The following is a 52383-nucleotide window of genomic DNA, read 5'->3' as shown; positions in this document are numbered from 1 at the left end:
GAGGCGGCGTCTCCAGGCGGGCGCCGCCGTCGGGGACCGTGGGTGCGGGGGCGCCGCCCCGCAGGATGTGCCGGTTGGCCGCGGCGAGGGCGGTCAGGTAGTAGGTCCCCACACGCCGCACTGCCTCGGTGTGTTCCATGGTGCCTTCCTCGTCGGCGAGAGCGCGGGCGTAGTCGCGCAGCAGATCGTGCAGCCGGTGACGGTTTCCGGGGTGTTCGTCGATCAGGTGGGCGTCGTACAGGGCATCGAGGTGCTCCCGCGCGGCGCTCACCGGGACCGCCGCGAGGGCCGCCCCCGTAGGGGCGTCGAGGTCGGTTCCGGGATAGCAGCCGAGGCAGCGGAAGAAGTGCTGCCGTCCCGGTTCCAGATCCCGGTACGACAGCTCGAAGGTGGCCGCGATGCCACGTTCCCCGGCCCTGAACTCGCCCAGCCGGTCACCGGCGGCCACCAGCCGTGAGCGCAGGTCCCGCACGCTCCACGACGGGTGGTGACGCAGTCGTGCCGCGAGCAGCGAGATGCCGAGGGGGAGGTGTCCGCACTGCGCGGCCAGCTCCTGGATCACCCCGCGGTCGAGTGATTCCGGCGGCCGGCCGCTGAGTCGTACGAAGAGGTCGACCGCGTGGTCCGGCGGCAGGGCGTCCACCGACACGACCACTTCCTCGTACGCCGCCAGCCGCTTCCGGCTGGTCACCAGGACGAGACAGTCACGGCCTCCCGGGAGCAGCGGTTCCAACTGGCGGTAGCTGACCGCGTTGTCCAGGATGAGCAGTGCTTTCCTTCCGGCGAGGCGGCTGCGCCACATCGCGGCCCGTGCCTCGGCGACCGCGCCCTCGTCGTCGCCCACGGGGATCTGCTGCGACGGCACGCCGGTCGCCGCCAGCAGCGAGGCCAGGGCTTCGGTGGCCTGCACCGGAGCGCGGCCTGTCGTGTGCCCGTTGAGGTTCACGAAGAGCTGCCCGTCCGGGAAGCGCTCGGACAGCACGTGCCCCGCGTGGACGGCGAAGGTCGTCTTGCCGACGCCGGGCATCCCGTCGATCACGTGGACGGGCAGGGCGGTGCCGTTGTCCTGGGACTCCCGCACGGATCGCACCAGTGCGTCCAGTTCGGCACCGCGGTCGGTGAAGGCCGCCGTGTCACGCGGTAAGGAGCGCAGGACCAGGGCTGCTCCCGGGGGCTGTGTTCCGTCGTCCGGTCCTGGTGAGGGAGCGCGTGGTGCTCCTGTGGGTGTGCCGGTCTCCGAGAGGGCCGCCAGGAGCACGGACAACCCGACCATGGCAGCGCCGAGTACGACGAACGACAGCCAGGCGTGCTCCTGCAGCCATCCGAGCCAGCCCGGCCACTGCGACTCGGACACCGCGTTGGTCACGAGCCCCACGAGCATCGTCGTCACGGCACCGCCGGCGGCGACGACGGCGATCACCGCCCCGCGCCGCGCCCTCATCCGCGGGCCGTCCACGCGTCCGCGCCCGGCCCGGACAGCTTTGCGATCACCTGTTTCCCCCGATTTCCAGCGCCCAACTGACCCAGCGCATCAGGCAATACGGAGACGGGTCAAGGTCGCCATCGCGCCATGCTGCTGGAAGTGTCTCGGCCGGGTCAGGACATCACCCGCAGGGAGGTCGGCCAGGCCGTGTGTTCGAGGAATTCATGGCCCGCGCTCCTCTGCCGGTGGCGCCTGAACTCGTCCCGTGGGAGTCCTGGCTACGGCACGATCGGGGGCAGCGGTTCGCGGGCCGCGTGCCATGCGGGGGGAAGGGCGGCGACGCCGGTGCGGGCGGCGATGATCCCGCCCGCGATGGCGCAGGTGGTGTCGATGTCGCCGCGCCCGGCGACCGTGACCCACAGGCCCTCGTGCAGGTCGTCGAGGTGCCCCGCCGCACACCACAGGGCGTACGGGACGGTGTCGGGCCCTGACATCCGGTAGCCGGAGCCCAGGACCTCCGCGGCGTGCCGGACCGAGGTGTGCTCCGGCATCCGGGCCGCGATCCGCACTCCCGACCGGACGTCGCTGTCGGGGAGCCGTTCGGCGACTGCCTGAAGGAAATCCGGTCCGGCCGGGGTGGGTCCGCCCCGGCTGCGGGTGGCCAGCGCCGCGGCCAGGGCGACCGCCACCGCTGCGGTGACCGCCTCAGGGTGGTAGTGCGAGACCGCGCCCTGGCGGGCGGCCTGCTCGGCGACCGCATCGAGGTCGGCGCTGTGCCAGGCACCGAGCGGGGCGGCTCGCATGGCCGCGCCGTTGCCCCAGGAGCCCTGGCCGCCGAACTGTCCGGCGACCACCTCCCGCCAGGGCTCGCCCGCGCCGATCCGGCGCAGCACGTCATGCATCGAGGCTCCGTAGCCGCGGTGCGTGTCCTCGGCGTAGGCCGCCGCGAGGCGCAGGGCCAGGCGGTCCTGGTCGACGACACCCCCGCCCTCGACGAGTTCCCGGACGAGAACCAGCGCTTGAGCGGTGTCGTCGCTCCACCGCCACAGCGGTTCCGGGGGCAGCGTCCGCTCTTCCAGGGCTGCTGGACCGTGCCTGCGCAGGATGCCGAACCAGCGGTCGCCGAAAGCGTCGCCGAACGCGAGCCCGTACAACGAATCCAGCACAGCGGTAGGCACGTTGATCATCGGCGCAGTCTCGCAGCACGACGGCTCTCCCGCACTCCCTTTCGGAGCCGGCTCGACGTGATCCCGCCGACCGGCACAAGGACCGAGGTCCGCTTCGGTCCGTCTGCGTCGGCCGGGCGTCCGTCGGTCGATCCGTGGAACCGCCCGACCTCCTCGATCAGTTCGGCCAGGGCTGCGATTTCCCGCTTGCCGGTGGGGCGGATCGTCACGATCATCGGCAGCTCCTGCCCCTTATGGCGACCCTTGGTCGCACTGGTTGACGGCAGGCGCCCCGGCAGCTACTCCGTCATGCGCTCCGCGTCCTCCGGCACCCAGGGAAACGGTACGTCGGGCCATCGTGCGGAGGCCCACGCGTCGGTGTCGACGGCGAGGACGGCGTCGATGAAGGGCTGGGGTGGGCGGTAGGCGTGGGTGGTGACGTAGTGGGTGATGAGGGAGGGGGCGGCGTAGGCGAGGCCGGGGGTGGCCGGGATGCGCAGTTCGCCGTTGCCCTCCGGGGGTGGTTCGTCCCCGGCCGGGCACAGGTCGCACTCGTGCGCGCCGAGGCAGACGTTCATCCACTGGACCCGCTGGACGGCCTTCAGCTTCTCCACGAACGCCTCGGGGACCGGGCCCGTCGCGTACGGCTTGCCGGCCTCCAGCCAGCCGACGTTCAGGCGGGTGTAGGCGGGGCGGTACCAGAGTTCGTGGAAGCCGGACTCCAGGTCCGTGAAGGCGTCGTCGTCCAGGTACTCGTACGTGCTGAGGTCCTCGTAGAACACCCGCACATCATCGCCTCACGGTGACCGGTCACGACGCCCCGGCCGGGTGCCGTGTCACATTCCCGGTGGCCGGGTCGTCGTATTGCCGGGACATCCAGCACGGAGCAGAGGAGAGAGCTCATGTCGGCAGCCGGGACGACGGGTAATGCGGCGACGCTCCAGCGCTTCCACTCCGCCGTGAACAGCGGCAGCCCGGAGCTGGTCTTCCAGGCCGTCGACGAGCTCGTCGCGCCCGATGTGCTCTTCCACGCGCCGGTGCCGATGGGGCTGACGGGTGCGGAGGCCCTGAAGCGGGTGTGGGGAGTGCTCCTGCGGGCGTTCCCCGACATCCACGTCACCGTCGAGGAGACGATCTCGGAGGGCGACAGGATCGTCGTCAGGAACACGGTGACCGGGACCCACCGGGGCGAGTACCAGGGTGTGCCGCCCACCGGGAGGACCGTCTCCTACGGCGAGATCTTCATCTTCCGCTTCGCGGGCGGGCGGATCGCCGAGGTGCGGGGGGTCGTGGACGTCCTCTCGCTGCTGCGTCAGCTCGGCGCCCTCCCGTCCTGACGCGGGGACGGACCCCGGCGCGGTCGCCTACGGGTGCGTGTCCGTGATCGCGATGACCTCGTCGAGGCGGTCCAGGGCGGCCTGCAGCTCGTCGACCTTGGCCTGGATGCGGTCGCGCTCGGCGCGCAGCATGGCGCGTTGGTCGGCGTCGGTGTGCCCGGAGTCCCAGCACGGGAGGAGTTCCGCGATCCTCCGGCTGGTCAGGCCGGCGGCGAACATCTGCTGGAAGAAGCGCACCAGGGTGACGGCGTCCTGCCGGTAGAGGCGCTGGCCGGAGGGGCTGCGCTCCGAGATGAGCAGTCCCTGCTGCTCGTAGTAGCGCACGGCGCGTGTCGAGACTCCGGCGGCCCGCGCCACCTCGCCGATGCGTACGAGCCGACCGGCCGCGGTCTGTGTGACGGTCATGGTGACGCCCCTCACCCCGGTCCTGACGACCGGCACTTGCCCTTGACGTTGACGTCAGCTTTTAGCGTACCGGGCATGGACATCAACAACTCAGTCGCCCTTGTCACCGGAGCCAATCGCGGCCTGGGCCGCGCCTTCGCCGAGCGCCTGCTCGAACGGGGCGCCCGCAAGGTCTACGCGACGGCCCGCCGGCCGGAGTCCGTGGACCTGCCCGGGGTCGAGGTGCTGCCCCTCGACATCACCGATCCCGCGTCCGTACGGGCCGCCGCCGAGGCTGCCCCTGACGTCTCGCTGCTCGTCAACAACGCGGGGATCAGTACGGGGACCGACCTGGTGACCGGTTCACCGGACGCGGTGCGGCGCGAGATGGAGACCAACGTGTTCGGCCACCTGGGCATGGTCCGGGAGTTCGCGCCGGTGCTCGCCGGGAACGGCGGGGGCGCGATCGTCAACGTCCTCTCCGCCATGTCGTGGTTCGGGGGCAGGGGTGCGGGCGCCTACCACCTGTCCAAGGCCGCCGCGTGGGCCATGACCAACGGCGTCCGCCTGGAGCTCGCCGAGCAGGGCACGCTCGTCACGGCGGTGCACCTCGGGCTGGCCGACACCGACATGGCGGCGGGCTGGCCCGTGGCCAAGATCGCGCCGTCGGACCTGGCCGACGCGGCGCTCGACGGTGTCGAGGCGGGTTCCGCCGAGGTCCTCGCCGACCAGTGGAGCCGGGACGTCAAGTCCCGGCTGCCGCTGGCGCCGGAGGAGTTCAACGCCGCGATGGGCCGCGCCCTGGCGGCGCTGACGGCGGCCTGACGGAACCTGCCGACAGGAGCGTGCACTTCGGTGCTCGGGCCGGACAGGCCGGTTCCGAGGAACCGGTGACGGGTCCGGCAGGTTCGTCAGAGGAAGGAGTGGAGAGGTAGGCCGCCTTGTCGGTGACGGCCGGAGCGTGTGGTGGAGCGCGGGTGGGCTTCCCGTTCCGCTTCTCACTCGGCGTCGAAGGCCTCCCGTGCCTCTTCGATCCGGGGCATGTACATCCGTACCCAGTCCAGGAGGACATCGACGGGAGGGCGCATGGTCTTCCCCAGTGGAGTGATCCGGTACTCCACCGCGACGGGCCTGGAGCTCACGACCTCGCGCTCGATGATGCCGTTGCGCTCCAGCCTGCGCAGGGTGGCGGTCAGTGACTTCTGTGTGACCGAGGGGATGGCGCGGCGCAGCTCGTTGAACCGGCGCGGTCCCTCGCACAGCTCGCTGAGCACGCTCAACGACCACTTGTCCAGCACTTGGTCGAGCAGTTCACGATGCGGCGCCGGGATGCTCAGCTCGTCGTCACGGGAAGCGGCGGTATCGGTCATGAAACCTGGTCTCGTTGAAGTTTCCTGCGTCTCCTAGGTATCAAAGCTATACCAAGTCCGCCATCGGCAGGAGATCACCGTGCCCGTCCAACGTTTCACCCCTGAGGGCTTGTTGCAGCCCACGCCTTACCACCACGTCGCCGTCGGCACCGGAAGTAGGCATGTCTACGTCAGTGGGCAGACCTCCAGTCTCGCGGACGGGACGCCCGTCGCGGCAGGAGATCTCTCCGGACAGGTCGCACAGGCGCTGCGGAACACCGCACGCGGTCTCGCCGGGGCCGGCGCGACGTTCGACGACGTGGTGCGGCTGACGGTCTACGTCACCCAGTGGGAGCCGGAGAAGATGACCGCCTTCATGGCGGGCGTCGAGAGCGTCGCGGACGAGATCGGGCTGCCCCAGCCCCTTCCCCCGTCGTCGCTCATCGGCGTCGACTGCCTCTTCGAGCCGGGCGTCCTCGTCGAAATCGAGGCCACCGCCATCGTCGACTGACCGACCGCTCGCACAGGCCCGTCCGCCCGGGGCAGGTGAAGGGCTCGCGCTCTTCGGCGGTGCGTGTTCGTGGACTGCGCGTGCCCCGGCCGGACGAGGACGTCCGGTTCCGTTCTCCCGGTTCGTCACCCGGAGAGCTGCCCCATCGGTGAAGTACCCCCGCGGCGCCGGACCGGCCGTTGCCGAAGCCCTCCGGCGGCCGGGGCCGCCGGGGGCGACGGAGCGGACGAGGAGCCGCACTTCAGCCGCCCCCGGGCCGCCACCCCCCACCGGTGGCGGCCCCTGGGCGTTCGGCGACCAGCCGTTCCGGGAACGCGTCCTCGTCCTCGGCCCTCGCGGATTCCGGGAGCATGCCGAGGAGCTCACGGCCGACCGCGTCACCGGGAACCGCCGTGACGCCGGAGTTCTCGGCCTCGCACTCGGCGACGGCGAACGACCACACGTCACCGCCCCGGACGTGCGGCACCGCACGCGGGTCGTGCCGCAGGCGGATGGTCCGGCCGGTGTGCCGGACCGCGCCACCCGGGTCAGGGGAGCACGCGCAGGTGGGTCGGCCAGCCGATGCGGTCGAGGAGGCGGAACAGTTCCCCGATGTCCTTCGGGTTCAGCTTCACGCAGCCGTTGGACGCGTAGTCGCCCGGGCCGTCCCAGCGGCGGGTCTCGGACGTGCCCTCGCCGCCGTCGCGGTCCGTCTCGGAGTGGATGAAGATCCCCGTGCGCGTCACGGTGCCCCGGGAGCACGTCATGTCCTGGAGGTGGACGGCGTATCCCTTGATGAGGTCGCCGTCGTAGGTGCGGGTGCGGGAGCGGATCTCCCAGTTCCCGTCCGGGATCCAGCCCTTGGCGCGGGCGCAGTCGTCCTGGACGCCGAGGCCCGATCCGGCCCGGTAGGCGGCGCGGAGTCTGCCGTCCCGGTGGACCGAGAGCGTCGAGTCGGTGGGGTCGTCGGGGTTCTTGTCGAAGACCAGGGTGGTCGCCGGTGCCGCCGCTCCGGCCTCGGCTCCGGCTCCGGCGGGGTCGCCCGCGAGGGCGGCCGGGGTGAGGGCCAGGGCGGTCATCACCGCCCACGCCGTGATGAGGTCGCGCAGGGGGCCCTTGTTCGCGTTCACGTGCCTGCCTCGTTCCTCGTTCTTTCCTCGCGGCCGGTTCCGCCGGTCGTGCGGGCACGGGGTGCGCGCCCGCCCGGGCTCCCCCGCCGGGCGGGCGCCCCGGACGTTCCGGAGCGGGCGTCACCGCCCGCTCCGGAACGGGGTTCAGGCGATGGCCAGGCGCACCTGGGCCGAGTTCGTCCCGGCGAAGGTGAAGTCGAACTGCTCGCGGACCCCGGAGCCGCAGGCCTGCTTCGTCTCGTATCCGCCGTTGCCGGCGCTGATGCGGACCATGGCGCACTTGCCGTCCATGCGGGTGTCCTCGAGCCAGCCGGCCACCCGCACGCCGCCGCCCGTGCAGCTCAGGGACCATTCGGCGACCGCGCCGTCGATCTTCGGGGCCGCCGTGGACGGGCAGGTGGCGGCGCTCGCCGTACCGGCGGCGCCTACGGCGAGCCCGCCGGCGAGGACGATCGTCGACAGCGCGGACATGACGGACTTGCGGACAGCGGACATGGAGGTACCCCTTCGGATGGAGAGTGGTCGGGAAGCGCACCGGCGCCACGCCCCGGGCACGCCGCCCGCCGACGAGGGCGGGCCGGGGTGGCCGGGGAGCGCCGGGCACGGCAACCAGACTGACCGCGGGGGCAGGGTGCGGGAAGACATGCCCGGGGATCTGCACAGGCGCATCCATGCAGGCTCCGTGCAGCACATGGGAAGAGGTCCTGACCTGCGGTTATGTCCGCCGGGGGAAAGGGTTGCGCATCATGCGGCACGGGGGCGGGCGGCGTGCATGCGGGCCGCCCGCCCCGTGCGGACGTCTCATGACGTCTCACGGGGGGCGGGCGGCCCGGTCCGCTCACGCCGGCGTGGACGGCGGTGGGCTCGTGGGCCTCTGGTAGGCGGGGGCGTCGGCCGGCGGGCGCTGGAACACCAGCAGGGCCAGCCAGGTGTCGGCGTCGGCCCTGCCGTCCGGCCGCAGGCCGTGGCTGCTCTGGAAGTACCTCAGGTCCTCGGCGGTCGCCGCGGTGAACTCCCCCGACACCTCCGTGCCGCCCTGGCCCGTGTTGTGCAGGAGCTCCTGGAGGGCCAGGACCGCGTGTCCGTGGGCTCCGCGCCTGAGGGGGACCACCAGTTCGGGCCAGGTGTCCTCGCCCACCTTGCCGTCGGACGACAGGTTGTTCCCGCGCTGGAAGTCCATGACGGCGTCCTGGGTCTCGTCCCCGAAGAACCCGTCCGCCTTCACCTCGTAGCCGTGCGCCCTCAGCAGGTGCTGCAGGGCGCGGCCGCGGGTGAACTGGTCCCCCTTCCGCTTCATCAGCAGCGGCCACTCCAGCGGCGCGCCGCTCGCCGGGACGGCGCCGGCCGCCACACCGTCGGACGCGGTCCGGGGGTGGGGGGCGTACTGGTCGCGCACGGCCGCCCCGGCGACGAAGGCCAGCACCACCACCGCGGCCATCAGCGCCGGCCGCACCCACCGGCACCGCCCCGGCAGACCGGGGACGCCGCGTCGGCCCGTGCCGCCCGCGGTGCCCGTGGTGCTCGCGGTGCCCGTGGTACCGGCCGCGTCGGTGGGTTCCGGGACGTCGCCGACGGCCGTCTGGCCGCTGTTTCCCTCCGCCACCGCCCTGCACAGTTCCCTGGCCAGCGCCAGCTCGGCCGCCGGGGCGCGCAGGTGGGCGTGGAGCGCCTCCACCACCCTCGGCGGAGCGGTCGACGCGTGCTTCGGGTTGAGGTAGCGGGAGAGCGTCGTCTGGTCGATGCCCAGTTTCGAGGCCAGTGCCTGCTGTGTGGGCCGCGTGCCGCCGGTCGCGCTCCCGGCCTCCTCCCACCAGCGTCGCAGCAGTCGCGCCAGCCGCTCCCCCGGCCGTTGCCCCCGGTCCTGCGCCTCCGGCTCGTGCGCCATGTGTCTCTCCCCGTCGTCTCGCGGAACGGCCGGGCGTCCACGCCGCCTGCATCGCCGCATAACGGCAGGTCGATCGCGTGCATGGCGGTAGGAGCGGATGCATCGGCCCACAGCGGCGCAGATCGTAGCGACGCCGGACGGGGGGTCCGGCGGCTCCGTCGAGGGCCGTCCGCGGCTCCGCGCGGCCGCCGGACGTTCCGCGGCCGGCGAACAGGGCTGCCCATGGCCCCTGCGGGGGAGCCGTGCCGAACACCGGCGCGGAGGGCACGCGTTCACCCGGACGTGTGCCGGTGCGGCACGCGTCGCTCACCCACAGGAAGGACGCGGGAAGGGTGCGGGAGAGGCGCAGGAGGGGCGCGGGAAGGACGTGGGCGGGAGGGAGGGCCGGGCGGTCGGCCGGGTCCGGCCCTCGATGCCGGGTGCCGGTCCGCGCGGCCGGTCCGTGTTGCCGGTCCGCGCGGCCGGTCCGTGTTGCCGGTCCGCGCGGCCGGTCCGTCTTCAGCCGGGTGGCCGTCCGGCGTTCGGCGGCCGGTCGTTCCAGGGACGCGGTCCCGGCCCCGGGGCGGTCACCAGCAGGGGCTGCCGTCGTCCTCACGCCAGGCGATGTCCGTGACGTACATCGGCATCGTGAAGTAGCTGCCGTGGCCGCTGGAGACGCACGAGGTCTGGGGCCCCTGCTCCTCGTGGCCGACGATGACGTACGTCATCGTGACGTCCTGGGACGTCCTGTTGTAGAAGATGTGGCCGAGAGCACTGCCGGACCATTCGCCGTCGGTCACCAGCGACGGCGTCATGTCCGTGTCGCCGTACCAGTACTCGGGCCAGACGCAGAACGTACCCGTCTCGCAGTTCCCGGTGGACCACGCCGACGCGCTGGGCGCGGATGCCATGACACCGAGGAAGGCCGCGGGTATCGCGGCGAGGGCGAGGGACTTCAGACGCATGGGGGGCTCCGATCTCAGGACGTCACCCGCATGCTCACAACAAATATGTTGAATCGTCAAGCATCGCTTTTCGGCCTCCCCGGCCGGTTCGGACGGCCGTCGCCTCCCGCGGACCCGAAGGAGCCCCGCGCCACCGCCCGGACAGGCGGCCGACAGGACTCACGGCGCGCGGTCCGTCCAACGAGCAACCGAGCGAATCTGGTTGAACGTCCCTACCATTCGACCGACACGTGGGGCACAGCCGACGCACCGGGGGAACGGATGCTTGCCGAGGAGTACGGGTACCAGGTGTCACCGCGTCCCGCGGTGGACACGCCCGGGGTACCGGCACAGGTGGAACGGTTCAAGGAGATCGCGAACCGCCGGATCCTCTGGGTGGCCCCGCTCATGCTCCTCCTGGTGTTCGCCGCCACCGCGGTGACCGACACGGGGCTCTTTCTCTTCGTCGCCGGCCCGGTCGGCGCCTGCTTCGTCCTCGGCTGGGTGCTGACGGTGAAGTCGGCTCCGAAGAAGACGTTGCGCATCCTGGCGGACAACCGCTGGCAGGTGTGGCCGTGCAGGCTGGAGGCGATCCCGGGGAAGTCGCTGGAGCGCCGCATCCTGCTGCTGGCACCGGACAAGAGCGTCGCGGCGTCGTTCCGGGGGCGCGTGCCCAAGGACGTCTGGCTCGGAATGGCCGACGGCCGGGGGGTGTTGTGGTTCGCCGGTGATCTGCGCTTCCCGTCCGTCGCCGCCCTCCCCGGCGGCGCTCCGTTGTGGTCCGTGGTGCCGGAGGAGCCGGAGGAGCGGGAACCGGAGCCCCGGCGCGGCGGCGACGGTGAGGGCGGCTCGGCCCTCGACGAACTGGTCTCCGAGGCCCGTTCGGCGGCCGTCTGGAACATGCTGGGCTGAAACCGGCCCGCGCCACGGGTGGTTCAGGGCGCGGCGGTGATGCGGGCGACCGCCTCGCGGGTCAGTGCGCGGTCGGACGGGGTGTCGTCCAGGGCGCGGTGCAGGGTCAGGCCCTCGATCAGGGCGTCCAGTCGGCGGGCCGTGGCGGCGTCGAAGTGCCGTTCCAGGAGGGTGCGGCTGCGGCGCATCCAGCGGGCGCACAGGGCGCGGTACGGCTCGTGGCGGGCCGCCAGGGTGTAGAGCTCCTGGGTGAGGACCAGGTCGCGGCGCGCGCCCTCGGAGAGGGTGTGGATCAGGTCGGTGACCGCTTCGCGGGCCTCGTCGGGGGTGCCGGCGCCGGTGAGGTGGTGCTCGAAGAGGGTCACCACCTGGTCGGCGTAGCCGGTGAACGCCTCGAGCAGGAGGTCGTCGATGCCGGTGAAGTGGTACGTCATCGAGCCCAGGGGGACCTGGGCCCGTGCGGCGATCTTGCGGTGGGAGACGCCCGCCACGCCCTCCTCGGCGATGAGGTCGAGCGCCGCCGCGAGGATGCGCTCGCGGCGGTGGGGGTCGGTGTGTCCGGTGGCCATGCGGGCGGGTCAGAGGGTGCGGACCGGGCGGGCCGGGTTGCCGACGGCCACCACGTTCGCGGGGATGTCCTTGGTGACCACCGCGCCGGCGCCGATGACGGAGTTGTCCCCGATGGTCACTCCGGGGCAGATGATCGCGCCGCCGCCGAGCCAGACGTTGTCGCCGATGGTGATGGGCAGCGCGGCCTCGAGCTTGTCGCGGCGGGGCTGCGGCTCCACGGGGTGGGTGGGGGTGAGGAGCTGGACGTTCGGGCCGATCTGGCAGTCCTCGCCGATGGTGATCCGGGCGACGTCCAGGGCGGTCAGGTTGTAGTTGACGAAGGTGCGGGCGCCGATGCTGATGTTGCTGCCGTAGTCGACGTACAGCGGCGGGCGCACCTCGACGCCTTCGCCCACCGAGGCGAGGAGCTCGGTCAGGATCGGCCTCGCCTCGGTGGGGTTCTCGGGATAGGCGGCCTGGTAGCGGGCCGCGAGCCGCATCGCGCGCTGCTGGCGGGCGGCGATCTCCGGGTCGTCGGCGATGTACAGGTCGCCCGCGAGCATGCGCTCCAGATGCGTGCGCGGGTCGTTCGCGAAGTAGCCGTCCGTCGTCATGCGTACGATCGTACGCTCTGGAGCGCGCGGGCGGATAGTCGGTGTGGGCGGGGGCTCGCGGGACGGCGCGCGGGGAGGGGCGTCGTCGAACCATGGGGCGGACGCGACGCGGCCCCGGACGCGTGTCCGGGGCCGGGCCGAGCCAGGGCGGGGCGGTTCTCACGTGGGTGAGGGCCGCCGCCCGGCCGTCACGCCGGGGAGAGTTCCGCGCGGCCGAAGAGGAGGGCGTAGCCCGGCGGCAGTTGGGCCAGGACGCGGGTGACCAGGGCGTCGCCGACCAGGTCGGGCAGGACGCCCAGGACCGAGCTGACGTCCCAGCGGGCGGTCGCCGGCGTCGCGCCCTCGAGGCGGGCGGCCACCGAGTCGACGAACTCCGCGGCGGTCATTCTGCGGGTCACCGGGATCTGCGAGGCGACCGCTCTGGCCGCCTCCTCGGGCAGGGCGCGGGCCAGGTCGACGCGCTCGTCGCCGACGACGTGGCCGCCGAGGGCGGAGAGGACGACACGGGTGACGTTCTCCGCCTGCGACCGCGTCGGGTACTGGCCCGACTCCCGTACGGCGTCGATCAGTCGGTGCCAGCCGTCGTTCCGGGGCACGGCCGCCGGGGCCGGGACGCCTCCGGCCTGCTTCGCGGTCGCGGGCTTCTGCGGTGTCAGCGTGGTCATCCGGTGCTTCTCTCCTTCTCCGGTTCTCCAGTGCCCCGGTCTCCGGTATCTCCAGTGCCCCGGTTCTTCCCGGGCATGTGCCGTCACGTGGGCCGGGTGCGCGCGGGGGCGCGTCCCGCGGATCGTTCGGGTCCGCGGGACGCGTGGGGTGAGTGGGGTGCGCGGGCCGCGCGAGGGGGTCAGCCGCCGATCTGCTTGCGGCTGTCACCGCCGGTGATCTGGATGCGGCGCGGCTTGGCCTGTTCGGCGACCGGGATGCGCAGGGTCAGGACACCGGACTCGTACGAGGCGTCGATGCGTTCCGTGTCCAGGGTGTCGCCGAGGAAGAGCTGACGGGTGAAGGTGCCGGTGGGCCGCTCGGCGACCACGGTCTCCGCACCCTCGGGCGCCGGGGAGCGGCGCTCGGCGCGCACGTTGAGGACGTTGCGCTCGACGTCGAGTTCGATCGTCTCCGGGTCGATGCCGGGGAGGTCGAAGTGGACGATGAAGTCGTCCCCCGCCCGGTAGGCGTCCATCGGCATCGCCGCGGGACGGCCGGTGGTGGTGGCGCCGAAGACCTGCTGCGCGAGTCGGTCGAATTCGCGGAACGGGTCGGTACGCATGAGCATCACGGGTCATCTCCTTCCGTGGGTGTCATCTGCGATGCCCTTACGGTCTGCCTTCTTATATAGCTCGAGGGAGGAAAGTTGACAAGCCAGGACTCAGGTTGTGTCACACGGTCGGCTTCGGGCCTGGGCGCGGGGGCCGTCTCCCGGAGCGTTAGCCTCGAAGCCCGGACGTCCCCGGCCCGGTGGGCCGGCGCAGTGGCAGGAGGCAGCAGGCATGGCGAAGGTACCGAGTTCCGTGGTGGCGGCGAGTGGACTCGTCGGGGGGTACGGCGTGGCCCGCTGGACGCGGAAGCGGCAGCTGGGCGGGGTCGTGCTCGCCGCCGCCGGGGCCGCCGCCGCGCAGCAGTGGCGGGAGCGGGCCGGGGGCCGGGCGGCGGGGGCGCTGTCGGTGGCGTACGTCGCCGCGTTCGCCGGGTCGCATCCGCTGGCGAAGAGGGTGGGCGCCTGGCCCGCCGTGTTCGGGGTGGCCGGCGCCGTGGCGCTCGCCTCGTGGGCGGTGGCCGACCGGCGGGGACGGGGCTGAGGGAGGGCGGCCGCGCGAGGGTGTTCCGGCGACCGCGCCGTGGTGCCCGGGCCGGCCGGCCGACGGGCCGGGTGCCCGGGCACCATGGCTCAGGGTCGTTCCACGGGGCCTACTGGCAGTACTCGTCCTGGTAGACGATCTTCAGCTGGTCGGTCTCGGTCCGCTCGCCGTCGGTGGCGTAGATCTCGGCGGTGTACTCACCGACCGGAGCCAGCCCCAGGGAGAAGAAGACGTAGCCGTTGACGGGCAGGCTGCCGTCAGCGGGGTCACGTTCGTTCGTGCCCGGGGGGATGATCTGACGGCCCAGGTTGGCGGAGGACTTGCCCGGCAGGTTGCGGATGCCGGTCGTGATGGGTTTCGACCAGCTTCCGGACACCGGGGACAGGGCGTACGTCCATGAGAACCCACCACGGACACACCGCACCTGCCCCTCGGCCTCCAGCGTCCACGTCGAGGTCGAGGCGGACGCCGGGGACGCGCCGAGGAGGGAGAACGTCAGGGCCGAGGACAGACCGAGGAGTAATCCGGCCCCGCGACGGCTTGTTTTCATCGGTACCTCCATGATCGAGGGCATGGGGACGCACGAGGCGGTACGACGTTCCCGCCGGCCCGGACCACCGGGCCGAGGGGGGCCGGCCGCCGTCAGCGAGTGTCACCCGCGTGACGATCCTCGAACAAGGGGGTAGTTGCACTTTCAAAGACCAGTGGCCTGATGTCGCCGTCCGGTGTCCGACAAGGGTCCTGCCGCGGCCCCGCGGCCCGGTCACCTTCCCGCCGCCCCCGCCTTCGCCCCGGCCGCCGACAGCGGGGCCGCGATGTCCTCCAGGGAGCGGCCTTCCGCCTTCACCGCGAGGAACGTGGCCACCAGGCCCGCCGCGCACATCAGGCCGGCGCCGATCTGGAAGGCGAGGACCGTGTCGCCGACCACGCCCGTCTCCGTGAGCTTCGCGAACAGCAGGGGGCCGCTGATGCCGCCGGCGGCGGTGCCGAGGGCGTAGAAGAAGGCGATGGACATCGCGCGGGTCTCCATCGGGAAGACCTCGGAGACCGTCAGGTACGCGCTGGACGCGCCGGCCGAGGCGAAGAACAGCACCGCGCACCAGCAGGCGGTGAGGGTCGTCGCGCTGAGCGAACCCCGGTCGAAGAGCCAGGCCGTGCCGAACAGCAGGACGCCCGAGAGCAGGTACGTGCCGGAGATCATCACCCGGCGGCCCACCGTGTCGAAGAGCTTGCCGAGCAGCAGCGGGCCCAGGAAGTTGCCGGCCGCGATGACGGCGAAGTAGTAGCCGGTGCTGCCGGACGGGACGTCGAAGAACGTGGTCAGGATCGCGCCGAAGCCGAAGGTGATGGCGTTGTAGAGGAACGCCTGGCCGATGAAGAGGGAGAAGCCGAGGACGGAGCGCTTGCGGTACTTGGCGAAGACGGTGCGGGCGATCTCGGTGAACGTGACGTTCTCGCGCTGGTGGATCGTCAGCTCGCCCTCCGCGCGGGGCAGCGGCTCGTTCCGCTCGGCCTCGACCCGGCGCTCGATGTCGCCGACGATGCGTTCCGCCTCCTCGTCGCGGCCGTGGATCAGCAGCCAGCGCGGGCTCTCCGGGACGTGACGGCGTACGAGGAGGATGACCAGGGAGAGGACGGCACCGAGGGCGAAGGTCAGGCGCCAGCCGACGTTCGCCGGGAAGACGTCGGTGTCCAGGGCGAGGATCGACAGCAGGGAGCCGCCGACCGCGCCCAGCCAGAAACTGCCGTTGATCAGCAGGTCGACGCGGCCCCGGTACTTCGCCGGGATCAGCTCGTCGACCGCGGAGTTGATGGCCGCGTACTCGCCGCCGATGCCGAAGCCGGTGAGGAAGCGGAAGAGGAAGAACCACCAGGTGTCGAAGGCGACCGCGGTGAGGGCGGTGGCGCCCAGGTAGACCGCGAGGGTGATCATGAAGAGCTTCTTGCGGCCCCAGACGTCGGTCAGGCGGCCCCAGAAGAGGGCGCCCGCGCAGGCGCCGGCGACGTAGAGGGCGGCGGCGATGCCGGTGACCTCGCCGGAGGTGATGGGCAGTCCGCTGCCCGGCTCGGACAGGCGGCTCGCGATGTTGCCGACGACCGTGACCTCCAGGCCGTCGAGGATCCACACGGTGCCGAGACCGATGACGACGGTCCAGTGCCAGCGGGACCACGGGAGGCGGTCCAGGCGGGCGGGGATGCTGGTGGTGATGGTGCGTTGTCCGGTTCCGGGCTGTGTGGTGGTCATGGGCTCCCTCCCTGGCGAAGCGAACCTCCGTATGCCCTCGGGTGCGGGTTTTCACGCCGCCCGCTTTTGCGGTGGGTTCCCGTGGGTGCGTCGTGGTTGATCGCGCGGTTCCCCGCGCCCCTGAGGGCGTTGCTGTCGCCGTTGGTCGGGAAGACGAGGGGGAGGGGGAAGCCACGGTGGGGGTGCTCCCTAGGGGCGCGGGGAACTGCGCGACCAGCCACGACGTACTCGCGGACAATCTGGGCGGGTCGCCCCCCCCCAGGGGCGCGGGGAACTGCGCGGACAACTACGACGCACCCGCGGATGCTCTCGGCGGGCCACCCCGAAGGCCGTGGGCAACCGCTACGCGCCCAGGATCTGCGACACCGTGTAGATCAACAGACCGGCGAGTGAGCCGACCACCGTGCCGTTGATGCGGATGAACTGCAGGTCACGGCCGATGTTGGCCTCGATCTTCTTCGTGGTGTGCTCGGCGTCCCAGCTCGCCACCGTGTCCGTGATCAGGGAGGTGATCTCCTTGCGGTAGGTGGTGACCACGTACACCGCCGCGCTCTCCAGCCAGCCGTCGACCTTGCCCTGCACCTTGGGGTCGAGCGACATGCGGGCGCCCAGGGAGAGCAGCGAGGCGCGCACGCGCAGGCGGAGCTCGCTGCGCTCGTCCTCCGCCGCCGAGACGATCATGGCGCGTACGGCGGTCCACGCGGAGGCGATCAGGTCCTGCACCTCGCCCCGGCCCAGGACCTCGCTCTTGAGGCGTTCGACGCGGAGGCGGGTGTCGGTGTCGGACTGGAGGTCGGAGGCGAAGTCGGTGAGGAAGCGGTCCAGGGCGCCGCGCGCGGGGTGGGTGGGCATGTCGCGCATCTCGGTGACGAAGCGCAGCAGCTCCTTGTAGACGCGCTCGCCGACCTTGCGGTCGACGAACCGGGGCGTCCAGCCGGGCGCGCCGCCGTGGACGGCGTCCATCACGGTGTCGTTGTGCAGCACCAGCCAGTCGTGCGCGCGGGTGACGACGACGTCGACGGCCCGTCTGTGGCCGCCGTCGGTGACGATACGCTCCAGCAGCTTGCCCATGCCGGGCGCGATCTCCTGGGCGTCGGCGCGGCGGGTGATGGCCTCGCCGACCACCGCCTGGACGTCGGAGTCGCGCAGCACGGTGAGGGCGCCGCGCAGGGCCGCCGACAGCTCGGCGGTGACCCGGTCGGCGTGTTCGGGGACGGCGAGCCAGGCGCCGAGCCGGCTGCCGATGCCGACGGCGCGCAGCCGCTGCCGTACGACGTCCTCGGAGAGGAAGTTCTCGCCGACGAACTCACCGAGGGAGACGCCGAGCTGGTCCTTCTTGGTGGGGATGATCGCGGTGTGCGGGATGCGCAGGCCGAGCGGGTGGCGGAAGAGCGCGGTGACGGCGAACCAGTCGGCGAGCGCGCCGACCATGCCGGCCTCGGCCGCCGCGGCGACATAGCCCGCCCAGGGGCCGGCGCCCTGGTGGGAGGCCCACTTGGCGAGGACGTAGACGACGGTGACGAACAGCAGCAGGCCGGTGGCGGTGAGCTTCATCCGGCGCACCCCGCGCTGCTTCTCCTCGTCCGCGGGGCTGAAGGTGTTCATCTCGCGGTTCGTGAAGGCGCCGGTGCGGGCATGCTGCCCGTCGGCACTCCGGCCACCGGCTCCTACCTTTTCCGATGCTTCCGACGTTTCCGTCGCTTCGGTCCGTTCCATCCGCTCCACCCGCTCGGTGATCTCTCACACATTGTCCCTTCCTGACCGACTCCCGGAACGGAACAGGAGTTCCCGGCGTCTGTCCGGAGGGGGTTTGTCCAGGGGGATCACCTAAGGGTCCCTCCCGTCAGCCTTCCCGACCCATGGATCATCATGGGTTCACCGGACCGGAGCCTCGGGCTCCCTCTCCCGAGGAGAACAGAACAGCATGACCCGGGGTCGTGACGGGGACGCCGAGGCGTCTCCCGCCAGGCAGCGTGCCCTGCTCGCCGCGATCGTCGCCGCGATCGTGGCGGTTTCCGCCACCGTCTACGCCGGTGCCGACATCGGAGCCGACGGCGGCATCCACGAGCGCGACACCCTCGCCGGCGGCCGCGGCGCCCGGCACGACCCGGCCGCGCCCGCCTCCACCGGCACCTGGGTCACCTCCTGGGCCACCTCCCCGGTCGCGGGCGAACCCGGCACCGAGACGACCGGACTCGCGGGCCGCTCGGTGCGCAACGTCGTCCACACCAGCGCCGGCGGTACGAGCGCCCGCGTCACGCTCTCCAACCTCTACGGCCAGTCGCCGCTGACCCTCACGCACGCCTCGATCGCGGTCTCCGCGGACCCGGACACCCCCCAGGCGCTCACGGGGACCATGCGGCCGCTGACCTTCGCCGGGAGCCCGACGGTCGTCGTCCCGGCGGGCGGACAGGTGACGAGCGACGTGGCGCGCATCGCCGTCCCCCACGACGGGGACGTCCTGATCACGACGTACTCCCCCACCGCCTCCGGGCCCGTCACCCATCACCCGCACGCGCGCCAGATCTCGTACGTCGCCGACGGCGAGCACACCCTGGACGCGACGGGGACGGTCTACACCGGGCAGAGCAGGACCTGGCGGTACGTGACCGCGCTGGACGTGCTGAACAACGACTCGGACGGCACGGTCGTCGCCCTCGGGGACTCGCTGACCGATGGCGTCACCTCGACGACCGGGGAGAACAACCGGTGGCCGGACGTGCTGTCCGACCGGCTGCGGGAGGCGGCCGAGGACGGGCGGGACGTGCCACGCCACAGCGTCGTCAACGAGGGGATCAGCGGGAACCAGCTCCTCGCCGACAGGCAGGGACGGCCCGCCACGAACCCCAGCGGGCTGAACCGGTTCGAGCGGGACGTCCTGGGCCGGACGAACGTCAAGGTCGTCGTCGTCGCGCTCGGGATCAACGACATCCTGCGCCATCCGGGGACCGCCGATCCGGACGCGATCGTCGCCGGGCTGAACACGCTGGTCGAGCGGGCTCACGCCCACGGGGTGAAGGTCGTGGGGGCGACGCTCATGCCGTTCGGCGGACGCGGCGGGTACACCGACGCGCGGGACGAGGTGCGGCAGCGGATCAACGCGGAGATCCGGGCGGGGCGGGTGTTCGACGCGGTCGTCGACTTCGACGAGGCGGTTCGGGATCCGTACGATCCGCGGCGGCTGCGGCCGGAGTACGACTCCGGGGACCACCTCCATCCGAGTGACCGGGGGTACACCCGGATGGCGGAGGAGTTCGATCTCGACGATCTGGGGGGCGGGGCTCCGGCACGGTTGTAGGCAGGGGGGCGCAGGGGGTTCGGGCGTGGGTTTCCTCGCCCCCGCCGCCCCTACCCGTCCCGTACCCGGGGGCGCCGCCCCCCGGACCCCCGCTCCTCAAACGCCGGAGGGGCTGAAGGAGCTCAGCGGTCGTCGGAGCCCTCCAGTTCGCGGCGGCGCTGTTCCCTGCGCTCCAGTTTCTCCCTGCGGCGTTCCTCACGCAGGCGCTGCTTCTCCGCGCGGGGGAGTTTGCGGTCGACGCCGACGCCGCCCCAGAAGGCGAAGCCCGTGACGATCACGCGCGGGGCGCCCGGCTCACCCGGCACGCCCTCCTCCCGGTGGTCGAAACCGCCCATGACGCCGATGCCGCGCACGACGACCTCGACACCGGGCGGGACGATCACTTCCACCCCGCCCATGATCGCGACCGCGTTGATGACGACCTCACGGTCCGCGAAGTACGCGTCCCGCAGATCGATCTCCCCGCCGCCCCAGAAGGCGAAGCAGTTGAAGCGGCGCGGCGCCGTCCAGCGCCCCCTGCGCTGGAAACCCGACATCACGGCCACGGCCCACGACGACGTCCCCGCGTCGTCACCGCCGACGATCCTGTCCCCCCAACCACCCTCCCGCGTCGGCTCCTTGGCCAGGGACACGGCCGGCACGGCCGCCCCCCGGTCCGTCGGCAGGTCACGGGTGATCGGCGTCAGCTCCCCGTACGTGCGCGCCTTGTACGTCGCGTCCAGCCGCTCCTCGAACTCCTCCATGTCGAGGCGGCCCTCCGCGAGGGCGTCCCGCAGGATCTCGGCGACCCGCTCACGGTCGGCGTCGGAGGCACGAAGGTCCGGGACGGCTGCGTCTTCGCTCATACCAGCAGCCTACGAGTTGTCCCCACCGCACGGCTACGAGAGGGCCCGGCCGGCCCGCTCCGCGTACATGGCCCTGATGACCGCCTCGATGTCCGGCTCCCGCACCGACAAGTCCACCAACGGGTACCGGGCCGCGACCCGCGCCACCAGCTCCGCCGCCGACGCCGACGCCGGGAACGCCAGCCACTGCCGCGGCCCCTCCACCCGCACCACCCGCGCGGGCGGCGGCGCCTCGATCGGCGGCAGCTCCCGCTCCAGGTCCACCACCAGCGTCCGCTCGCCCTCCCCCACCTCGTGCAGCCCGGCGAGCGAACCGTCGTACACCAGCCGGCCCTGGTCGATCACCATCACCCGCGAGCACAACTGCTCGATGTCCTGCAGGTCGTGCGTGGTCAGCAGCACCGTCGTGGCCCGCTCGGCGTTCAACCCCCGCAGGAAGTCCCGCACCCTGCTCTTGGAGACGACGTCCAGACCGATCGTCGGCTCGTCGAGGTACAGCACCTCCGGATCGTGCAGCAGCGCCGCCGCGATGTCCCCGCGCATCCGCTGCCCCAACGAGAGCTGACGCACCGGAACGTCCAACAGACCCCCCAGGTCCAGGAGTTCGGTCAGCCGCTCCAGGTTCTCCCGGTACCGGACGTCCGGGATCCGGTACATGCGGTGCATCAGCCGGTACGAATCGATCAGCGGCAGGTCCCACCACAGCGTCGTACGCTGCCCGAACACCACCCCGATACGGTGCGCCAGCCGCGTCCGCTCCCGGGACGGATCGATCCCGGCGACCCGCAGCCGTCCCCCGCTCGGCGTGAGGATCCCCGTCAGCATCTTGATCGTCGTCGACTTCCCGGCACCGTTCGGACCGATGTAACCGACCATCTCGCCCCGCGCCACCGTGAACGAGATCGAATCGACCGCCCGCACCCGATGCCGCTCCCGCTTCAGGAAACCGGTCTTCCTGCGCACGTCGAAGACCTTCTCCACGCCCTCGAGTTCGATGAAGACGTCACCCATCGTCCGCTAACTCCCCGTGCTCCGGTACGACCTGAGACCCGCCCGCCACGCCAGACCCGCCAGCACACCACACCCCACCGCCACCAGCGGCGACGCGAACACCGCCCACCCCGGCAACCCGACCGGATACGGCCGCCCCAACACGTACGCGGCGGGCACCCAGTTGACGAAGGCGAGCGGCAACATGAACGTCACCCCCCGCACCAGATCCTTCCCGAACACGCTCGGCGGATACTGCAACAGCGTCGTCCCCCCGTACGTGAACGCGTTCTGCACCTCCGCCGCGTCCTGCGCGAAGACCTGGAACGCCGCGCCCGCCACGAACACCGCCGAGAAGATCGCCGCACCGCTGACCACCATCACCGGCACCAGCAGCACCTTCACCCCGCTCCAGTCGACGTCGACCGAGGCCAGCGCCCAGCCCAGCACCACCGCGCCCTGCGTGACCCGGCCCAGCCGGCGCACCGCGAAACGGTCCGCGCCGACCTGCGCCAGCACCGGCACCGGACGCACCAGCAGGACGTCGAACGAACCGTCCCGCATCCGCCCGCCCAGCACGTCCATCGAACCGAGCAGCAGGTCCGCGATCCCGAACGCCGTCGCCGACAACCCGTACAACAGGGCGACCTCCGGCAACGACCAGCCGCCCAGCGAATCGACCCGCGAGAACATCAGCAGGATCCCCACGAAGTCCAGACCCGTCACCAGCAGGTTCCCGAACACCGTGAAGACGAACGACGCACGGTACGTCATCCCCGACCGCACCCACATCCCGGCGATCAGCCCGTAGGCCCGCACCCCCTCCACCAGCGCACCGCGCTCACCCACCCTGCACCACCACCCGCCGCGTCGCCGCCGACTGCAGCAGCCGCCCCACCGCCAGCAGCACCACCGCCCACGCCGCCTGGAACGCGAACGCCCCCCACGGATCCCGCTCCCCCATCAGCACATCCGCCGGAACCTGCAACTGCGCCGCCCACGGCAGCACCCGCACCACGTCGCCCAGCCCCTCCGGGAAGGCGTTCAGCGGCAGCACCATGCCCGAGAAGAACACCCCCGTGATCATCAACACCTGACCGACACCCATGCCGTCCATCAGCCAGAACACGCTCAACGCCGCCAGATAACGGATCGCGAAACTCACCACCGCCGCCAGCAGCAACGTCACCGCGAACGCCGCCCACACCGCGGCCTCCCCCGGCAGCGCCATCGGGAAGAACACCGAACCGAACACGAACGGCACCACCCCCCGCCCCAGCAACTGGAACGCCGCCCGCCCCACATCACCCGCCAGCCACCACACCTGCAGATCCACCGGCCGGTACAGATCCACCGCGATCTCACCCGTACGGATGCGTTCCATCAGGTCCTTCTCCGCACCCCCGCCCTGGATCGCCAGCGTCGCGTACAGACACTGCCCCAGCCACACGTACGTGACCGCCTGCGCCTGGTCGTACCCGCCCAGACCCGGCCGCTCCTCCCACAACGCCAGATACGTGTACACGAGGATCAGCCCGAACACCGTATTGGTGAACACCCCGGCCGCCGTCGCCACCCGGTACGACGCGTACCGCCGGAAACCCCCCACCGCGACGGCCAGGTACAACCGCGCCGATCCCACGCCCCCGCACCCCTCCCGCATCCGGCACCGAAGCGCAGGAGCCTAGTGCGCCCGCCGTACCCCCCGCCACGAATTTTCGTTGGGGCCATGTGTGTGACAAGCCGCGTGCGCGCGCCCCGCACGGCGTCAACAGGGACGCACCACCGGAAGGGACGGTCTTGAATAAGACGCACACACCATGGCGCAGTGGAACGAACCAGGCGAAACGGGAGTCCGTGCACGACATGAGCGACGAGCCGCAGCCGCAGCAGCCCCAAGAAGGCTGGGCACCGAGAAACCCCCCGGCGGCCACCTCCCCCAAACGGCCCGAACGCACCGGATGGCGCCGACTCCTCCCCACCTGGCGCATGACCCTCGGCGGCCTCCTCATCACCGCCGCACTCGTCACCGGCGGCTTCTTCCTCGGCTACCACCTCGTACCGATCCCCGCCGCCAACGCCCTCGCCACCCAACAGGCCAACGTCTACCTCTACGCCGACGGCTCCGTCATCGCCCGCGACGGCGAGGTCAACCGGGAGAACGTCACCCTCTCCCAGATCTCCGAGGACGCCCAGCACGCCGTCCTCGCCGCCGAGGACCGCGACTTCTACACCGAATCAGCCATCGACCCCCAGGCCATGGTCCGCGCCGCCTGGAACACCGCCACCGGCAAAGGCAGACAGTCCGGCTCCACCATCACCCAGCAGTACGTGAAGAACTACTACCTCCGCCAGGAACAGACCATCACCCGCAAGGTGAAGGAATTCTTCATCGCCATCAAACTCGACCGCGAACAGAGCAAGGACCAGATCCTCGAGGGCTACCTCAACACCAGCTTCTTCGGCCGCGGCGCCTACGGCATCCAAGCCGCCGCCCACGCCTACTACGGCATCGACGCCTCCGAACTCGACGCCGCACGCGCCGCCTACCTCGCCGCCCTCGTCAACGCCCCCAGCCAGTACGACGTCATCACCCACCCCGAGAACCGCAACACCGTCGAACGCCGCTGGAACTACGTCCTCGACGGCATGGTCGACGAAGGCTGGCTCAGCACCTCCGAACGCGCCGACCTGACCTTCCCCGTCCCCCAGCGGACCACCGTCTCCACCAGCCTCTCCGGACAACGCGGCTACATCGTCGACATCGTCAAGAACCACCTGATCAACAACAAGATCGTCGACGAGGCCGCCCTCGACGCCGGCGGCTACCGCATCACCACCACCCTCCACAAGGACAAACAGGACGCCTTCGTCGACGCCGTCAACGACAAACTCATGGACCGCCTCGACCAGGAGAACCGCGAAGTCGACACCTACGTCCGCGCCGGCGGCGCCTCCATCGCCGTCAAGACCGGCAAGGTCGTCGCCATGTACAACGGCATCGACTACGTCAAGCAGTACACCCCCAACGCCACCCGCCGGGACTTCCAGGTCGGCTCCAGCTTCAAACCCTTCGTCTTCACCGCCGCCGTCGAAAACGGCTCCCGCACCCGCGACGGCCGCCCCATCACCCCCAACACCGTCTACGACGGCACCAGCGAACGCCCCGTCCAGGGCTGGCCCGGCGACCGCTACGCCCCCGAGAACGAAGACCATCACGACTACGGCGACATCACCGTCCGCGAAGCCACCGACAAGTCCGTCAACGCCGTCTACGCCCAGATGGCCGTCGACGTCGGCCCCGACAAGGTCCGGCAGACCGCCATCGCCCTCGGCCTGTCCGAGGACACCCCCAGCCTCTCCGACGCCGGACCCTCCATCGCCCTCGGCGTCGCCACCGCCAGCGTCCTCGACATGACCGAGGCGTACGCCACCCTCGCCAACCACGGCAAGCACGGCGACTACACCATGATCGAGAAGATCACCCAGAACGGACGCACCGTCGACCTGCCCGAACGCCACACCCGCCAGGCCGTCACCCGCCAGGCCGCCGACACCACCACCTCCGTCCTGCGCGGCGTCGTCGAGAGCGGCACCGCCACCGCCGCCCAGACCGCGGGCCGCCCCGCCGCCGGCAAGACCGGCACCGCCGAGGAGGACACCGCCGCCTGGTTCGCCGGCTACACCCCCGACCTCGCCACCGTCGTCGCCGTCATGGGCCAGGACCCCGTCACCGCCGGTCACAAACCCCTCTACGGCGCCATGGGCCTGCCCCGCGTCAACGGCGGCGGCGCCCCCGCCGAGATCTGGGGCCAGTACACCCGCGAAGCCCTCAAGGACGTACCCGTCACCCCCTTCACCCTCCGCCTCCAGCCCGGCGCCTGGAAGACCCAGCCACCCCCCGGCGACCCCAGCACCGGACCGTCCTCCCCGACCGGCGACCCCGACGACGGCGGCGAGGCACCGGCCGAGGAACCCACCGGCCAGGACGAAGCGGAACAACCCCAGGAACAGACCGACGGCACCACCACCGGCGGCGACACCGGAACCGACGACGGAACCACCACCGACGACACCGGCGACACCGACGAAGGCGACACCAACGGCGACGACAGCCCCGTCCCGGACGGCCTGACCGGCGCACTCATCCAGAACAGCCGCCGGCACTGACCCGCCGGCCCACCCGCCCCTCAGTGCCCGGACGTCGCCTTCAACCCCACCACCGCCACCAACAACAAGCAGATGAAGAAGATCCGCGCCGCCGTCACCGGCTCACCCAGCACCAGCATGCCCAGCACCGCCGCCCCGGCCGCACCGATCCCCACCCACACGCCGTACGCCGTACCGATCGGCAACGTACGAGCCGCGTACGACAGCAACACCATGCTCGCCACGATCCCCGCACCCGTCAGCACACTGGGCACCAGCCGGGTGAAACCATCGGTGTACTTCATCCCCACCGACCAGCCGACCTCCAGCAGACCGGCGACCACAAGCAGAACCCATGCCATGACAGGCACCTCCGGGACACGAACGGAAACGGGGGTGCGTCGTCTTTGCCTTCACCCCGGTACGGCGCGTCTCGTCGGGGCCCTCACGGGTCCCCCCACCCTAGCCCGAGAACAAGAAAAGAGCCGGTGACCACAGTCACCAGCCCCTCCCCACCACCGACCTACAGGTACAGACCCGTCGAATCCTCGGAACCCTCGAAACGGTCCGCGGCCACCGCGTGCAGATCACGCTCGCGCATCAGCACGTACGCCGTCCCCCGCACCTCGACCTCCGCCCGGTCCTCCGGGTCGTACAGCACCCGGTCACCCGGCTCCACGGTCCGTACGTTCTGCCCCACCGCGACCACCTCGGCCCAGGCCAGCCGACGACCCACCGCCGCCGTCGCGGGAATCAGGATGCCGCCCCCCGAACGCCGCTCACCCTCACTCGTGTCCTGCCGCACGAGCACACGATCGTGCAACATCCGGATGGGCAGCTTGTCGTCCTGGGAACCGTGCTCGTTCTTCTTGGCGCTCACGACCTGAAACCTACCTGCATCCGCACCGACCGCACGCGCTCGGGGTCACCGCCTGCGCCTACGGGACCCCAGGGCCAGCAGCCCCACGACCCCCACCACCAGCACCGCCACCGGAACCACCCGCTCCAGCCGCGGCGCACCCTTCTCGTCCACGAACTGCGCCTTCACGTCACTCACCACACCGTTGACCCGGACGTACGCCCGCCCCAACGTGTGATCGACGTTCGACACCACCCGGGCCTTGGCATCCCCCACGATCGTCTTCGGATGCACCCGCACCCCGATCTCGTCCAGGGTCTCGGCCAGCACCGCACGGCGACGCCTGATGTCCGCCTCGATCTCCGCCGGGGTCCTGGTGTCCGCCGTGTCCGCCACCGTGCCGCCTCCGAAATCCACTGACACCTGTTGTGTACCTGTGCCGGACAGTCTGTCAGCTCCACACCACCCCGCACGGCCAGGACCCCCGGTTACCCTCGTTCCCGGCACCCGATCCGCGCAGCGCGTACGTACGAGGAGACCCGACCGATGAGCGACCGCCTCCAGCCCGGGGACGAGGCCCCCGCCTTCACCCTGCCCGACGCCGACGGCAACGAGGTGTCCCTGGCCGACCACAAGGGCCGCAAGGTCATCGTCTACTTCTACCCCGCCGCCCTCACCCCCGGCTGCACCAAGCAGGCCTGCGACTTCACCGACAACCTGGAGCTGCTCGCCGACGCCGGCTACGACGTCATCGGCATCAGCCCCGACAAGCCGGAGAAGCTCGCCAAGTTCCGCGAGGCGGAGTCCCTGAAGGTCACCCTCCTCGCCGACCCGGACAAGACGGTCCTCGACGCGTACGGCGCCTACGGCGAGAAGAAGAACTACGGCAGGACCTACATGGGCGTCATCCGCTCCACGATCGTCGTCGGCGAACAGGGCAAGGTCGAACACGCCCTCTACAACGTCCGCGCGACGGGCCACGTGGCCAAGATCATCAAGGACCTGGGCATCTGACCCCGCCGAGCCCGCGGACGGCCCGTACCGGATCACCGGTACGGGCCGTTCCGTTTTCCGTACGTGACTGTCCGATATCCGGTTCGTTACTCCGTACGAGGCCACGAACGGGCGGCCGGGAGACGGAGGGGGTCCGATGGGGGCCAGTGCATACACCAAGGAGCGGCTGGAAGAGGCGGCTCGGGGGGCGCGGACGTTGACGGAGGCGTTGGTGCGGTTGGGGGTGGATCCGAGGAGCTGGAAACGGCGGTACGTCTTCGATCGGATGAGGAAGCTGGGGGTGGATGTCTCGCACTTCGAGCGTGAGGGAGCGAAGTGGACGAGGCAGATCCTTGAACCTGTGGTCGCGGCATCGACGAGCGTCAACGAGGTGCTCCGCCGGCTCGGGCTCGACCCGGTCGGTGGGCACCACACGAACATCTCCCGCCGAATCAAGGCCTACGGCATCGACACCTCGCACTTCACACCAGCCGCTCGCACGGAGCGGCAGCGGTACAACCAGCGCCGCCGGACCGCTGCGGAGATCCTCGTACACGACACCTCCGGACACGCCAGGCGCATCCCGGGCAGCCGTCTGAAAAGGGCGATGCAAGAATTCGGTGTGGAGGAGCACTGCGCACTCTGCGGGATCGAGCCGATGTGGCTCGGGGAACCACTGCCGCTTGAGGTGGACCACATCGACGGCAACTGGCGGAACAACCAGATCGAGAACCTTCGCATCCTCTGCCCCAACTGCCACTCAACAACCGACAGTTACCGAGGCCGAAGCAAGAGGCGGGCCTCATGACCGCCGGCCCGCGCTACACCCGCGAGCAACTGGCCGAAGCGGCCGCCAGGTGTTCCAACATCGACGAGGTCATCGCCTTCTTCGGCACCCAGCCCTACAGCAATCTCCGTCGGTACTTGTACAAGCGCTTCGAACACTTCGGCATCGACATCTCACACTTCCCTCGCCGACGACGGGGTCCGATTTCTTCTCTGAGACCAACCACTGACGAGCTGCGGAGCGCAGTCGCGGAAACCATTTCCATCGCAGGCGCCCTGGATGCCTTGGGCAGATCCAACAACGGTCGACTACGTGCGCTGTTTCGTCAGTGGGTGGCAGAGGACGGCATCGATACGTCCCACTTCCTCGGGCAGGCGCACCAGCGCGGCAGAACAAGCTCGACAATCAAGCGCGCCAAGGACATTTTGATTCTGCGCGACGGCACGCGCCGAACAAAGACCACTCTGCTACGCCGCGCGCTTCGCGATGTCGGCGTCCCCCAGGAGTGCGCCAGGTGCGGAGTCGCACCAGAGTGGCTCGGCAAGCCCATGACGTTGGAGGTTGATCATATCAGCGGAAACTGGAGTGACGATCGGCGCGAGAATCTGCGGTTGCTCTGTCCGAACTGTCATGCGATCACGGCTACGTGGTGCAGAGGAGGCCGACGAGCCCGGCGCAACGCCCAGTAGAGTAAGCACCGCTGCGGGCCCGTACCCCAGCTGGCCAAGAGGGCGCCGGTTTAGGTCCGGTGTGTCGTGGGTTCGAGTCCCACCGGGCCCACAGGGAAAAGAGGCTCGGTTCCTTCATATGAAGGAACCGAGCCTCTTCCGTACACTCAGCCCAACAGCTCCCGCACCGCTGGTACCAGTGCCCGGAACGCCTTGCCTCGGTGGCTGATCGCGTTCTTCTCGGACGGGGACAGTTCCGCGCAGGTGCGGGTTTCGCCCTCCGGCTGGAGGATCGGGTCGTAGCCGAAGCCGTTCGTGCCGGCGGGGGTGTGGCGGAGGATGCCCATCAGGCGGCCCTCGACCACTCGCTCCGTGCCGTCCGGCAACGCCAGGGCCGCCGCGCAGGTGAAGAAGGCGCCCCGATGTTCGTCGGAGATGTCCGAGAGCTGGGCGAGGAGCAGGTCCAGGTTGGCCTTGTCGTCGCCGTGGGTGCCGGACCAGCGGGCGGAGAAGATGCCGGGGGCGCCGCCCAGGACGTCGACGCAGAGGCCGGAGTCGTCGGCGACGGCGGGGAGGCCGGTGGCCCGGGCGAGGGCGTGGGCCTTGAGGAGGGCGTTCTCGGCGAAGGTGACGCCGGTTTCCTTGACGTCGGGGACGTCGGGGTAGGCGTCGGCGCCGACGAGGTCGTGGGGCAGGCCCGCTTCGGTGAGGATCGACCGGAGTTCGGTGATCTTTCCGGTGTTGCGGGTGGCGAGGACGATGCGGGTCATGGGCCCAGTATCCCCGGGCCCATGCGCGGGTTCTTACGGGGTGCAGACCTTGGTGAGTTCGCCGGCGGCGTCGGTGACGGGGCTGATGTCGGGGGTCTCGTCGCCGTTCTCGATGGAGGTGCGGACGTTCTGCACGGCTTTTTCGAGGTCGTCGACGGCCTTGCTGACGTCGGCGTTGTCGGTCTTGTCGCCGATTTCGCCGAGGTTCTTGTCTATGGATTCGAGGGATTCCTCGAGTTGGGTGACGTCGTTGCCGGCGTTCTCGACGGCCTGTTGCATGTCGGTGACGCTGTCGGCGATGGCGTCGGCGGTCTGGACGCAGTCCAGTGCCTTGTCGACGGCGGCGCAGCCGGTGGTGAGTCCGGCGGTCAGCGCGACGGCCGCCAGGGTGGCGGCGACGGCTGCGGTGCGGCGTCGGCGGCTCGCGGCCATGGAACGGTCCCTCCCCTTGTCGGGCCGGTGTGCGGCCCTGGTCGTTGGCCGGGCGCTCGGGGTGAGCCGTGCGCCCGTACCTGTTCAGACGCGGTGGTGGCCGGCGCGGTTGCCCGCGTCGGCCGGTTGTCTTGGTGTGTCCTTTACCTTTCGAGGGTGGTGTCGAGTGCGGCGCGCTGGGCGGCGGCGAGTTCGGTGCAGCCGGTGACGGCGAGGTCGAGGAGGGCGTTGAGTTCGTCGCGGGCGAAGGGTTCGGCTTCGGCGGTGCCCTGGACCTCGACGAAGCGGCCGTCGCCGGTGCAGACGACGTTCATGTCGGTGTCGGCTTTGACGTCTTCCTCGTAGCGGAGGTCGAGGAGGGGGACGCCGTCGACGATGCCGACGGATACGGCGCTGACGGTGCCGGTGAGGGGTTGGCGGTTCGCCTTGATGAGTTTCTTGCTCTGGGCCCAGGCGACGGCGTCGGCGAGGGCGACGTAGGAGCCGGTGATGGCGGCGGTGCGGGTGCCGCCGTCGGCCTGGAGGACGTCGCAGTCGAGGACGATGGTGTTCTCGCCGAGGGCTTTGTAGTCGATGACGGCGCGCAGGGAGCGGCCGATGAGGCGGCTGATCTCGTGGGTGCGGCCGCCGATGCGGCCGCGGACGGATTCGCGGTCGCCGCGGGTGTTGGTGGCGCGGGGGAGCATGGCGTATTCGGCGGTGACCCAGCCCTCGCCGCTGCCTTTGCGCCAGCGGGGGACGCCTTCGGTGACGGAGGCGGTGCAGAGGACTTTGGTGTCGCCGAAGGAGACGAGGACGGAGCCTTCGGCGTGCTTGCTCCAGCCGCGTTCGATGGTGACCGGGCGGAGTTGTTCGGGGGTGCGGCCGTCGATTCGAGACATGGCGTCGAGCCTAGTCGTACAAGGGACGGGGCCCCTTCCACACCTGTGGAAGGGGCCCCGAAGGTGTGGCCGTGGGTCACATCATGTCTTCGATTTCCGCGGCGATGGGGTCGGCGTCGGTGCCGATGACGACCTGGATGGCGCTGCCCATCTTGACGACGCCGTGGGCGCCGGCGGCCTTGAGGGCGGCTTCGTCGACCTTGGCGGGGTCCACGACTTCGGTGCGGAGGCGGGTGATGCAGCCTTCGACTTCTTCGATGTTGTCGATGCCGCCGAGCCCGGCAACGATCTTCTCAGCCTTGGTGGCCATGTTCGTTCTCCCTGATCCGAACCGCTTTGTCGCAGTAACCCACAGTTGGCCCATCTTTGCGAGCGGTCCTGTCGTGGGGGCCGGATGATGGCGTCACGACTGCGGAACCGTCCCTCGGACTGGTCTACACCACCGGGTGGACTGCCGCCAAACCCGTCGTCACCGCTTTCGTCGAGGGGGACCGGATGAGTGCCGAGAGTGCGGCCGGTGCCGGGGGTGCGGTCTCTCCCGTGCGGGAGCGCTGGAACCGGTTGTTCCAGGGTTTGCAGAAGATGGGGCGGAGTCTGCAGTTGCCGATCGCGGTGTTGCCGGCGGCGGGCATCCTGAACCGGTTGGGGCAGCCGGATGTGTTCGGGGACGAGGGTCTGGGGTGGACGGACGTCTCGAAGGTGATGGTGGGTGCGGGGGGTGCGCTGCTGGACGGTTCGCTGGGGTTGCCGCTGTTGTTCTGTGTGGGTGTGGCCATCGGGATGGCGAAGAAGGCGGACGGGTCGACGGCGCTGGCGGCGGTGGCGGGGTTCCTCGTCTATTACAACGTGTTGCGGCAGTTCCCGGAGGACTGTCCGGAGGGGTCGGAGGCGGTGGCGGCGGTGGGCTGCCGGGTGGCCGACGGGTCGGTGACGGCGTTCACGTACCAGAATCCGGGGGTGTTCGGTGGGATCGTCATCGGGTTGTTGGCGGCGTTTTTCTGGCAGCGGTTCCACCGGACGAGGCTGGTGGACTGGCTGGGGTTCTTCAACGGGCGGCGTCTGGTGCCGATCGTCATGGCGTTCGTGGCGATCGTGTTCGCGGCGTCGTGTCTATGGGTGTGGCCGCCGATCGGTGGTGCGCTGGAGGGTTTCAGTGACTGGCTGAACGGTCTGGGGGCGTGGGGCGCGGGTGTGTTCGGTGTGGCCAACCGGGCGTTGCTGGTGATCGGGCTGCATCAGTTCCTGAACGTGCCGATGTGGTTCCAGTTCGGCAGTTACACCAGGCCGGACGGGACGGTGGTGCACGGTGACATCAACATGTTCCTGGCGGGCGATCCGACGGCGGGCCAGTTCACCACGGGTTTCTTCCCGATCATGATGTTCGCCCTGCCTGCCGCCGCGTTGGCGATCACGCACTGTGCGAGGCCGCGTCGGCGCAAGGAGGTGGGTGGTCTGATGCTGTCGGTGGGGCTGACGTCGTTCGTGACCGGTATCACCGAGCCGTTGGAGTACTCCTTCTTGTTCATCGCGCCGTTGTTGTACGCGTTCCACGCGGTGTTGACGGGTGTGTCGATGGCGGTGACGTGGGGGTTGGGGGTGAAGGACGGGTTCAGTTTCTCGGCGGGGTTGATCGACTACGTCATCAACTGGAATCTGGCGACGCGGCCGTGGCTGATCGTTCCGATCGGGTTGTGCTTCGCGGTGGTGTACTACGTGGTCTTCCGGTTCGCGATCACGCGGTTCGATCTGAGGACTCCGGGGCGGGAGCCGGAGGAGGAGGTGGAGGACGTGGCGAAGGCGTGATCTCGTAGGGTGGTGGCGGCTGTTCGAGCCCTCGGACCATGGGGTCCGGGGGCTTTTCGGTGTGCCGTGCGGGGGTTCCGTGCGGTGGCCTTGAGAGGGCACGGTGGGTAGTGCGGCGGTAGCAGGAATCGTGGGTTCCTTATGTGACCTTCATCGTGCTACAACAGGTCTACACCAGTAGTGGTGTAGACCACCACCGATGGAGGAAGTATGAGCACCGCCACCGCCTCGGCGGCCCCCGCGAAGAAGCGGGGATCCGGCCTGTTCCAGGGCCTGCAGAAGGTCGGCCGCAGCCTTCAGCTCCCGATCGCCGTGCTGCCGGCGGCGGGTCTCATGGTTCGGCTCGGACAGCCGGACGTCTTCGGGGCCGACGGCCTCGGCTGGGACAAGGTCGCAGCCGTCTTCGCGAACGCGGGCGGCGCCATCACCGGCAACCTGCCGATGCTCTTCTGCATCGGCGTCGCCATCGGCTTCGCCAAGAAGGCGGACGGTTCCACGGCGCTCGCCGCGCTCGTGGGCTTCCTGGTCTACAGCAAGGTCCTCGAGGCCTTCCCGGTCACCGAGGCCAAGATCCAGGACGGCGCGGACATAGCCGCGACCTACAACAACCCCGGTGTCCTCGGCGGCATCATCATGGGTCTGCTGTCGGCGGTCCTCTGGCAGCGGTACCACCGCAAGAAGCTGGTGGACTGGCTCGGCTTCTTCAACGGCCGCCGCCTCGTGCCGATCATCATGGCCTTCGTCGGTGTCTTCGTCGGTGTCTTCTTCGGTCTGGTGTGGGAGCCGATCGGTGAGGGCATCAGCTCCTTCGGTGAGTGGATGACCAGCCTCGGTGCGCTCGGTGCCGGGCTCTTCGGCGCCATCAACCGCGCGCTCATCCCGATCGGCATGCACCAGTTCGTGAACACCGTGGCGTGGTTCCAGCTCGGTGACTTCACCAACGCCGCCGGTGAGGTCGTCCACGGCGACTACGGCCGCTTCCTGGCCGGTGACCCGTCCGCCGGTATGTTCATGTCCGGCTTCTTCCCGATCATGATGTTCGGTCTGCCCGCCGCCGCGCTCGCCATGGCGCACACCGCTCGCCCCGAGCGCCGCAAGGCCGTGCTGGGCATGATGACGTCGCTGGCCCTGACCTCCTTCGTCACCGGTGTGACCGAGCCGATCGAGTTCTCGTTCATGTTCATCGCGCCGCTCCTGTACGTGATCCACGCGGTGCTCACCGCGGTGTCCCTCGCGGTGACGTGGGCTCTGGGCGTACATGCGGGCTTCAACTTCTCCGCCGGTCTGATCGACTACGCGCTCTACTGGAAGCTGGACACCAAGCCCTGGCTGATCATCCCGATCGGCCTGGTCTTCGCGGCGATCTACTACGTGGTCTTCCGCTTCGCCATCGTCAAGTTCAACCTGACCACCCCGGGCCGTGAGCCCGAGGAGGAGGTCGAGGACCTCACCAAGGCGTGAGCGGTCCCCGTACGAGGGGGAGGGCCCCGGAACCGAGTCGGTTCCGGGGCCCTCCCCTTTGCCCCGGGCGTGCTCAGATCTCGTACGTCGCCCCGGGCGCCGCCAGCCCCACCGGGCCGTCGTACACCGCGCGGGCGTCGGTGAGGTTGATCTGCGGGTCGGTCCACGGGGGGATGTGGGTGAGGATCAGGCGGCGGGCGCCCGCGCGGGCCGCCGTCTCACCCGCCTCGCGGCCGTTGAGGTGCAGGTCGGGGATGTCCTCCTTGCCGTGCGTGAAGGCGGCCTCGCACAGGAAGAGGTCGGTGTCGCGGGCGAGGTCGTCGAGCGCGGGGCTCACGCCCGTGTCACCGGAGTAGGTCAGGGCGCGCCCGCCGTGCTCGATGCGGATGCCGTACGCCTCGACCGGGTGCGCGACGCGCTCGGTGTGGACGAGGAACGGGCCGATCTCGAAGGTGGACGGCTTGACGGTGTGGAAGTCGAAGACCTCGCTCATGGAGGAGGCCGAGGGGGTGTCGGCGTAGGCGGTGGTGAGCCGGTGCTCGGTGCCCTCGGGGCCGTAGACCGGGAGGGGGGCGCAGCGGCCGCCGTCGTGCCGGTAGTAGCGCGCGACGAAGTAGCCGCACATGTCGATGCAGTGGTCGGCGTGCAGGTGGCTGAGGAAGATCGCGTCGAGGTCGTAGAGACCGCAGTGGCGCTGCAACTCGCCCAGGGCGCCGTTGCCCAGGTCGAGGAGCAGCCGGAAGCCGTCGGCCTCGACGAGGTAGCTCGAGCAGGCCGATTCCGCGGACGGGAACGACCCCGAGCAGCCGACGACGGTGAGCTTCATGAAGCAGAAACCTCCGCTGGCGGGTGTGGAGAGACGGGGGTCGTGCGGTTTGTCGAGCGTAAGGCGCAAAACCTGTGGTCGCTCCTCCGCCAGGGGCCGTTGTGGGCGAACTCACCTGTGGTGTCACCGGTTCGGCTGGAAGCAGTGCGTACCGGGGCTGGAGGGGGCGCCCGGTGGTGGTGGGCGCCGGTACGGTCGGGGCATGGACACGGCTTGGTGGCTCGCGTTCGCCGCGGTGGTGCTGCTCGCGCTCGTCACCGCGCTCGTCGACGGGTGGGGGCGGGGGCACCGGTCCCGGAGAGGGCGGGGTCGTGGGCGGGGTGGTTCCGGGGACGCGTGAGGGGCCGGAGACGCTGGTCTCCGGCCCCTCGGGTGCGGGTGGTGCGGTGTGTCACGCCCAGAGCTGGCCCTGGAGGGTGGCGATGGCCTCTTCGGTGGTGGCGGCGGTGTAGACGCCGGTGGAGAGGTACTTCCAGCCGCCGTCGGCGACGACGAAGACGACGTCGGCGCTCTCGCCGGCCTTGAGGGCCTTGTGGGCGACGCCGATCGCCGCGTGCAGGGCGGCGCCGGTGGAGACGCCGGCGAAGATGCCCTCCTGCTGGAGGAGTTCGCGGGTGCGGGTGACGGCGTCGGCGGATCCGACGGAGAAGCGGGTGGTGAGGACGGAGGCGTCGTACAGCTCGGGGACGAAGCCCTCGTCGAGGTTGCGCAGGCCGTAGACGAGGTCGTCGTAGCGCGGTTCGGCGGCGACGATCTTGACGTCGGGCTTGTTCTCGCGCAGGTAGCGGCCGACGCCCATGAGGGTGCCGGTGGTGCCGAGGCCGGCCACGAAGTGGGTGATGGAGGGGAGGTCGGCGAGGATCTCGGGGCCGGTGGTCGCGTAGTGGGCGCCGGCGTTGTCCGGGTTGCCGTACTGGTAGAGCATCACCCAGTCCGGGTGCTCGGCGGAGAGTTCCTTGGCGACGCGTACGGCGGTGTTGGAGCCGCCGGCGGCCGGGGAGGAGATGATCTCGGCGCCCCACATGCCGAGCAGGTCGCGGCGTTCCTGCGAGGTGTTCTCGGGCATCACGCAGACCATGCGGTAGCCCTTGAGCTTGGCGGCCATGGCGAGGGAGATGCCGGTGTTGCCGCTGGTGGGCTCGAGGATGGTGCAGCCGGGGGTGAGGCGGCCGTCCTTCTCGGCCTGTTCGATCATGAACAGGGCGGGGCGGTCCTTGATGGAGCCGGTGGGGTTGCGGTCCTCCAGCTTGGCCCAGATCCGGACGTCGGCGGAGGGCGAGAGCCGCGGCAGGCGCACCAGGGGGGTGTTGCCCACCGCGGCCAGCGGGGAGTCGTAACGCATCGCCGGTCAGGCCGTTCCCGCCCGTCGCCCGGCCGCCACCCCGGCCGGACGCGGCTTCGCCGCGGCAGATCCTCCGGCGACGGCCGGCAGGATCGTGACGTTGTCGCCGTCGGACAGCTTGGTGTTGATGCCGTCGAGGAAGCGGACGTCCTCGTCGTTGAGGTAGACGTTGACGAAGCGGCGCAGCTGCTCGCCGTCCACGATGCGGGCGTGGATGCCCGTGTGCCGGGTCTCGAGGTCGTTGAAGAGCTCGGCGAGGGTGTCCCCGGTGCCCTCCACCGCCTTCTGACCGTCGGTGTACTGGCGGAGGATGGTGGGGATGCGGACCTCGATGGCCATGGCTGAGGGCTCCTGTCGGAAGTGTCTGTCGTGGGTTCGTCGGGGCGCGTGGTGGCGCGCGGCAGCTCGCCGCGGCTCACGGGCCCACGGCGTCAGCGGAAGATCAACAGATGGCGCTGTTCAGCCTGCACAAGTCGACGTGCAGCCGCGCCACGAGCAGTGTGCCCGGCGCTTTTTCGCTCACGTCGTGGAGAACCATGGGGTCATCGTATCGATTCCCGGACCGGTCTCCCGAGTGTGATCTCACGCTTCGGACACCTTTCTTCCGGGATGTGGGATCGAGGCTGTGTTTACCGGTTCGTCGGGGCTGGTTCAGTAGGCGTCCACGACCTTGACCTCCTCCTCCGTGACCTCGCCTTCCAGGATGCGGAAGGAGCGGAACTGGAACTCGCCGGCGCCGTCGGTGTCGGCGGTGGAGACCAGGACGTAGTGGGCGCCGGGTTCGTTGGCGTAGGAGATGTCGGTGCGGGAGGGGTAGGCCTCGGTGGCGGTGTGGGAGTGGTAGATGACCACCGGTTCCTCGTCCCGGTCGTCCATCTCGCGGTACAGCTTCAGCAGGTCCTGGGAGTCGAACTCGTAGAAGGTGGGTGAGCGGGCCGCGTTCAGCATGGGGACGAAGCGTTCGGGGCGGCCGGTGCCCACCGGGCCCGCCACCACGCCGCACGCCTCGTCGGGGTGGTCCTCGCGGGCGTGGGCGACGATCCGGTCGTACAGGGCCTGGGTGATGGTCAGCATGGGGCTCAGGATAAGCAGACGGGCCGTTCCGTACCGAGGGGTGGTACGGAACGGCCCGCATGCCGGACGCCTTGAGCGGAGGGGGCAGGGGGTGCCACGAGTACTCCCTGCCCCCGGCGTCCTGGGGGGGAGGTCAGCCCACCTTCGCGAGGTGGCCTTCGTCGCGCCGGGTGATCCGCCGGTTGCGGCGCCTGAGGAAGAACCAGCCGATCCCCAGGGCGAGGGCCCAGCCGGCCATCACGTACAGGCAGATCCTGGAGTCCGCGTCCATCGCGATCAGGGCGGTGACGAAGAGCAGGAACGCGATGGCGATGTAGGAGCAGACGGAGCCGCCGGGTGCCGGGAAGGCGGAGGCGGGCAGGCGGCCCGCGACGGCCTTGCGGCGGTAGAGGACGTGGCTGATCAGGATCATCAGCCAGGTCCAGATGCCGGCGGCGGTGGCGACGGAGGTGACGTAGCCGAAGGCCTTCTCCGGGACGGTGTAGTTCAGGACGACGCCGATGCCCATGAAAACCACGGAGGTGGCGATGCCGAGCGCCGGGGTCTTGGTGGAGGACAGCCGCTGGAAGACCTTCGGGGCCTCGCCGTTGTCGGCGAGGTTGCGCAGCATGCGGCCGGTGGAGTACATGCCGGAGTTGCAGGAGGACAGGGCGGCGGTGAGGACGACGAAGTTGACGATGCCGGCGCCGGCCGGGATGCCGATGACCGCGAACGCCTTCACGAAGGGGCTGACGCCCTCGGAGAACTCGGTCCACTTGACCACGCACAGGATGACGGTGAGGGCGCCGACGTAGAAGAGGGCGATGCGCCAGGGCAGGGTGTTGATGGCCTTGGGCAGGGTCTTCTCGGGGTTCTCGGACTCGCCGGCGGTGACGCCGACGAGTTCGACGGCGAGGTAGGCGAACATGACGCCCTGGAGGGTCATCAGGGAGGAGCCGATGCCCTTGGGGAAGAAGCCGTCGAAGGCCCAGAGGTTGGAGACGGCGGCGGTGTCGCCGGCCTGGCTGAAGCCGAGGGTGAGCACGCCGAGGCCGATCACGATCATGCCGATGATGGCGGTGACCTTGACCATGGAGAACCAGAACTCGATCTCGCCGAAGAGCTTCACCGAGATCAGGTTGGCGCCGAACAGGATGATCAGGAAGACCAGGGCCGACGTCCACTGCGGGATGGCCGGGAACCAGAAGTTGATGTAGATGGCGGCGGCGGTCAGCTCGGCCATGCCGGTGACCACCCACATCAGCCAGTACGTCCAGCCGGTGAAGTAGCCGAAGAACGGGCCGAGGAACTCGCGCGAGTACTCGGCGAACGAGCCCGAGACGGGGCGGTAGAGCAGGAGCTCGCCGAGGGCCCGCATGATGAAGAAGATGATGACGCCGGCGAGGGCGTACATGACGATCAGGCTGGGTCCGGCCTTGGCGATGTTCGCGCCGGCTCCCAGGAAGAGCCCGACGCCGATGGCGCCGCCGATCGCGATCATCTGGACCTGGCGGCTGTTGAGGCCGCGCTCGTACCCCTCCTCGGGTACGGACTCCGTGTCGACCTGCGGTGAGGCCATGTGTGGTGCGCCTTTCTCCATGCCGACCCGGGCCGCTGTCGGCCCCGGATCGGGTCTCGATCCCCCCGGACTGATGGAGCTGGGCGGGCTCTGGGAGTCCGCCCGTGCCTGGCCGACGGTCGCCGGCTCGGTGGCGCACCCGGCGGAACATACGGGTGGTGTTCGCCGGGCGGTCGTGAAGATTTATCACGGCCGCCATACTGATGAAACGGATGGTTTGTGGCGCACTTCACAGAGAGAAGCGGACAAAAGGCACCTGAAGGGCCCATAGATGACGGGCTCTTTGACGCGATCGTTATCCGGATTTGAGTGTCCTCTGAGCGAACGCGTCAGCGAACTTTTCCGGACATTCAGCGCCGACTCACGGCATGGGGGTCATGGCACGGGGGTCGTGGTGCACGGGTCGCGGCGCGGGGATCGCGGTGTACGGGTCACGGCATGAGCGTCGAGACGAGGGTCTCCTGGAGTCCGCCGAGCCACAGGTACGCCATCACCATCGGCTTGCGCGGGTCCTCGGCGGGGAGGTGGAAGAGGAGGTCGCTGTCGTCCTCGTCGCTGATCTCCAGGCGGGAGCCGATCGCCAGGCGCAGGTCGTTGAGGGTGCCGAGCCACCGGCGGGACTCGTCCGGCGACAGTTCCAGCACCGCGCCGCCCTCGCCGGCCGGGGTGAGTGCGTCCAGGGAGCGGATCACCGCGAGGGCGTTGTCGCGCTTGCCGGCCCGCAGGTCGTTCTCGGTGTAACGGCGGAATTCGGCGGAGCGGGCCCGCTGCTCCTCGGCCTCCTCGGCGCGCGGGGTGGCCTCGGGGTCGCCGTAGGCGTCCGGGAAGAGGCGGCGCAGCACGGGGTCGGAGGGGGGCTCGCTCGGCCCCTCGCTGAAGAGGCCGGCGAACGGGTCGTCGGAGGCGTCCTCGGCGGGTCCGGGGCCGATGAGCTCCGTCAGCTGTACGGCGAGGGACCGGATGATGGAGATCTCGACCTCGTCGAGGGCGACGGCCGCGCCGCCGCCGGGGAGCGGTTCGAAGGTTCCTGGCATGGCGGCGATGGGCTGCTTCCGGTCCTGCGGGCGGGGGCGGGGGCGGGTCACGTCCGGTTCGGTCATGTCCGGGTCGGTCACTTCCGGTCGTGCTGGAGGGTGGCCCACAGTCCGTAGCCGTGCATGGCCTGGACGTCGCGTTCCATCTCCTCGCGGGTGCCACTGGAGACGACCGCCCGGCCCTTGTGGTGGACGTCGAGCATGAGCTTGGTGGCCTTGTCCTTGCTGTAGCCGAAGTACGACTGGAAGACGTACGTCACGTAGCTCATGAGGTTGACCGGGTCGTTGTGGACGATGGTCACCCACGGGACGTCGGGCTCGGGCACGGCGAAGGGCTCCTCCGCCGATTCGGTGCGTTCGATCTCCAGGGGCGCGGGTGACGTCACACAGCCCATGCTGCCACCGCAGGGGGGTGGTCGCACAAACCGGCCCGCTGTTCCGGTCACCGGACCCGAAATCGTCAAAGTGACGAAATGGGGGTAGCATCCCTGCCATGAACACAGCGGACCTTGGGCTGCCGGTGGATGTCCCCTCGACGGCGCTCTTCACTGACCAGTACGAGCTGACGATGCTGCGGGCCGCGCTGAAGGCCGGTACGGCCGGGCGGCGCAGCGTGTTCGAGGTCTTCACCCGGCGTCTTCCCGACGGCCGCCGATACGGCGTGGTGGCCGGCACCGGGCGGGTGCTGGACGCGGTGGAGAACTTCCGCTTCGACCCGGGCGTGATCGGGTTCCTGCGGGAGAAGGGCATCGTCGACGAGGAGACCCTGGACTGGCTGGCCGGCTACCGCTTCTCCGGTGACATCTGGGGCTACCCCGAGGGAGAGGTGTACTTCCCGGGCTCGCCGATCATGCGGGTCGAGGGCAGCTTCGCGGAGTGCGTGCTGCTGGAGACGGTGATCCTGTCGATCCTCAACCACGACTCGGCGATCGCCGCCGCGGCCTCCCGGATGTCGTCCGCCGCCGGGGACCGGCCGCTGATCGAGATGGGCGCCCGGCGCACCCACGAGCTGGCCGCGGTGGCCGCCTCCCGGGCCGCGTACGTCGGCGGTTTCGCCTCCACCTCCGACCTGGCGGCCGGCTTCCGCTACAACATCCCCACCGTGGGCACCTCCGCCCACGCCTTCACCCTGCTCCACGACAGCGAGCGGGACGCCTTCCGGGCTCAGGTGGACTCCCTCGGCAGCGGTACGACGCTGCTGGTGGACACCTACGACGTGGCCGAGGCGGTCCGTACGGCCGTGGAGATCGCCGGTCCGGAGCTGGGTGCCGTACGGATCGACTCCGGGGACCTGCTGCTGGTGGCGCACCGGGTGCGGCAGCAGCTGGACGAGCTGGGCGCCACCGGCACGAGGATCATCGTGACCTCGGACCTGGACGAGTACGCCATCGCCTCGCTGGCGGCGGCGCCCGTGGACGCGTACGGGGTGGGCACCCAGCTGGTGACCGGCTCGGGGCACCCGACGGCCTCCATGGTGTACAAGCTGGTCGCGCGGGCGCAGTCCGCCGACCCGAAGGCGCCGCTGGTGCCGGTGGCGAAGAAGTCCACCGGCGGGAAGACCTCCGTCGGCGGCCGCAAGTGGGCCGCGCGGCGGCTGGACGAGCACGGGGTCGCCGAGGCCGAGGTGGTCGGCACCGGTGCGGTGCCGGGCGACCTGGCCGACCGGCAGCTCCTGGTGAAGCTGGTCGAGGGCGGCGAGGTGATCGCCCGGGAGCCGCTGGACGTGGTCCGTGACCGGCACGCGGCGGCCCTCGCTCGTCTGCCGCTGTCCGCTACACAGCTCTCCCGCGGGGAACCCGTCATTCCGACGGAGTACGCGCACGGGGCGTCGGGTAGCTGAAAGCGTGCCCCCCGTGCGCGGGGCGGGGCTTCCGGTACGCGGGGGGAGGACTCCCACCCGCCCCGCCGTGCCCCTGTCCGCGTCGTCCGTCATTCCATAGGCTCGGAGGTTCACCCGGCCGGGCCCACCCCCACCCGACCCCATAGTCGAAGGACACCGACCATGCGCCGCGCACTGATCGTCGTCGACGTGCAGAACGACTTCTGTGAGGGGGGCAGCCTCGCCGTGGCCGGCGGCGCGGACGTGGCTGCCGCCATCACCGAGCTGATCGGCCAGGCCGCCCCGGCCGGCGGCTACCGGCACGTGGTGGCCACCCGGGACCACCACATCGCGCCCGGCGGACACTTCGCCGACGACCCCGACTACGTCCACTCCTGGCCCGCGCACTGCGTCGCCGGGACGGAAGGGGTCGGGTTCCATCCGAACTTCGCCCCCGCGGTGACGTCGGGCGCCATCGACGCCGTGTTCGACAAGGGGGCGTACTCGGCCGCTTACAGCGGGTTCGAGGGGGCCGACGAGAACGGGACGCCGCTGGCGGAGTGGCTGCGGGAGCGGGAGGTCGAGGAGGTGGACGTGGTGGGGATCGCCACGGATCACTGTGTGCGGGCGACCGCGCTCGATGCGGTGCGGGAGGGTTTTCGCACCCAGGTGCTGCTCGATCTCACGGCGGGGGTGGCTGCGGAGACCACCGAGCGGGCGCTGGAGGAGCTGCGCTCGGCGGGGGTGGAGTTGTCGGGGAAGCCCGTCGTGCAGTGAGGGTCTGTGGGGGTGGGCCGGGGGTGTTCAGCTCGCGGCGCTGAGCCGGTGCCGCTGCGCCCACCCGTGCCGCCCTGGGGGCACCTCCCAGGCCCTTGAGGCACTGGGGGAGACACGATTGCCCGCAGCTACGCGGTACGGCTGCCCGCAGCTACGCGGTACCTATGCGGGGGTTGCTGGGCGTCTGAGCAGGGCTCTTATGGGGTGCCAGAGTTCTACCGTCAAGGTGGCGTCGGGGGTGGTGCGCCATATGAGGCCGTCGGGGTGGTGGAGGACCGCCGTGATCTCGTCGGGGGTGGGCGGGGCGGCGTTGCCCCGCAGGTAGATGGAGCGCAGGCCCAGGTTGCGGAGCCTGGTCAGGGCTCGGGCGCGGTTCTGGGCGTGGACGAGGACGCGGACCCCGGCCGGGGCGTCGGCGGCGGGGCTGGGCAGGTTCAGTGCCACCACCACCGTGCCGTTCGGCAGCTTGCAGAAGCCTCCTGCGGCCATGTGGTCATACCCCCGTGTCAGCCGGTGTCAATAAGCGGGTCACAGGAGGCACCTAAACACGGATCGGCGGTGACCCGCCAGGGGGTCACCGCCGATCATGCTCTGACCTGCAAAGATGCTATTTACCTGCCTGCGGGGCCGACCTCGAGCTCGATCGTCGAGCCGTCCTTGGCCTCCTTGAGGATCTTGATCTTCGTGTTGGTGTCAGTGACCTTGACGCCGCCGGTCGGGTTCGACTCGTCGTAGTAGGTGCTGGTGCGGTCGTTGAAGACCGACACGCCCTTCGACGAGGGGATCCAGGTCGCCACGTCCGCCTTGTGCAGCGTCATGCCGTCGGTGCGGTACTTGCTGAACGGCGCGTCGTAGGTCTGGACGCGGTTGCGCATCAGCGTGCCGTCGGACCACTTCAGCGCGGTCGGGTGGGAGTCGATCGGGAGGACCAGACCGGTGCCCGGGTGCTGGCTGGTGTTGTTGTCCGCCTGGGAGGTGTCCCACTTCCAGATCAGCAGGCCGTTCTGGTACGCGTAGTGCTCGACCCAGTCCGGGCGGGACGTGAAGCCGAAGTTGTACGGGCCGACCTCGAGGGTCTCGTCGTACGACACGTACTGGCGGTTCTCGGCGATGTAGTACTGCGCGTAGTCCTCGGTGAAGGACGCGCCCTGGCGGGTGAAGCCGTTCGCCGTCCAGGCGGCGTCCGCGCTCTCGGCGTTGTCGGAGAAGACCTGCGTGCCGTCCGCGGTCACCGTGATCCGGTCGGCCGTGAAGCCCTTGAGGGCCACGCCGCCGTCGCTCTGGTAGCGGAAGCGCAGGTCGATCTTCTGGCCGGCGTAGGCGTCGAGGGAGTACGCGAACTTCTCGTAGCCCTCGAGCGTGCCGTGCAGGGCGGGCTTGTCGCTGCCGTCGCGCGGGATGGGCTGACCGTCGACCGTGCCGTCGATGGCGGTCCAGTTGGCGCCGCCGTCGGTGGACACCTCGGTGTAGAGGTAGTCGTAGTTGGCCTCGATGTCGTACCAGCCGTCGAAGGTGAGGGCGGCGGACGTCTTGCCGGTCAGGTCGACCGAACGGCTCAGGGTGTTCTTGAGGTTGTCGCCGCTGCCGCTCCACCACTGGGTGCTGCCCTCGGCCGGCGGGACGATCTCGGTGGTCACGGCCTTCTTCGGCAGCGTGACGACCAGCGCCTGCTTGTGCTTGGTGTTGTACTCGGCGACGCCCAGCTTGTGCCAGGAGTTGACGCCGGCCTTGGCGGTGTCGTAGTTCAGCCAGCCGAGCTGGAGCTTGTCCCAGGCGGTCATGTCGCCGGGCAGGTCGCCGATCTCCTTCTTCCCGGTGCCGAGCCAGGAACCGGAGGACATCAGCGTCCAGAAGCCGGTGGAGTTCTCGCCGCCGGCGGTGTCGTAGTGGTCCGGCAGACCGAGGTCGTGGCCGTACTCGTGGGCGAAGACGCCGAGTCCGCCGTTCTCCGGCTGGACGGTGTAGTCGCCGACCCAGATGCCGGTGGAGCCGATCTGGGTGCCGCCGAGCTTGTTCTGCTCGGGGCCGGTGGCGCCGGCGTCGGTGCCGAAGGCGTACCAGCGGTGGGCCCAGATCGCGTCCTCGCCCTGGGCGCCGCCGCCGGCGGACTCGTCCTCACCGGCGTGCACGATCTGGAAGTGGTCGATGTAGCCGTCGGGCTCGTTGAAGTCGCCGTCGCCGTCGAAGTCGTAGCGGTCCCACTCGTCGAACCGGGCCGCGTCCGCCTTGATCTGGGCGTCGGTGCGGCCGGCCGCCTTCTGCTGGGCGACCCAGGCGTCCAGGCCGTCGCTGACGACGTTCCACACGCTGGGGCAGTTGGTGTCGCCGCAGGCGTTGTTGCCGTAACGGGCCTCGTTGTAGGGGACCTTGACCCAGTCGGAGACCTCGCCGTCGACCGAGTAACGGCCGGAGGACTGCTTCTCGTAGTAGGTCTTGACCGAGTCGACGCCCTTGCCGGACCCGAAGTACAGGTCCTCGAAGTGCTGCTGGTCGTAGTCCTCCTGCCAGGCGGTGGAGTTGTCCACCTTGCGGTCCGGCTTGGCTATCTGGTTGTGCAGCGGGCCGGCCTCGCCGCCGTAGCGGCTGTCGACCTTGTCGCCGAACTCGACCAGGATCGTGAAGATCTTGTCGGTCTTCTCGCGGCCGAGTTCTACGTACTTGCTGTCGCCCTTCTTGCTCTTCAGCTGGACGACCTTCGAACCCTCACGGTTCTTGACCGATGCCTTACCGGATATGACCTGGTTGAGGGCTTCCTCGCGCTGGGCCTCCTGCGTCTTGGTGAGCGGGCCCGCGAGGTCGTGCTCGACGTGGTCGTGCTCGGCCGGGTCGTGCCGGTCCACGGCGCCGGGACGGTCGGCCTTGTCAGCCGAGTCGGCCTGGGCCACGGTGAACGCAGAGCAGGTGGCGGTGACCGCCGCGAGTGCCACGCCTGTCGCGGCCGCTCTGAGCGTCCAGGGTCTACTGGTCACTTGAGATCCCCTCCCGCGTGCGTGCGCGCGGCCGAAGGAGGTTCCGTCTGTGGAAGGTCCCGCACGCACGTGATCAACGCGTGTAGTCAAGTGACGACATTTGACTAGAGGTTCGCGAGAAAAAACAGTCCTTGACTTGGACAGTTCAATTGCATTATGCGGAGCCGACGTCCGCTTACCGGACACACCCGGGCGAAACCCCGCAGGCGCGCACAGCCGTCCACTTGGTGGACGCCATGAATCCGTGCGCCCCCCGTGCACCGGCCCTGTCGGTCAGGTCACGCTTACCGTCCGTTCCGCTCGGGCACGCTCGCGGTTAGAGTCGTTTGGTGAAACCGCCCTGAACCGGTGGAAAGCCAGGCGGACAGCTCCCGACTTCCGAGGACACGATGGCCATGCCCCGTCCGACTGTCGCTCAGCTCGCTTACGGTTCGTGCACCGTGATCTTCTCGACGCTCGCCATGCTGCTGTTGTCCGGAGCGAGTTCGGTTGCGGGCGTCGCGGTCGTCGCCGTCTCGGCACTCGTCCTCGGGCTGCTGGTGGCCATGGCGGTTCCGTTCTCCGGGTCCCGGCGGCCCGCCGTGGCGGAGCGGCCCGCGGTCCCGGAGCCGGTCCGGTCGGCACAGTCCGTCCAGTCCGCGCAGCCGGTCCAGCCGGTACGGGCCACCGTCGCCCCTCCGGCCCGTGAGCCGGTGCGGGAGCGCGCGGCGTCCTGAGCCCGGGTGCCGCCCTCGTCCGGTACCGCCCTCATCCGGTGCTGACCACCACGGTCTTGGCCGCCTTGTCGTGCAGGCCCTGCTTGTAGGGCCGGTCGAAGAAGCTCCAGCCGCCCGCGATCACGGTCCACACGCAGGCGCAGCAGAACGCGAACGGCAGCCACAGCACGAGGGCGCGGATCAGCGCGGTCTGCACGGAGGGCGTCGAACCGTCGGCGAGGTCGGCCACCCGCATGCGCAGCCATTTCTTGCCCAGGGTCTGGCCGCTCCGGGCGGTCATGAAGGTGTCGTAGGCGATGTAGAGGACCGCGGCGACGACGGACTGCGCGAAGGAGTTGCCGACGTTGATCTCGTCGCCGTCGACGTCGTACTCGCTGACTCCGAACGGCCAGGTGAGCAGCCAGACGACGATGCCGACGAGGACCATGTCGATGAGGCGGGCGAGCGTGCGCCTGCCGCTGTCGGCGAGCGGGGGCATGCCGGCGAGGGGATCGGAGGGGCCGGGAGGACCTCCGTAAGGGCCCTCGCCACCGGCGCCGTAGGAGGAACTCCCGCCGTGGGGGCCGCCGCCACCGCCATCGCCGTACGGCCCGTCACCGCCGGCGGGTGGCGGGCCGCCGGGGGTGTCGTACGGGGAGCCCGGCCCCGGGGTCCCGGGGCCGCCCGGCGGGGGGTGCTTCTTGAACGGGTCGTCGTCCGGCGGCTGCCGACCGGAGCCGGGGGGCGGTTCGCTGGTCATGCCCCGAGTCGACCGTGAACCCCCCGGCCCCGCATCCGGCGAGCGGCCGTCCGGAGTAGCGGCGGTACGGGTGACGCGGACTCAGCCGGCGGCGACGAACGTGTGCGCGGCCTTGTCGTGCCAGCACTGGCGCCAGGGCTTGTCGAACAGGCACCACAGGACGCCGACGACACCGACGACGAGCAGCCCGGGCACGCTGTAGACGAGCCAGCGGCGCAGGGCCGCGCCGAAGGACGGCGCCTCGTGCCCCTCGATGTCCCGCACCTCGATGCCCAGCAGCCTCTTGCCCAGGGTGCGGCCCCACTTGGCGGTCGGCAGCGCCTCGAGGAGGACGCCGGCGAGGAGGAGGACGGCGAGGACGATGCCCAGGTACACGGAGGTGGTGCCGTCGAGCAGCCAGACGGTGACGGTCTCGCCGGACAGCTTGGCCGCGTCGATCTTCGCGTCGATGTGGTCCACGGCCTTGATGCCGAGCGGCACGGCGGCCACCGCGGTGACGGCGCCGAGGACGACGGTGTCCAGCAGCCGGGCGGCCAGCCGTCTGCCGAGCGCGGCGGGGCGGGCCGCGGCCTGGCGCCGGGCGGCGGCCTGGAACACGTCCTCGACCGGCGGCTTCCAGGGCGCGACGGGCGGTTCCTCGCCGCCGGCCAGCCGGTGCACCTGCTGCGCCCAGGAGGACTGGCCCCCGCCGGCGCCGCTCGTCAGGGGCGCGGAGGCGACGGCGGCCTGCTGGGGTCCGGACGGTGCCGTGGCGGCGGCACGGGCGGCGGCCGCCTTGCCGGCCCCGAACCCGGGCCGCCCGGAGGCGGCGGGGCCCGCCTGCTGCCCCGCGGGATCCTGCCCCGCACGCGGGTCGACGGCGCGGAAGGTCATCGTGCCCTCGTCCGCGCGTCCCCCGTCGGGGGCCCCGGCCTCCTGCCGCGGCTCCGGCGCCGGCCTGCGGAACACGAAGGTGTTGCCCGAACCGGCCGCGGTCCGCTCGTCCGGGGCGCCCGCGGCCCCACCCTCCGGCGCGGAAGGCGTGGAGGGCGTGGAGGGCGGGGAGGACGCTGAGGGCGTGGCCGGCGGGGCCGCGTGCGGCACCCTCGGGTCGGCGCCCCAGGACACCTTGCGGTCCTGGTCGCCGCCGAAGCCGGTCTGGTGGGAGCGGTCGGCGCCCCACGCCGAGGCGGGCTCGGGCCGGCTGCCGTGCTGGGCCCCGGCCTGGGATTGGGCCTGGGCCGGGGACTGCTCCTCGAGGGGGTCCTCGTCGAAGAAGTGCGGTCCGGTCTCCTCGACGGAGGGCCGCGCCGGGCCCGCGCCGGGCGGTGGTGCGAGCGACTCGCCCTTCTCGGGCGCCGGACGGCTCGTACCCGGTACCCAGGAGGCACCGTTCCAGTACCGGACATATCCGGGAATGGACGGGTCCGGGTAGTACCCTTCGCGGGGCCTGTCGTCGCCGGGGGCCGGGGTTGGGGCACTCATTCCGTCGTCCCGTATCTGCTCGGTGGGGTGGGTCGGGGGGAACCACATCTATCAGACGGACGGGGCCCTGACCGCCCGTCCGGCCGGACCCCACCCCTTTCGGGCATCTTCCCGTTCAGAAGAGCTTGCCCGGGTTGAGAATGCCCAGCGGGTCGAAGACGCGCTTGACGGCCCGTTGCATCTCCAGTCCCACGGGGCCGAGTTCGCGCGCCAGCCACTCCTTCTTCAGCACGCCGACGCCGTGTTCGCCGGTGATGGTGCCGCCGAGTTCCAGGCCGAGCGCCATGATCTCGTCGAAGGACTCCCTCGCCCGCCGCGACTCGTCGGGGTCGGACGCGTCGAAGCAGACCGTCGGGTGGGTGTTGCCGTCGCCGGCGTGGGCGACGACGCCGATGGTGAGCCGGTGCTTCTGGGAGATCCGTTCGACGCCGTCGATGAGCTCGCCGAGCCGGGAGCGGGGCACGCACACGTCGTCGATCATCGTCGTGCCCTTGACCGCTTCGAGGGCGACCAGGGAGGACCGCCGTGCCTGGAGCAGCAGTTCGGACTCGGCGGCGTCCTCGGCCGGCACGACCTGGGTGGCGCCGGCGGCCTCGCACAGCGCGCCGACGGCGGCGAGGTCGGCGGCCGGGTCGGTGGTGTCGAAGGCGGCGAGCAGCAGGGCCTCGGTGGACTCCGGGAGGCCCATGCGGGTCAGGTCGTTCACGGCCTTGACCGTCGTACGGTCCATCAGTTCGAGGAGTGAGGGGACGTGCCCGCCGGCCATGATGCGGCACACGGCGTCGCAGGCGGCGGCGCCGGAGGAGAACTCGGCGGCCAGCACCAGCTGTCCGGGCGGTTTCGGCCGCAGGGCGAGGACCGCGCGGACGACGATGCCGAGGGAGCCCTCGGAGCCGACGAAGAGGCGGGTCAGGTCGTACCCGGCGACGCCCTTGGCGGTGCGGCGGCCGGTGGACATCAGGCGGCCGTCGGCCAGGACGACGTCGAGGCCGAGGACGTACTCGGCCGTCACCCCGTACTTCACGCAGCACAGCCCGCCCGAGGCGGTGCCGATGTTGCCGCCGATGGTGCACGTCTCCCAGCTGGAGGGGTCCGGCGGGTAGGAGAGGCCGTGTTCGCCGACCGCGCGGGAGAGGGTGGCGTTGACGACGCCGGGTTCGACGACGGCGATCCGGTCGACCGGGTCGATCTCCAGGACGCGGTCCATCCTCGTCAGGGAGAGGACGACGCAGCCGTCGGTGGCGTTGGCGCCGCCGGACAGCCCGGTGCGGGCGCCCTGCGGGACGACGGGGACGCGCAGCTCGGTGGCGGTGCGCATGACGTGCTGGACCTGCTCGACCGTGCGCGGCAGGACCACCACCGCGGGGTTGCCGGCCGGGCAGAAGCTCGCCATGTCGGTGGCGTAGGAGGCCGTGACGTCGGGGTCGGTGAGGACGGCCTCGGGGGGCAGGCCGTCGAGCAGCCGGTCGACGAGGGGGCCGGCCGCCACCGTGTCTTCATCGCGTCGCGCTTCGATACGGCTCATGATCACAGCGTGACACCGGGGGCCATCGGTGTGAACCCCATGTACGGCAGCCGCGTCACACCGGAGTGTGATCATCGTACGGACGTGGGGTGGGCGCACAGTGTGCGCCATGACTGTGTGCGCCACGGACGACAGACCACACGAGCCCCGGCGGCGGGCCCGCCGCCGGGCGCTGCTCGCCTTGGCCACCGGGTGCGCGCTGCTGGGCGGGGGGCTGGTGCTGCTGCCCCGGTGGCAGCAGGCGCCGCCCGCACCGGACGCGGGGGCGCGGGCGCTGGTGGCGGTCACCAACGGGGTACCGGCCGCGTTGCCCGACCTGCGGACGCTGGTCGAGGAGCGCGAGCGGCGGGTGCGGAGGCATCCGGGGGACGCGGAGTCCTGGGCGGTGCTCGGGGCGGCCCGGGTCGAGCAGGGGCTGCGGCTGGCGGACCCGGCGTACTGGCCGCGGGCCGAGAAGGCGCTGCGCACCTCGCTGAAGGTGCGGGCGGAGGGGAACGCCCCGGCGCTGCGGGGACTGGCCGCGCTGGCGAACGCGCGGCGGGACTTCCCCGCGGCGCGGAAGTGGGGTGAGGCGGCGCGGAGGCTGGAGCCGGAGCGGTGGACGACGTATCCGCTGCTGCTCGAGGCGTCCGCCGGGCTCGGCGACGACGAGGAGACGGGGAGGCTGCTGGAGAAGCTGCAGGAGCTGCGCTCGGGTCCGGCCGTGATGGCGCGGGCGGCGGCCGTGTACCGGGACCGGGGCTGGCGGGAGGACGCGGCGGCGAAGCTCGCCGACGCGGTGTCGGCCGCCGGGGCGCCGGCCGAGCGGGCGGCGTACCTGGAGCGGGCCGGGCAGCTCGCCTGGGAGCGCGGCGACCGCCAGGACGCGCTGCGGCACTTCCAGGAGGCGGTGCGGATCGACCCCGACCAGCGGGCGGCGCAGGCCGGGCAGGGCAGGGCGCTGGCGGCGCTGGGGCGGATGACGGAGGCGCTGAGCGCGTACCGGACGGCGCTGGCGAAGCAGCCCCGGCCGGAGTACGCGCTGGAGCTGGGGGAGCTGTACGAGTCGCTGGGGCTGAAGCGGGCGGCGGGGGTGCAGTACGGGGTGCTGCGGGAGCGGGTGCGGGCGGCCGCGAGGCACGGGGCGGACGAGTCGTTGGTGCTGGGGCGGTTCGAGGCGGACCACGGGGACGCGGAGGCTGCCGTGCGGCGGCTCCGGGCGGAGTGGGAGCGGCAGCCGTCGACGGAGGTGGCGGACGCGTTGGGCTGGGCGCTGCACCGGGCCGGCGACGACGAGGAGGCGCTGCCCTTCGCGGTGCGGGCGACCGAGGGGACGGAGGGGGGCGGGGTGCGGAGCGCGTCGTACGTGTTCCACCGGGGGATGATCGAGCGGTCGCTGGAGCGGTACGGGGCGGCGCGGCGGCACTTGCGGGAGGCGCTGCGGATCAACCCGTGGTTCTCGCCGTTGTGGATGCCGCGGGCGAAGACGGCCCTGGCCCGCCTGGGCGAACCGTCCGTCCAGGCGGGGCCTGAGTTGTCCTGAGGCGGGGGTGGGCCACGCGGCCCGGCGTTTGCGGGGTGCCTCCCCAGAGGGGGTGCCCCCCAGGCCCTTGAGGCACTGGGGGAGGCACGACTGCCCGCGGTCGCAGGAGGGCGTTACAGGTTGCCGCGCTTGGCCTGCTCCCGCTCGATGGCCTCGAAGAGGGCCTTGAAGTTGCCCTTGCCGAAGCCCATCGAGCCGTGGCGTTCGATGAGTTCGAAGAAGACCGTCGGGCGGTCCTGGACCGGCTTGGTGAAGATCTGCAGCAGGTAGCCGTCCTCGTCGCGGTCGACGAGGATCTTCAGCTCGCGCAGCGTCTCCACCGGCACCCGCGTCTCGCCCGCCCACTCGCCGAGGGTGTCGTAGTACGAGTCGGGGGTGTCCAGGAACTGGACGCCGGACGCCCGCATCTGGCGCACCGTCTGCACGATGTCGTTGGTGTTCAGCGCGATGTGCTGGACGCCGGCGCCGCCGTAGAACTCCAGGTACTCGTCGATCTGGGACTTCTTCCTGGCGACGGCGGGCTCGTTGATCGGGAACTTGACCTTGAGCGTGCCGTCGGCGACCACCTTCGACATCAGCGCGCTGTACTCGGTGGCGATGTCGTCGCCCACGAACTCCTTCATGTTCGTGAAGCCCATGACCTTGTTGTAGAACTCCACCCACTCGTTCATCCGGCCGAGTTCGACGTTGCCGACGCAGTGGTCGATCGCCTGGAAGGTGCGCCGGGCCGGCGGCTCGACGATCGGGTCGGCGGCGACGTACCCGGGCAGGTAGGGGCCGTCGTAGCCGGAGCGCTCGACCAGCGTGTGGCGGGTCCTGCCGTAGGTGGCGATCGCGGCGAGGACGACGGTGCCGTGCTCGTCCTTGAGCTCGTACGGC

General features: G+C 70.7%; 58 protein-coding genes, 1 tRNA gene, 2 pseudogenes and 1 riboswitch (2 of these 62 running past the window's edge). Of the genes and pseudogenes, 18 read left to right on the top strand and 43 right to left on the bottom strand.

Features of this window, described 5'->3' with window-relative positions; all coding sequences use genetic code 11:
- From haaT to ACH5AO_RS03515, 4 genes are all read right to left on the bottom strand, one after another.
- Window positions 1–1441, bottom strand: the 5' portion of a protein-coding gene (gene haaT, locus ACH5AO_RS03530) for a cyclophane-containing RiPP biosynthesis TPR protein HaaT (RefSeq protein WP_398921346.1). Its footprint begins 1340 nt before the window's first position; the window shows 1441 of its 2781 coding nt (coding positions 1–1441); the start codon lies at window positions 1439–1441; the stop codon falls past the left edge of the window.
- A gap of 260 nt (window positions 1442–1701) precedes the next feature.
- Window positions 1702–2610 carry an ADP-ribosylglycohydrolase family protein gene (locus ACH5AO_RS03525; RefSeq protein WP_398921344.1) on the bottom strand — a complete coding sequence of 303 codons (909 nt, stop codon included), beginning with the start codon at window positions 2608–2610 and terminating at the stop codon, window positions 1702–1704.
- Entirely contained in the window at window positions 2607–2825 is a 219-nt protein-coding gene (locus tag ACH5AO_RS03520) for a hypothetical protein (RefSeq protein ID WP_398921342.1), read from the bottom strand. The genes ACH5AO_RS03525 and ACH5AO_RS03520 overlap by 4 nt, the downstream gene beginning before the upstream one ends.
- Window positions 2826–2888: 63 nt before the next feature.
- A complete protein-coding gene (locus ACH5AO_RS03515) occupies window positions 2889–3371 on the bottom strand; it encodes a hypothetical protein (RefSeq protein ID WP_398921341.1) in 483 nt (160 codons plus the stop codon).
- A gap of 120 nt (window positions 3372–3491) precedes the next feature.
- Between ACH5AO_RS03515 and ACH5AO_RS03510 the strand changes: the two genes are divergently transcribed.
- Window positions 3492–3926 (top strand): ester cyclase, encoded by a 435-nt coding sequence (locus tag ACH5AO_RS03510; protein WP_398921340.1) that lies wholly within the window; start codon window positions 3492–3494, stop codon window positions 3924–3926.
- Between the two features lie 27 nt (window positions 3927–3953).
- Here the strand turns inward: ACH5AO_RS03510 and ACH5AO_RS03505 are convergent, their stop codons facing one another.
- Window positions 3954–4331 carry a MerR family transcriptional regulator gene (locus ACH5AO_RS03505; RefSeq protein WP_398921338.1) on the bottom strand — a complete coding sequence of 126 codons (378 nt, stop codon included), beginning with the start codon at window positions 4329–4331 and terminating at the stop codon, window positions 3954–3956.
- Window positions 4332–4406: 75 nt separating this feature from the next.
- Between ACH5AO_RS03505 and ACH5AO_RS03500 the strand changes: the two genes are divergently transcribed.
- The gene (locus ACH5AO_RS03500; RefSeq protein ID WP_398921336.1) at window positions 4407–5135 is read left to right on the top strand and encodes an SDR family oxidoreductase; all 729 of its coding nucleotides are present in this window, start codon (window positions 4407–4409) and stop codon (window positions 5133–5135) included.
- Window positions 5136–5308: 173 nt separating this feature from the next.
- On the opposite strand, the gene ACH5AO_RS03495 is transcribed toward ACH5AO_RS03500, so the two are convergent.
- On the bottom strand, window positions 5309–5680 hold the full coding sequence (locus ACH5AO_RS03495; RefSeq protein WP_398921334.1) for a winged helix-turn-helix transcriptional regulator: 372 nt from the start codon (window positions 5678–5680) through the stop codon (window positions 5309–5311).
- Between the two features lie 79 nt (window positions 5681–5759).
- Here ACH5AO_RS03495 and ACH5AO_RS03490 point away from each other — a divergent pair, with 79 nt between their 5' ends.
- Window positions 5760–6170, top strand: coding sequence for a RidA family protein (locus ACH5AO_RS03490; RefSeq protein WP_398921332.1), 411 nt, complete (start codon window positions 5760–5762; stop codon window positions 6168–6170).
- A gap of 241 nt (window positions 6171–6411) precedes the next feature.
- On the opposite strand, the pseudogene ACH5AO_RS03485 reads toward ACH5AO_RS03490, so the two are convergent.
- The 5 genes and pseudogenes from ACH5AO_RS03485 to ACH5AO_RS03465 all read right to left on the bottom strand — a co-directional run.
- Window positions 6412–6657: pseudogene (locus ACH5AO_RS03485) on the bottom strand (hypothetical protein); the annotation flags it as partial.
- A 40-nt stretch (window positions 6658–6697) separates the two neighbouring features.
- Window positions 6698–7279: a L,D-transpeptidase family protein gene (locus ACH5AO_RS03480; protein ID WP_398921330.1), complete on the bottom strand. Its 582-nt coding sequence runs from the start codon at window positions 7277–7279 to the stop codon at window positions 6698–6700.
- Window positions 7280–7423: 144 nt separating this feature from the next.
- On the bottom strand, window positions 7424–7774 hold the full coding sequence (locus tag ACH5AO_RS03475) for a hypothetical protein (protein ID WP_398921328.1): 351 nt from the start codon (window positions 7772–7774) through the stop codon (window positions 7424–7426).
- A gap of 343 nt (window positions 7775–8117) precedes the next feature.
- Window positions 8118–9164, bottom strand: a complete 1047-nt coding sequence (locus tag ACH5AO_RS03470; protein ID WP_398921326.1) for a peptidoglycan-binding protein — start codon at window positions 9162–9164, stop codon at window positions 8118–8120.
- 566 nt (window positions 9165–9730) lie between these two features.
- Window positions 9731–10108: a hypothetical protein gene (locus ACH5AO_RS03465; RefSeq protein WP_398921323.1), complete on the bottom strand. Its 378-nt coding sequence runs from the start codon at window positions 10106–10108 to the stop codon at window positions 9731–9733.
- Window positions 10109–10369: 261 nt separating this feature from the next.
- On the opposite strand from ACH5AO_RS03465, the gene ACH5AO_RS03460 reads away from it, so the two are divergent.
- A complete protein-coding gene (locus ACH5AO_RS03460; protein WP_398921321.1) occupies window positions 10370–10999 on the top strand; it encodes a hypothetical protein in 630 nt (209 codons plus the stop codon).
- 23 nt (window positions 11000–11022) lie between these two features.
- On the opposite strand, the gene ACH5AO_RS03455 is transcribed toward ACH5AO_RS03460, so the two are convergent.
- The 4 genes from ACH5AO_RS03455 to ACH5AO_RS03440 form a co-directional block, all read right to left on the bottom strand.
- Window positions 11023–11568 carry a TetR/AcrR family transcriptional regulator gene (locus tag ACH5AO_RS03455; protein WP_398921319.1) on the bottom strand — a complete coding sequence of 182 codons (546 nt, stop codon included), beginning with the start codon at window positions 11566–11568 and terminating at the stop codon, window positions 11023–11025.
- A 9-nt stretch (window positions 11569–11577) separates the two neighbouring features.
- Window positions 11578–12162, bottom strand: a complete 585-nt coding sequence (locus ACH5AO_RS03450) for a sugar O-acetyltransferase (RefSeq protein WP_398921317.1) — start codon at window positions 12160–12162, stop codon at window positions 11578–11580.
- Between the two features lie 188 nt (window positions 12163–12350).
- Window positions 12351–12827: a DUF2267 domain-containing protein gene (locus ACH5AO_RS03445; protein WP_398921315.1), complete on the bottom strand. Its 477-nt coding sequence runs from the start codon at window positions 12825–12827 to the stop codon at window positions 12351–12353.
- A gap of 179 nt (window positions 12828–13006) precedes the next feature.
- Entirely contained in the window at window positions 13007–13435 is a 429-nt protein-coding gene (locus tag ACH5AO_RS03440) for an Hsp20/alpha crystallin family protein (RefSeq protein ID WP_398921979.1), read from the bottom strand.
- Window positions 13436–13649: 214 nt separating this feature from the next.
- On the opposite strand from ACH5AO_RS03440, the gene ACH5AO_RS03435 reads away from it, so the two are divergent.
- Window positions 13650–13958 (top strand): hypothetical protein, encoded by a 309-nt coding sequence (locus tag ACH5AO_RS03435; protein WP_398921314.1) that lies wholly within the window; start codon window positions 13650–13652, stop codon window positions 13956–13958.
- Between the two features lie 109 nt (window positions 13959–14067).
- Here ACH5AO_RS03435 and ACH5AO_RS03430 read toward each other — a convergent pair whose 3' ends face one another.
- The 3 genes from ACH5AO_RS03430 to ACH5AO_RS03420 form a co-directional block, all read right to left on the bottom strand.
- A complete protein-coding gene (locus ACH5AO_RS03430; protein WP_217127567.1) occupies window positions 14068–14508 on the bottom strand; it encodes a DUF5980 family protein in 441 nt (146 codons plus the stop codon).
- 213 nt (window positions 14509–14721) lie between these two features.
- Window positions 14722–16203: an MFS transporter gene (locus ACH5AO_RS03425; protein ID WP_398921311.1), complete on the bottom strand. Its 1482-nt coding sequence runs from the start codon at window positions 16201–16203 to the stop codon at window positions 14722–14724.
- 342 nt (window positions 16204–16545) lie between these two features.
- The gene (locus ACH5AO_RS03420) at window positions 16546–17919 is read right to left on the bottom strand and encodes a DUF445 domain-containing protein (protein ID WP_398921309.1); all 1374 of its coding nucleotides are present in this window, start codon (window positions 17917–17919) and stop codon (window positions 16546–16548) included.
- 208 nt (window positions 17920–18127) lie between these two features.
- Here ACH5AO_RS03420 and ACH5AO_RS03415 point away from each other — a divergent pair, with 208 nt between their 5' ends.
- Window positions 18128–19501: an SGNH/GDSL hydrolase family protein gene (locus tag ACH5AO_RS03415; protein ID WP_398921308.1), complete on the top strand. Its 1374-nt coding sequence runs from the start codon at window positions 18128–18130 to the stop codon at window positions 19499–19501.
- A gap of 122 nt (window positions 19502–19623) precedes the next feature.
- Here ACH5AO_RS03415 and ACH5AO_RS03410 read toward each other — a convergent pair whose 3' ends face one another.
- Genes ACH5AO_RS03410 through ACH5AO_RS03395 form a run of 4 tightly spaced genes read right to left on the bottom strand, consistent with a single transcriptional unit; the run spans window position 19624 to window position 22978 of the window.
- Complete coding sequence (locus tag ACH5AO_RS03410; protein WP_398921306.1) at window positions 19624–20346, bottom strand: DUF1707 domain-containing protein; 723 nt, start codon at window positions 20344–20346, stop codon at window positions 19624–19626.
- Window positions 20347–20379: 33 nt separating this feature from the next.
- Complete coding sequence (locus ACH5AO_RS03405) at window positions 20380–21357, bottom strand: ATP-binding cassette domain-containing protein (protein WP_398921304.1); 978 nt, start codon at window positions 21355–21357, stop codon at window positions 20380–20382.
- Window positions 21358–21363: 6 nt separating this feature from the next.
- On the bottom strand, window positions 21364–22185 hold the full coding sequence (locus ACH5AO_RS03400) for an ABC transporter permease (protein ID WP_398921302.1): 822 nt from the start codon (window positions 22183–22185) through the stop codon (window positions 21364–21366).
- Entirely contained in the window at window positions 22178–22978 is an 801-nt protein-coding gene (locus tag ACH5AO_RS03395; RefSeq protein ID WP_398921300.1) for an ABC transporter permease, read from the bottom strand. The genes ACH5AO_RS03400 and ACH5AO_RS03395 overlap by 8 nt, the downstream gene beginning before the upstream one ends.
- Before the next feature lie 224 nt (window positions 22979–23202).
- On the opposite strand from ACH5AO_RS03395, the gene ACH5AO_RS03390 reads away from it, so the two are divergent.
- Window positions 23203–25506 (top strand): transglycosylase domain-containing protein, encoded by a 2304-nt coding sequence (locus ACH5AO_RS03390; protein ID WP_398921298.1) that lies wholly within the window; start codon window positions 23203–23205, stop codon window positions 25504–25506.
- Window positions 25507–25526: 20 nt separating this feature from the next.
- Here the strand turns inward: ACH5AO_RS03390 and ACH5AO_RS03385 are convergent, their stop codons facing one another.
- The 3 genes from ACH5AO_RS03385 to ACH5AO_RS03375 form a co-directional block, all read right to left on the bottom strand.
- The gene (locus ACH5AO_RS03385; protein WP_398921295.1) at window positions 25527–25847 is read right to left on the bottom strand and encodes a DMT family transporter; all 321 of its coding nucleotides are present in this window, start codon (window positions 25845–25847) and stop codon (window positions 25527–25529) included.
- Between the two features lie 33 nt (window positions 25848–25880).
- Window positions 25881–25942, bottom strand: a riboswitch (guanidine-III (ykkC-III) riboswitch).
- Window positions 25943–26008: 66 nt separating this feature from the next.
- Complete coding sequence (locus ACH5AO_RS03380) at window positions 26009–26365, bottom strand: GroES family chaperonin (RefSeq protein WP_398921293.1); 357 nt, start codon at window positions 26363–26365, stop codon at window positions 26009–26011.
- A 45-nt stretch (window positions 26366–26410) separates the two neighbouring features.
- Window positions 26411–26740: a DUF3618 domain-containing protein gene (locus ACH5AO_RS03375; RefSeq protein WP_398921977.1), complete on the bottom strand. Its 330-nt coding sequence runs from the start codon at window positions 26738–26740 to the stop codon at window positions 26411–26413.
- Window positions 26741–26890: 150 nt separating this feature from the next.
- Here ACH5AO_RS03375 and bcp point away from each other — a divergent pair, with 150 nt between their 5' ends.
- The 4 genes from bcp (at window position 26891) to ACH5AO_RS03355 (ending at window position 28904) form a co-directional block, all read left to right on the top strand.
- Complete coding sequence (bcp, locus tag ACH5AO_RS03370) at window positions 26891–27358, top strand: thioredoxin-dependent thiol peroxidase (RefSeq protein ID WP_398921292.1); 468 nt, start codon at window positions 26891–26893, stop codon at window positions 27356–27358.
- A gap of 136 nt (window positions 27359–27494) precedes the next feature.
- Window positions 27495–28145, top strand: coding sequence for an HNH endonuclease (locus tag ACH5AO_RS03365; RefSeq protein ID WP_398921290.1), 651 nt, complete (start codon window positions 27495–27497; stop codon window positions 28143–28145).
- Window positions 28142–28813 (top strand): HNH endonuclease, encoded by a 672-nt coding sequence (locus tag ACH5AO_RS03360; RefSeq protein WP_398921288.1) that lies wholly within the window; start codon window positions 28142–28144, stop codon window positions 28811–28813. Before ACH5AO_RS03365 ends, ACH5AO_RS03360 begins: the two co-directional genes overlap by 4 nt.
- A 15-nt stretch (window positions 28814–28828) precedes the next feature.
- Window positions 28829–28904 (top strand) — tRNA-Leu (locus ACH5AO_RS03355).
- A gap of 55 nt (window positions 28905–28959) precedes the next feature.
- On the opposite strand, the gene rdgB is transcribed toward ACH5AO_RS03355, so the two are convergent.
- From rdgB to ACH5AO_RS03335, 4 genes are all read right to left on the bottom strand, one after another.
- A complete protein-coding gene (gene rdgB / locus ACH5AO_RS03350) occupies window positions 28960–29562 on the bottom strand; it encodes an RdgB/HAM1 family non-canonical purine NTP pyrophosphatase (RefSeq protein ID WP_398921286.1) in 603 nt (200 codons plus the stop codon).
- 33 nt (window positions 29563–29595) lie between these two features.
- A complete protein-coding gene (locus tag ACH5AO_RS03345) occupies window positions 29596–29994 on the bottom strand; it encodes a hypothetical protein (protein WP_398921284.1) in 399 nt (132 codons plus the stop codon).
- 143 nt (window positions 29995–30137) lie between these two features.
- On the bottom strand, window positions 30138–30875 hold the full coding sequence (gene rph, locus ACH5AO_RS03340) for a ribonuclease PH (RefSeq protein ID WP_398921282.1): 738 nt from the start codon (window positions 30873–30875) through the stop codon (window positions 30138–30140).
- Window positions 30876–30951: 76 nt separating this feature from the next.
- On the bottom strand, window positions 30952–31185 hold the full coding sequence (locus ACH5AO_RS03335; RefSeq protein WP_030868674.1) for a glucose PTS transporter subunit EIIB: 234 nt from the start codon (window positions 31183–31185) through the stop codon (window positions 30952–30954).
- Between the two features lie 185 nt (window positions 31186–31370).
- Here ACH5AO_RS03335 and ACH5AO_RS03330 point away from each other — a divergent pair, with 185 nt between their 5' ends.
- Both ACH5AO_RS03330 and ACH5AO_RS03325 read left to right on the top strand, forming a co-directional pair.
- Entirely contained in the window at window positions 31371–32678 is a 1308-nt protein-coding gene (locus ACH5AO_RS03330) for a PTS transporter subunit EIIC (protein WP_398921280.1), read from the top strand.
- A 210-nt stretch (window positions 32679–32888) separates the two neighbouring features.
- Window positions 32889–34139 carry a PTS transporter subunit EIIC gene (locus ACH5AO_RS03325; RefSeq protein ID WP_391789046.1) on the top strand — a complete coding sequence of 417 codons (1251 nt, stop codon included), beginning with the start codon at window positions 32889–32891 and terminating at the stop codon, window positions 34137–34139.
- A gap of 73 nt (window positions 34140–34212) precedes the next feature.
- Here the strand turns inward: ACH5AO_RS03325 and ACH5AO_RS03320 are convergent, their stop codons facing one another.
- Window positions 34213–34965 (bottom strand): MBL fold metallo-hydrolase, encoded by a 753-nt coding sequence (locus ACH5AO_RS03320; protein ID WP_398921277.1) that lies wholly within the window; start codon window positions 34963–34965, stop codon window positions 34213–34215.
- 202 nt (window positions 34966–35167) lie between these two features.
- Between ACH5AO_RS03320 and ACH5AO_RS03315 the strand changes: the two are divergent.
- Window positions 35168–35290 (top strand): annotated as a pseudogene (locus ACH5AO_RS03315) (type II toxin-antitoxin system PemK/MazF family toxin); the annotation flags it as partial.
- A 66-nt stretch (window positions 35291–35356) separates the two neighbouring features.
- Here ACH5AO_RS03315 and ACH5AO_RS03310 read toward each other — a convergent pair.
- The 7 genes from ACH5AO_RS03310 to clpS all read right to left on the bottom strand — a co-directional run bounded on the left by ACH5AO_RS03310 (window position 35357) and on the right by clpS (window position 40368).
- Window positions 35357–36307 carry a PLP-dependent cysteine synthase family protein gene (locus ACH5AO_RS03310; protein ID WP_398921275.1) on the bottom strand — a complete coding sequence of 317 codons (951 nt, stop codon included), beginning with the start codon at window positions 36305–36307 and terminating at the stop codon, window positions 35357–35359.
- Window positions 36308–36313: 6 nt separating this feature from the next.
- A complete protein-coding gene (locus ACH5AO_RS03305) occupies window positions 36314–36646 on the bottom strand; it encodes a MoaD/ThiS family protein (protein ID WP_398921273.1) in 333 nt (110 codons plus the stop codon).
- A gap of 103 nt (window positions 36647–36749) precedes the next feature.
- Window positions 36750–36845: a putative leader peptide gene (locus tag ACH5AO_RS03300; RefSeq protein ID WP_324617155.1), complete on the bottom strand. Its 96-nt coding sequence runs from the start codon at window positions 36843–36845 to the stop codon at window positions 36750–36752.
- A gap of 113 nt (window positions 36846–36958) precedes the next feature.
- Complete coding sequence (locus tag ACH5AO_RS03295; RefSeq protein WP_398921271.1) at window positions 36959–37381, bottom strand: Mov34/MPN/PAD-1 family protein; 423 nt, start codon at window positions 37379–37381, stop codon at window positions 36959–36961.
- Between the two features lie 133 nt (window positions 37382–37514).
- Window positions 37515–38939, bottom strand: a complete 1425-nt coding sequence (locus ACH5AO_RS03290; protein WP_398921267.1) for an amino acid permease — start codon at window positions 38937–38939, stop codon at window positions 37515–37517.
- 431 nt (window positions 38940–39370) lie between these two features.
- Window positions 39371–39973, bottom strand: coding sequence for a DUF2017 domain-containing protein (locus tag ACH5AO_RS03285; RefSeq protein WP_398921975.1), 603 nt, complete (start codon window positions 39971–39973; stop codon window positions 39371–39373).
- A 77-nt stretch (window positions 39974–40050) separates the two neighbouring features.
- Complete coding sequence (gene clpS, locus ACH5AO_RS03280; protein WP_398921264.1) at window positions 40051–40368, bottom strand: ATP-dependent Clp protease adapter ClpS; 318 nt, start codon at window positions 40366–40368, stop codon at window positions 40051–40053.
- A 98-nt stretch (window positions 40369–40466) separates the two neighbouring features.
- Between clpS and ACH5AO_RS03275 the strand changes: the two genes are divergently transcribed.
- On the top strand, window positions 40467–41813 hold the full coding sequence (locus ACH5AO_RS03275; protein WP_398921262.1) for a nicotinate phosphoribosyltransferase: 1347 nt from the start codon (window positions 40467–40469) through the stop codon (window positions 41811–41813).
- Between the two features lie 162 nt (window positions 41814–41975).
- On the top strand, window positions 41976–42569 hold the full coding sequence (locus tag ACH5AO_RS03270; protein WP_398921260.1) for an isochorismatase family protein: 594 nt from the start codon (window positions 41976–41978) through the stop codon (window positions 42567–42569).
- A 162-nt stretch (window positions 42570–42731) separates the two neighbouring features.
- Here the strand turns inward: ACH5AO_RS03270 and ACH5AO_RS03265 are convergent, their stop codons facing one another.
- Together ACH5AO_RS03265 and ACH5AO_RS03260 are read right to left on the bottom strand one after the other, a co-directional pair.
- Window positions 42732–43058 carry a hypothetical protein gene (locus tag ACH5AO_RS03265; protein WP_398921258.1) on the bottom strand — a complete coding sequence of 109 codons (327 nt, stop codon included), beginning with the start codon at window positions 43056–43058 and terminating at the stop codon, window positions 42732–42734.
- Window positions 43059–43180: 122 nt separating this feature from the next.
- Window positions 43181–45538: an immune inhibitor A domain-containing protein gene (locus ACH5AO_RS03260; protein WP_398921256.1), complete on the bottom strand. Its 2358-nt coding sequence runs from the start codon at window positions 45536–45538 to the stop codon at window positions 43181–43183.
- Window positions 45539–45927: 389 nt separating this feature from the next.
- On the opposite strand from ACH5AO_RS03260, the gene ACH5AO_RS03255 reads away from it, so the two are divergent.
- The gene (locus ACH5AO_RS03255) at window positions 45928–46254 is read left to right on the top strand and encodes a hypothetical protein (protein WP_398921254.1); all 327 of its coding nucleotides are present in this window, start codon (window positions 45928–45930) and stop codon (window positions 46252–46254) included.
- Window positions 46255–46285: 31 nt separating this feature from the next.
- Here the strand turns inward: ACH5AO_RS03255 and ACH5AO_RS03250 are convergent, their stop codons facing one another.
- From ACH5AO_RS03250 to ACH5AO_RS03240, 3 genes are all read right to left on the bottom strand, one after another.
- Window positions 46286–46993, bottom strand: a complete 708-nt coding sequence (locus ACH5AO_RS03250) for an RDD family protein (RefSeq protein WP_398921252.1) — start codon at window positions 46991–46993, stop codon at window positions 46286–46288.
- A gap of 81 nt (window positions 46994–47074) precedes the next feature.
- A complete protein-coding gene (locus ACH5AO_RS03245; RefSeq protein WP_398921250.1) occupies window positions 47075–48457 on the bottom strand; it encodes an RDD family protein in 1383 nt (460 codons plus the stop codon).
- A gap of 115 nt (window positions 48458–48572) precedes the next feature.
- A complete protein-coding gene (locus ACH5AO_RS03240; protein WP_398921248.1) occupies window positions 48573–49988 on the bottom strand; it encodes an FAD-binding oxidoreductase in 1416 nt (471 codons plus the stop codon).
- A 103-nt stretch (window positions 49989–50091) separates the two neighbouring features.
- On the opposite strand from ACH5AO_RS03240, the gene ACH5AO_RS03235 reads away from it, so the two are divergent.
- Window positions 50092–51504, top strand: a complete 1413-nt coding sequence (locus ACH5AO_RS03235; RefSeq protein ID WP_398921246.1) for a tetratricopeptide repeat protein — start codon at window positions 50092–50094, stop codon at window positions 51502–51504.
- A 113-nt stretch (window positions 51505–51617) separates the two neighbouring features.
- Here the strand turns inward: ACH5AO_RS03235 and hppD are convergent, their stop codons facing one another.
- Window positions 51618–52383, bottom strand: the 3' portion of a protein-coding gene (gene hppD, locus ACH5AO_RS03230) for a 4-hydroxyphenylpyruvate dioxygenase (RefSeq protein ID WP_398921244.1). 380 nt of this gene lie beyond the right edge of the window; only the last 766 of its 1146 coding nucleotides appear in the window; its start codon lies off the right edge, out of view; the stop codon is at window positions 51618–51620.

This window comes from Streptomyces sp. NPDC018964 (genome assembly GCF_044390325.1).
In the GTDB taxonomy this organism is placed as follows: Bacteria; Actinomycetota; Actinomycetes; order Streptomycetales; family Streptomycetaceae; genus Streptomyces.
The sequence above is the reverse complement of the archived record's forward strand: the minus strand, read 5'-3'. Positions and strand labels throughout refer to the sequence as shown.

Bases quoted from the DNA above. Each gene is read 5' to 3' on its own strand.
- ACH5AO_RS03330 (WP_398921280.1), top strand. From the start codon at position 31,371: ATGAGTGCCGAGAGTGCGGCCGGTGCCGGGGGTGCGGTCTCTCCCGTG.
- ACH5AO_RS03245 (WP_398921250.1), bottom strand. From the start codon at position 48,457: ATGAGTGCCCCAACCCCGGCCCCCGGCGACGACAGGCCCCGCGAAGGG.
- ACH5AO_RS03460 (WP_398921321.1), top strand. From the start codon at position 10,370: ATGCTTGCCGAGGAGTACGGGTACCAGGTGTCACCGCGTCCCGCGGTG.
- ACH5AO_RS03275 (WP_398921262.1), top strand. From the start codon at position 40,467: ATGAACACAGCGGACCTTGGGCTGCCGGTGGATGTCCCCTCGACGGCG.
- ACH5AO_RS03465 (WP_398921323.1), bottom strand. From the start codon at position 10,108: ATGCGTCTGAAGTCCCTCGCCCTCGCCGCGATACCCGCGGCCTTCCTC.
- ACH5AO_RS03420 (WP_398921309.1), bottom strand. From the start codon at position 17,919: ATGGAACGGACCGAAGCGACGGAAACGTCGGAAGCATCGGAAAAGGTA.
- ACH5AO_RS03335 (WP_030868674.1), bottom strand. From the start codon at position 31,185: ATGGCCACCAAGGCTGAGAAGATCGTTGCCGGGCTCGGCGGCATCGAC.
- ACH5AO_RS03425 (WP_398921311.1), bottom strand. From the start codon at position 16,203: ATGACCACCACACAGCCCGGAACCGGACAACGCACCATCACCACCAGC.
- ACH5AO_RS03410 (WP_398921306.1), bottom strand. From the start codon at position 20,346: ATGAGCGAAGACGCAGCCGTCCCGGACCTTCGTGCCTCCGACGCCGAC.
- ACH5AO_RS03440 (WP_398921979.1), bottom strand. From the start codon at position 13,435: ATGCTCATGCGTACCGACCCGTTCCGCGAATTCGACCGACTCGCGCAG.
- ACH5AO_RS03385 (WP_398921295.1), bottom strand. From the start codon at position 25,847: ATGGCATGGGTTCTGCTTGTGGTCGCCGGTCTGCTGGAGGTCGGCTGG.
- ACH5AO_RS03320 (WP_398921277.1), bottom strand. From the start codon at position 34,965: ATGAAGCTCACCGTCGTCGGCTGCTCGGGGTCGTTCCCGTCCGCGGAA.
- ACH5AO_RS03510 (WP_398921340.1), top strand. From the start codon at position 3,492: ATGTCGGCAGCCGGGACGACGGGTAATGCGGCGACGCTCCAGCGCTTC.
- ACH5AO_RS03445 (WP_398921315.1), bottom strand. From the start codon at position 12,827: ATGACCACGCTGACACCGCAGAAGCCCGCGACCGCGAAGCAGGCCGGA.
- ACH5AO_RS03235 (WP_398921246.1), top strand. From the start codon at position 50,092: ATGACTGTGTGCGCCACGGACGACAGACCACACGAGCCCCGGCGGCGG.
- ACH5AO_RS03305 (WP_398921273.1), bottom strand. From the start codon at position 36,646: ATGGCCATCGAGGTCCGCATCCCCACCATCCTCCGCCAGTACACCGAC.
- ACH5AO_RS03475 (WP_398921328.1), bottom strand. From the start codon at position 7,774: ATGTCCGCTGTCCGCAAGTCCGTCATGTCCGCGCTGTCGACGATCGTC.
- bcp (WP_398921292.1), top strand. From the start codon at position 26,891: ATGAGCGACCGCCTCCAGCCCGGGGACGAGGCCCCCGCCTTCACCCTG.
- ACH5AO_RS03265 (WP_398921258.1), bottom strand. From the start codon at position 43,058: ATGGCCGCAGGAGGCTTCTGCAAGCTGCCGAACGGCACGGTGGTGGTG.
- ACH5AO_RS03325 (WP_391789046.1), top strand. From the start codon at position 32,889: ATGAGCACCGCCACCGCCTCGGCGGCCCCCGCGAAGAAGCGGGGATCC.
- ACH5AO_RS03310 (WP_398921275.1), bottom strand. From the start codon at position 36,307: ATGCGTTACGACTCCCCGCTGGCCGCGGTGGGCAACACCCCCCTGGTG.
- ACH5AO_RS03270 (WP_398921260.1), top strand. From the start codon at position 41,976: ATGCGCCGCGCACTGATCGTCGTCGACGTGCAGAACGACTTCTGTGAG.
- clpS (WP_398921264.1), bottom strand. From the start codon at position 40,368: ATGGGCTGTGTGACGTCACCCGCGCCCCTGGAGATCGAACGCACCGAA.
- ACH5AO_RS03255 (WP_398921254.1), top strand. From the start codon at position 45,928: ATGGCCATGCCCCGTCCGACTGTCGCTCAGCTCGCTTACGGTTCGTGC.
- ACH5AO_RS03390 (WP_398921298.1), top strand. From the start codon at position 23,203: ATGAGCGACGAGCCGCAGCCGCAGCAGCCCCAAGAAGGCTGGGCACCG.
- ACH5AO_RS03295 (WP_398921271.1), bottom strand. From the start codon at position 37,381: ATGCTGACCATCACCCAGGCCCTGTACGACCGGATCGTCGCCCACGCC.
- rph (WP_398921282.1), bottom strand. From the start codon at position 30,875: ATGTCTCGAATCGACGGCCGCACCCCCGAACAACTCCGCCCGGTCACC.
- ACH5AO_RS03365 (WP_398921290.1), top strand. From the start codon at position 27,495: ATGGGGGCCAGTGCATACACCAAGGAGCGGCTGGAAGAGGCGGCTCGG.
- ACH5AO_RS03450 (WP_398921317.1), bottom strand. From the start codon at position 12,162: ATGACGACGGACGGCTACTTCGCGAACGACCCGCGCACGCATCTGGAG.
- ACH5AO_RS03430 (WP_217127567.1), bottom strand. From the start codon at position 14,508: ATGAAAACAAGCCGTCGCGGGGCCGGATTACTCCTCGGTCTGTCCTCG.
- ACH5AO_RS03405 (WP_398921304.1), bottom strand. From the start codon at position 21,357: ATGGGTGACGTCTTCATCGAACTCGAGGGCGTGGAGAAGGTCTTCGAC.
- ACH5AO_RS03300 (WP_324617155.1), bottom strand. From the start codon at position 36,845: ATGGTTCTCCACGACGTGAGCGAAAAAGCGCCGGGCACACTGCTCGTG.
- rdgB (WP_398921286.1), bottom strand. From the start codon at position 29,562: ATGACCCGCATCGTCCTCGCCACCCGCAACACCGGAAAGATCACCGAA.
- ACH5AO_RS03500 (WP_398921336.1), top strand. From the start codon at position 4,407: ATGGACATCAACAACTCAGTCGCCCTTGTCACCGGAGCCAATCGCGGC.
- ACH5AO_RS03435 (WP_398921314.1), top strand. From the start codon at position 13,650: ATGGCGAAGGTACCGAGTTCCGTGGTGGCGGCGAGTGGACTCGTCGGG.
- ACH5AO_RS03250 (WP_398921252.1), bottom strand. From the start codon at position 46,993: ATGACCAGCGAACCGCCCCCCGGCTCCGGTCGGCAGCCGCCGGACGAC.
- ACH5AO_RS03520 (WP_398921342.1), bottom strand. From the start codon at position 2,825: ATGATCGTGACGATCCGCCCCACCGGCAAGCGGGAAATCGCAGCCCTG.
- ACH5AO_RS03505 (WP_398921338.1), bottom strand. From the start codon at position 4,331: ATGACCGTCACACAGACCGCGGCCGGTCGGCTCGTACGCATCGGCGAG.
- ACH5AO_RS03495 (WP_398921334.1), bottom strand. From the start codon at position 5,680: ATGACCGATACCGCCGCTTCCCGTGACGACGAGCTGAGCATCCCGGCG.
- ACH5AO_RS03455 (WP_398921319.1), bottom strand. From the start codon at position 11,568: ATGGCCACCGGACACACCGACCCCCACCGCCGCGAGCGCATCCTCGCG.
- ACH5AO_RS03470 (WP_398921326.1), bottom strand. From the start codon at position 9,164: ATGGCGCACGAGCCGGAGGCGCAGGACCGGGGGCAACGGCCGGGGGAG.
- ACH5AO_RS03360 (WP_398921288.1), top strand. From the start codon at position 28,142: ATGACCGCCGGCCCGCGCTACACCCGCGAGCAACTGGCCGAAGCGGCC.
- ACH5AO_RS03415 (WP_398921308.1), top strand. From the start codon at position 18,128: ATGACCCGGGGTCGTGACGGGGACGCCGAGGCGTCTCCCGCCAGGCAG.
- ACH5AO_RS03290 (WP_398921267.1), bottom strand. From the start codon at position 38,939: ATGGCCTCACCGCAGGTCGACACGGAGTCCGTACCCGAGGAGGGGTAC.
- ACH5AO_RS03345 (WP_398921284.1), bottom strand. From the start codon at position 29,994: ATGGCCGCGAGCCGCCGACGCCGCACCGCAGCCGTCGCCGCCACCCTG.
- ACH5AO_RS03525 (WP_398921344.1), bottom strand. From the start codon at position 2,610: ATGATCAACGTGCCTACCGCTGTGCTGGATTCGTTGTACGGGCTCGCG.
- ACH5AO_RS03285 (WP_398921975.1), bottom strand. From the start codon at position 39,973: ATGCCAGGAACCTTCGAACCGCTCCCCGGCGGCGGCGCGGCCGTCGCC.